The sequence below is a fragment of the Christensenella tenuis genome (genome assembly GCF_014287795.1).
Taxonomy (GTDB): Bacteria; Bacillota; Clostridia; order Christensenellales; family Christensenellaceae; genus Christensenella; species Christensenella tenuis.
The window spans coordinates 288,358-346,028 of record NZ_JACOON010000003.1; the positions used below are offsets into that span (position 1 = coordinate 288,358).

At 45.4% G+C, this 57,671-nt stretch carries 46 protein-coding genes, 3 pseudogenes and 1 riboswitch (2 of these 50 only partly in view); all 49 genes and pseudogenes read right to left on the bottom strand.

Annotated features, from left to right (window positions below; translation table 11 throughout):
* A protein-coding gene (locus H8S18_RS07275) for a cadherin-like beta sandwich domain-containing protein (RefSeq protein WP_186857653.1) crosses the window boundary here: on the bottom strand, positions 1–4,013 show its 5' portion. 1,834 nt of this gene lie to the left of the window's left edge; 4,013 of the gene's 5,847 nt are visible here — the first part of the coding sequence; its start codon is at positions 4,011–4,013; its stop codon lies beyond the left edge, outside the window.
* Positions 4,014–4,099: 86 nt separating this feature from the next.
* Positions 4,100–5,041 carry an AAA family ATPase gene (locus H8S18_RS07280; RefSeq protein ID WP_186857654.1) on the bottom strand — a complete coding sequence of 314 codons (942 nt, stop codon included), beginning with the start codon at positions 5,039–5,041 and terminating at the stop codon, positions 4,100–4,102.
* Between the two features lie 78 nt (positions 5,042–5,119).
* Positions 5,120–7,027, bottom strand: coding sequence for a prenyltransferase/squalene oxidase repeat-containing protein (locus H8S18_RS07285; RefSeq protein ID WP_186857655.1), 1,908 nt, complete (start codon positions 7,025–7,027; stop codon positions 5,120–5,122).
* A 212-nt stretch (positions 7,028–7,239) separates the two neighbouring features.
* Positions 7,240–7,466: riboswitch (cobalamin riboswitch) on the bottom strand.
* Between the two features lie 139 nt (positions 7,467–7,605).
* Complete coding sequence (locus H8S18_RS07290) at positions 7,606–8,130, bottom strand: cob(I)yrinic acid a,c-diamide adenosyltransferase (RefSeq protein ID WP_186857656.1); 525 nt, start codon at positions 8,128–8,130, stop codon at positions 7,606–7,608.
* 124 nt (positions 8,131–8,254) lie between these two features.
* The gene (locus H8S18_RS07295; RefSeq protein WP_207721688.1) at positions 8,255–9,553 is read right to left on the bottom strand and encodes a nitrogenase component 1; all 1,299 of its coding nucleotides are present in this window, start codon (positions 9,551–9,553) and stop codon (positions 8,255–8,257) included.
* Complete coding sequence (locus H8S18_RS07300; RefSeq protein WP_186857657.1) at positions 9,519–11,702, bottom strand: nitrogenase component 1; 2,184 nt, start codon at positions 11,700–11,702, stop codon at positions 9,519–9,521. The genes H8S18_RS07295 and H8S18_RS07300 overlap by 35 nt, the downstream gene beginning before the upstream one ends.
* 250 nt (positions 11,703–11,952) lie before the next feature.
* Positions 11,953–12,093, bottom strand: a complete 141-nt coding sequence (locus H8S18_RS07305) for a hypothetical protein (protein ID WP_186857658.1) — start codon at positions 12,091–12,093, stop codon at positions 11,953–11,955.
* A gap of 2 nt (positions 12,094–12,095) precedes the next feature.
* Entirely contained in the window at positions 12,096–12,965 is an 870-nt protein-coding gene (locus tag H8S18_RS07310) for a cobyric acid synthase (RefSeq protein ID WP_186857659.1), read from the bottom strand.
* A gap of 924 nt (positions 12,966–13,889) precedes the next feature.
* Positions 13,890–15,470, bottom strand: coding sequence for a C40 family peptidase (locus H8S18_RS14635; protein ID WP_243165089.1), 1,581 nt, complete (start codon positions 15,468–15,470; stop codon positions 13,890–13,892).
* Positions 15,463–17,793: a VirB4-like conjugal transfer ATPase, CD1110 family gene (locus tag H8S18_RS07320; RefSeq protein ID WP_207721690.1), complete on the bottom strand. Its 2,331-nt coding sequence runs from the start codon at positions 17,791–17,793 to the stop codon at positions 15,463–15,465. The genes H8S18_RS14635 and H8S18_RS07320 overlap by 8 nt, the downstream gene beginning before the upstream one ends.
* A gap of 1 nt (position 17,794) precedes the next feature.
* Positions 17,795–18,352 carry an MT-A70 family methyltransferase gene (locus H8S18_RS07325; RefSeq protein WP_186857714.1) on the bottom strand — a complete coding sequence of 186 codons (558 nt, stop codon included), beginning with the start codon at positions 18,350–18,352 and terminating at the stop codon, positions 17,795–17,797.
* Between the two features lie 16 nt (positions 18,353–18,368).
* On the bottom strand, positions 18,369–18,725 hold the full coding sequence (locus H8S18_RS07330; protein WP_186857661.1) for a PrgI family protein: 357 nt from the start codon (positions 18,723–18,725) through the stop codon (positions 18,369–18,371).
* Positions 18,726–18,727: 2 nt separating this feature from the next.
* Positions 18,728–19,609, bottom strand: a complete 882-nt coding sequence (locus H8S18_RS07335) for a hypothetical protein (RefSeq protein WP_186857662.1) — start codon at positions 19,607–19,609, stop codon at positions 18,728–18,730.
* Positions 19,610–19,649: 40 nt separating this feature from the next.
* On the bottom strand, positions 19,650–19,973 hold the full coding sequence (locus tag H8S18_RS07340) for a TrbC/VirB2 family protein (RefSeq protein WP_243165090.1): 324 nt from the start codon (positions 19,971–19,973) through the stop codon (positions 19,650–19,652).
* Positions 19,966–21,705 (bottom strand): VirD4-like conjugal transfer protein, CD1115 family, encoded by a 1,740-nt coding sequence (locus tag H8S18_RS07345; protein WP_186857663.1) that lies wholly within the window; start codon positions 21,703–21,705, stop codon positions 19,966–19,968. The genes H8S18_RS07340 and H8S18_RS07345 overlap by 8 nt, the downstream gene beginning before the upstream one ends.
* A complete protein-coding gene (locus H8S18_RS07350) occupies positions 21,702–22,958 on the bottom strand; it encodes a PcfB family protein (RefSeq protein ID WP_186857664.1) in 1,257 nt (418 codons plus the stop codon). The genes H8S18_RS07345 and H8S18_RS07350 overlap by 4 nt, the downstream gene beginning before the upstream one ends.
* A 23-nt stretch (positions 22,959–22,981) precedes the next feature.
* The gene (locus tag H8S18_RS07355) at positions 22,982–23,701 is read right to left on the bottom strand and encodes a DUF1281 family ferredoxin-like fold protein (RefSeq protein ID WP_186857665.1); all 720 of its coding nucleotides are present in this window, start codon (positions 23,699–23,701) and stop codon (positions 22,982–22,984) included.
* A 10-nt stretch (positions 23,702–23,711) separates the two neighbouring features.
* Positions 23,712–24,527 carry a hypothetical protein gene (locus H8S18_RS07360; RefSeq protein WP_186857666.1) on the bottom strand — a complete coding sequence of 272 codons (816 nt, stop codon included), beginning with the start codon at positions 24,525–24,527 and terminating at the stop codon, positions 23,712–23,714.
* Positions 24,528–24,544: 17 nt separating this feature from the next.
* On the bottom strand, positions 24,545–25,966 hold the full coding sequence (locus H8S18_RS07365; protein WP_186857667.1) for a relaxase/mobilization nuclease domain-containing protein: 1,422 nt from the start codon (positions 25,964–25,966) through the stop codon (positions 24,545–24,547).
* Positions 25,967–26,212: 246 nt separating this feature from the next.
* Positions 26,213–26,533, bottom strand: a complete 321-nt coding sequence (locus H8S18_RS07370; RefSeq protein WP_186857668.1) for a plasmid mobilization protein — start codon at positions 26,531–26,533, stop codon at positions 26,213–26,215.
* A gap of 218 nt (positions 26,534–26,751) precedes the next feature.
* On the bottom strand, positions 26,752–27,546 hold the full coding sequence (locus tag H8S18_RS07375) for a Fic family protein (RefSeq protein WP_186857669.1): 795 nt from the start codon (positions 27,544–27,546) through the stop codon (positions 26,752–26,754).
* A 109-nt stretch (positions 27,547–27,655) separates the two neighbouring features.
* Positions 27,656–28,117 carry an XF1762 family protein gene (locus H8S18_RS15060; protein ID WP_407926959.1) on the bottom strand — a complete coding sequence of 154 codons (462 nt, stop codon included), beginning with the start codon at positions 28,115–28,117 and terminating at the stop codon, positions 27,656–27,658.
* Positions 28,107–28,847, bottom strand: coding sequence for a phage replisome organizer N-terminal domain-containing protein (locus tag H8S18_RS07380; protein WP_186857670.1), 741 nt, complete (start codon positions 28,845–28,847; stop codon positions 28,107–28,109). Before H8S18_RS07380 ends, H8S18_RS15060 begins: the two co-directional genes overlap by 11 nt.
* A gap of 252 nt (positions 28,848–29,099) precedes the next feature.
* Positions 29,100–29,909 carry a hypothetical protein gene (locus tag H8S18_RS07385; protein WP_186857671.1) on the bottom strand — a complete coding sequence of 270 codons (810 nt, stop codon included), beginning with the start codon at positions 29,907–29,909 and terminating at the stop codon, positions 29,100–29,102.
* Positions 29,910–29,964: 55 nt separating this feature from the next.
* Entirely contained in the window at positions 29,965–30,393 is a 429-nt protein-coding gene (locus H8S18_RS07390; protein ID WP_207721694.1) for a DUF3846 domain-containing protein, read from the bottom strand.
* A gap of 95 nt (positions 30,394–30,488) precedes the next feature.
* A complete protein-coding gene (locus tag H8S18_RS07395; protein ID WP_186857672.1) occupies positions 30,489–31,361 on the bottom strand; it encodes a hypothetical protein in 873 nt (290 codons plus the stop codon).
* A 40-nt stretch (positions 31,362–31,401) separates the two neighbouring features.
* A complete protein-coding gene (locus H8S18_RS07400; protein WP_001820670.1) occupies positions 31,402–33,258 on the bottom strand; it encodes a recombinase family protein in 1,857 nt (618 codons plus the stop codon).
* A gap of 54 nt (positions 33,259–33,312) precedes the next feature.
* Entirely contained in the window at positions 33,313–33,504 is a 192-nt protein-coding gene (locus H8S18_RS07405; protein ID WP_001820669.1) for a hypothetical protein, read from the bottom strand.
* A gap of 71 nt (positions 33,505–33,575) precedes the next feature.
* On the bottom strand, positions 33,576–33,806 hold the full coding sequence (locus H8S18_RS07410) for a YdbC family protein (RefSeq protein WP_001206986.1): 231 nt from the start codon (positions 33,804–33,806) through the stop codon (positions 33,576–33,578).
* Between the two features lie 45 nt (positions 33,807–33,851).
* Complete coding sequence (locus H8S18_RS07415) at positions 33,852–34,706, bottom strand: ParB/RepB/Spo0J family partition protein (protein WP_000743700.1); 855 nt, start codon at positions 34,704–34,706, stop codon at positions 33,852–33,854.
* A gap of 8 nt (positions 34,707–34,714) precedes the next feature.
* Positions 34,715–35,680 (bottom strand): MobV family relaxase, encoded by a 966-nt coding sequence (gene mobV, locus H8S18_RS07420; RefSeq protein WP_001820668.1) that lies wholly within the window; start codon positions 35,678–35,680, stop codon positions 34,715–34,717.
* A 524-nt stretch (positions 35,681–36,204) separates the two neighbouring features.
* Entirely contained in the window at positions 36,205–37,230 is a 1,026-nt protein-coding gene (locus H8S18_RS07425) for an AAA family ATPase (protein ID WP_001170964.1), read from the bottom strand.
* 154 nt (positions 37,231–37,384) lie between these two features.
* A pseudogene (locus H8S18_RS07430) lies at positions 37,385–37,859 on the bottom strand (RNA polymerase sigma factor).
* An 83-nt stretch (positions 37,860–37,942) separates the two neighbouring features.
* Entirely contained in the window at positions 37,943–38,368 is a 426-nt protein-coding gene (locus tag H8S18_RS07435; protein ID WP_000323895.1) for an RNA polymerase sigma factor, read from the bottom strand.
* 94 nt (positions 38,369–38,462) lie between these two features.
* A complete protein-coding gene (locus H8S18_RS07440; RefSeq protein ID WP_000241709.1) occupies positions 38,463–38,975 on the bottom strand; it encodes a sigma-70 family RNA polymerase sigma factor in 513 nt (170 codons plus the stop codon).
* 487 nt (positions 38,976–39,462) lie between these two features.
* Positions 39,463–39,636: a cysteine-rich KTR domain-containing protein gene (locus H8S18_RS07445; protein WP_002779755.1), complete on the bottom strand. Its 174-nt coding sequence runs from the start codon at positions 39,634–39,636 to the stop codon at positions 39,463–39,465.
* 51 nt (positions 39,637–39,687) lie between these two features.
* Positions 39,688–41,607, bottom strand: coding sequence for a tetracycline resistance ribosomal protection protein Tet(O) (gene tet(O), locus H8S18_RS07450; protein ID WP_000691758.1), 1,920 nt, complete (start codon positions 41,605–41,607; stop codon positions 39,688–39,690).
* 366 nt (positions 41,608–41,973) lie between these two features.
* A complete protein-coding gene (locus H8S18_RS07455; protein ID WP_001129922.1) occupies positions 41,974–42,348 on the bottom strand; it encodes a TnpV protein in 375 nt (124 codons plus the stop codon).
* Entirely contained in the window at positions 42,329–47,884 is a 5,556-nt protein-coding gene (locus H8S18_RS14945; RefSeq protein ID WP_330598746.1) for an SNF2-related protein, read from the bottom strand. The genes H8S18_RS07455 and H8S18_RS14945 overlap by 20 nt, the downstream gene beginning before the upstream one ends.
* A 297-nt stretch (positions 47,885–48,181) precedes the next feature.
* A pseudogene (locus H8S18_RS15070) lies at positions 48,182–48,382 on the bottom strand (LPD11 domain-containing protein); the annotation flags it as partial.
* Between the two features lie 160 nt (positions 48,383–48,542).
* Positions 48,543–51,389, bottom strand: coding sequence for a leucine-rich repeat protein (locus H8S18_RS07475; protein ID WP_186857676.1), 2,847 nt, complete (start codon positions 51,387–51,389; stop codon positions 48,543–48,545).
* A gap of 108 nt (positions 51,390–51,497) precedes the next feature.
* Positions 51,498–52,124, bottom strand: a complete 627-nt coding sequence (locus H8S18_RS07480; protein WP_186857677.1) for a hypothetical protein — start codon at positions 52,122–52,124, stop codon at positions 51,498–51,500.
* Positions 52,125–52,206: 82 nt separating this feature from the next.
* Positions 52,207–52,797 (bottom strand): hypothetical protein, encoded by a 591-nt coding sequence (locus H8S18_RS07485; protein ID WP_186857678.1) that lies wholly within the window; start codon positions 52,795–52,797, stop codon positions 52,207–52,209.
* Positions 52,798–52,888: 91 nt separating this feature from the next.
* Positions 52,889–53,457: pseudogene (locus H8S18_RS07490) on the bottom strand (zeta toxin family protein).
* Positions 53,444–53,635, bottom strand: a complete 192-nt coding sequence (locus H8S18_RS07495; protein WP_186857679.1) for a hypothetical protein — start codon at positions 53,633–53,635, stop codon at positions 53,444–53,446. The pseudogene H8S18_RS07490 and the gene H8S18_RS07495 overlap by 14 nt, the downstream one beginning before the upstream one ends.
* A gap of 126 nt (positions 53,636–53,761) precedes the next feature.
* On the bottom strand, positions 53,762–55,447 hold the full coding sequence (locus H8S18_RS07500; protein ID WP_186857680.1) for a DNA cytosine methyltransferase: 1,686 nt from the start codon (positions 55,445–55,447) through the stop codon (positions 53,762–53,764).
* A gap of 98 nt (positions 55,448–55,545) precedes the next feature.
* Positions 55,546–56,238 carry a DUF3991 domain-containing protein gene (locus tag H8S18_RS07505; RefSeq protein ID WP_186857681.1) on the bottom strand — a complete coding sequence of 231 codons (693 nt, stop codon included), beginning with the start codon at positions 56,236–56,238 and terminating at the stop codon, positions 55,546–55,548.
* Between the two features lie 11 nt (positions 56,239–56,249).
* Positions 56,250–56,930: a hypothetical protein gene (locus H8S18_RS07510; protein ID WP_186857682.1), complete on the bottom strand. Its 681-nt coding sequence runs from the start codon at positions 56,928–56,930 to the stop codon at positions 56,250–56,252.
* A 78-nt stretch (positions 56,931–57,008) separates the two neighbouring features.
* On the bottom strand, positions 57,009–57,671 hold the 3' portion of the coding sequence (locus H8S18_RS07515; protein ID WP_186857683.1) for a DNA-methyltransferase. It continues 372 nt past the right edge of the window; 663 of the gene's 1,035 nt are visible here — the last part of the coding sequence; its start codon lies beyond the right edge, outside the window; it ends in the stop codon at positions 57,009–57,011.

Consider the following 57,671-nt stretch of genomic DNA (forward strand, 5'->3'; position numbering starts at 1 on the left):
CCCGAACCGGTGAAAGATTGGAACTGTCCTCCGCCGGAGTAACCGATATAGGCTCGACCGTTATAGATTGCGGGCGTTGAGGTGCTTGCACCTCCAAGCGCGCCTTGGGCCAAATCATAAAATTTTCCGTTTTCATCCACGCGCACCGTATAGAAAGTATCCTTCGTAACCAGACAATAGCGGTCCGTTCCCTCGTCATAGGAAACGCATCCGCGGTTTTCCGCTGTAAACAGATTGGGGATCGTGTCTAAAATCTCTCCTGTGTGCGCATCAAGGCAAGTAAGGTCGTTTTCCCCAGAAACTTCTCCGCCTACCACTACAAATTCTTCTCCCACATGCGCTCCGGCCCAATAAAATCCGCCGTTCGGACGAATCCAGCGCCATGTTGGAACTTTTTCTTCATGCGTCTGGCTCGGGTCTTCATCGGTGATAGACAAGCAGACAAACGCACCGTCCCTACGCACCTGCTGCCAACCGCCGTAAAGATAGCCGCCTTCGACATAGAAAGGCGTAACGCCCGCACCCCCAAGCGGATCTTTGTAAACCCATAGGGAATCCAACACCATCACGTCTTTGTTTGTATAGCCGACGTCGCTCTCCGTCTGCGGACGTGGCGTTGCGTTAAAAGCCTGTATTCCACTGCTTACCGGGCAGAAAATCATTCCGTCCGAATAGACCGGAACCACTCCGCCGGAGGTGTACATAATCCCTTCGGCAAGAAGCTCTCCGCTCACAAGGTCAAGATATTGCAGTTTGTTGCCCGTCATTACTGCAACATAATTGTCAAGCACAATGGGCTGCCCGACATTAGACATCCCCGTACTTTGATAGGCCCAGTATAGCTCTGTATCCTCCGGAGACGTCGGCGTTTCTCTCTCAGTCACACCTGTATTATTGTCACCGCGGAATTTGTTCCATTCTACGTCCTGAGTAGGATCGATATTTTCATTTGGCTCAGCAGGCGTCAAGACCAGATCCATATGCGTAACTGCCGGATCCGCCACAAAAGTACCCGTTTGCGAGACATATCCCGTTTTGCTGAGCGTATACCGGTAGGTCATACCTGAAAGCAGGCTGAATACGCCCTGCTCGTCTGGCCATAACCGTTCCTCTTTCGCATCGAACAATGTGAGTAAAGCGTCTTCCGGCGTGATCCCAAAAGTCATCTGCACAGGTTCTGCTTTTTTCACGTTGAAAGTGTACTCACTTTCGCTGCCAACAGGAACTGACGGATGCGCAAGTTTGATTGTCACCGTTTCTTCCTGTTTCCGCGTATCAAGCGGGATCGTCGCTTCATACCACGGTGCGGTCGACTCATAATCCTCCGCTTTCTGCGCCTCGATACCGTTGACCGTAATCGTACAGGGCGAGTCTCCGTCAGCTCTGATAGAAGCGGCTTGTCTCATTCTTATCGACAACTCTTCCGCCTGTGCAGAAATCAACACTTCATATCCTTCGAATACGTCGCGTTCAAATTCCGGAGTGAGGAGCGCTTCTTCTCCTCCATATGTAAAGGTGACTCCTGTTGCATCATAAAGATGCAGACTGCGCTCCAGCGTAAATCTGTAGTGCTGCTCACGCGTAAATTCCCCGTCCTCTTGGCGGATAACCAACGTTCCTTCCCGCGTAAGCCCACCAGCTAAGGCAAAATTTGAAAGCAAGGTGCTTTTCCCATTCGACAATGCCTTAGTATAAGGCTTTCCGTTATATGATGCACTCGTTGTCTGTGCGATATACTCGGCGGTGATAGTACGGTTCGTCTCGCCTTCTGCCAGAGTTACTGTCATATAAGGATTTCCAACATAATCCGGTATGGTACCGGTAAGTTCATGCAGAATCTCTTCTCCGGAAGCAAAACCGCAGACAACATCTCCAGTACTGGTTGGCCGTATTGCAATCGAATCGACGTAATCCTTCGTATCGACCGTTACACGCTTATGCCCGCCGTCTTCCGCCGTAAACGTTCCTGTTGTTTTGTAATAATCGTTCTGTGTAACACTGTACTGATATTCCATTCCTTTCATGAGCGTAAGGGAATACTGCACGAAGCCCTCTTCCTCATCTGTTGTGGAAACCGGGATAGCTATGCCGTCTCCGGCGTTGGTCACGACCTCAAGCTTCGCCTCCTTTGGAATGCTAAAGGTATACTCTGATGCAGGAAGAAATTTCGGAGTGATCACATAATCCTTGCTCTGCGAGCCATCTTGGTGCTTTACCTGTACCGTGATTTTTTGCGTTCCCACATCTCCCTGCGTCTCCAGCGGCACATGCACCGATTCCCCCTCGTTTACACGCGTTCCGTTCACGAAAACCTCGTATCCTTCTTCATAGCTACCGAACGCCGAAGGCAAAATATCGACCGCCTGTGCTCCCTCCAAAACTTGCGCAATATACTCATAGGTGTTCGCCGAAAAGTCAGGCGCTAAGACTGCCGCTCCTCCTGACTGCAAAACGCGCAGATTGGAAAGTGTCCTTTGCCGGACAAAATTCACCGTATAAGTCTGTGTAAATACAATATCGTTTTCCTTGTCAACCAGTTCTGCAATCAACTCCGAACTTCGGCCGCTTCCATCCTCCGGAATGAAGTCATACAAATAATTAGCAGGCGTATTTCCCACACTGCTCATGACACGGTTTAAAATACATGTCTGTGTCGTTCCGTCGACCACCGATGTATAGACCGCAGTTGCTGTACGGTAACCTCCATCGAATTCTTGCGTTCCATCCGACCACATGATCCCCCATCGTGCGGTTGAATTGTTTACTGTATCAAGCGCAAAAAAATCAAGGCTTGTGCTATCGACCGGATTATAAAGCGTTTTCGTCGTTGAATCGGTAGCTGTCGCATTGGGCACAAATGCAGCGGCGGCCAACCAATAGTCGTCCCCCGGGAACGTTAAATCAAACATCTGTTCTGTCGGGGAATTGGCTGCCGTGCTTTCCTCCAATGCCTCCACAGTAAATTTCCCCGTCGCCTGCTTATTCAGTGCAGGAATGCTCGCTGTAAATGTGTAATCTGCTGGCAGCAGCTCTATCGTATCGCCGGATGCGGCGGTAAAATTCGTTCCGAACTGATTGGTAAAGACCACCTGCGCTTCGCTTTTCTGAAGCTCGCTTTCTCCATGCATCAGCGTTACCGAAACAGCGCGCGGCGTTCCTTCAAACTGCCCTTCCGCTGCGTCAATTGCATTTTTCAATGCAGCATAACGCTCTGCGGCGAACGAATTGTCTGTCAGCGCCGTTGCAAGATCTTTCTGTATTCCGTTATACAGATTGATTGCGACCGTATATCTCTGTGCATCTTCCGAATTTTCATAGCGTACCAATTCCGCAGCAAGCAACGCTAAATCTTTCGAAACGGTGAAGTTCTCAACGCCTGCCTGAAACACTAAAAGCTTTCCGGAAAGCGGCTCGGGCGTCGCGTCCAGACGGTCGAGCGCACCTTCTATCGGCTCGCTGCTGGCGCGGGCGTAATTTCCCGCTATTTCGTTTACTTTGGTGATCTCATTCTTTTCCAGTCCTTCAAAAGTGTATTTCGTTTTGGTCAGCGCTGATGCAATTGTGTCTCCGGCTGCATAATCCACCTTGATCGGCTTTGCAGCTATCTCGCTGCCGGAAAGCGCCATGAAATAAAACGAACCTGCGCTTTGCGCGGTAGAAGCCGGCTCTACTGAAGCCGCCGCATCGCCTCCGCTTTCTCCAACGGAAGCCGCAGCGCTTTGCGGCGCGATGCTTACTGCTGCCGACGGCTGCGCGGACGGCTCAGCGCTCAGATTTGGCTCCGTTTCCGGTTCCGTACTCGAGCTCGGCTCAGCGCTCGGCTGTGCGCTCGCGTCCGGACTCGGTTCCGGTTCCGTGTCTGTCTGCGGTATATTTGCTTCTTCTGTTGGCAAAGCAGTCGTTTCAGCAATTCCCGCAGACGAATCTGCCGCGAAACTCGTAATCGGCGCCATTTGCAGAACCATAGCGATCACTATGATCACTACAAGTGCTCTAAATGACTTTTTCTTCATCGATACTTCCTCCTGTCGGTTATAATATGTATATCAAACTACGCCTTATCAGCCTTTCTTTTCCGCAGACGCAGTATTCCATATAATTACACCATTGCACCAAAATCGGGCGTTTTTGTTGTCTCAAGAATTTTTTTCAGAATATCTTGCGCAGTTATCCCGGCAATTTTTGTTTTCGGACTGATTACCATACGGTGCGCCGTAACATCATAAAAAATATCTACGATATCCTGCGGCACAAGATAATCTCTATCGTTTATATAAGCGTTCGCTTTCGCCATCCTGACGACCGCAAGCGCGCCGCGCGGCGATAATCCGAGCAGAATGTCCTTATTGTTCCGGGTACATTCAGCCAAATCTGTGATATATCCAAACAATTCATCCCTTACATTAATATTATCTACTTCATTTTGCATAGCTATGATATCGCTCATAGATGCAACCTGCTGCACCTGATCTAACGGCTGATCACGATTACGGTCTCTTAGGATACTGACATGACTTTCATAATCCGGATATCCCATCCCAAGGCATACTGTAAAGCGGTCGAGCTGCGACTGCGGCAAAAGCTGAGTACCGGCCGAACCAAACGGGTTTTGGGTCGCGATCACCGTAAACGGCTGCGGCAAAGGCCTCGTAACACCGTCCACAGTTACATTTCCTTCTTCCATAACCTCCAATAGGGCGCTCTGCGTTTTCGTGGATGTACGGTTGATTTCATCTGCAAGCAGCATATTACACATTACTGCGCCCGGGTTATATACTAATTCATCCGATCCTTTTTTATAAAAAGAATATCCGATGATGTCCGACGGCGTTGTGTCGGGAGTACACTGTATACGCTGATAGTCAAGCCCAAGCGCACGCGAAAAGCTCAGTGCCATTGTTGTTTTTCCCACCCCCGGAATATCGTCTAACAGAACATGTCCGCGTGAAAGGATCGCCATGAAAACTTTTTTTATCACTTCATCCTTACCCACGATAACCTTCTTTACTTCCGCAATAACTTCCTTTGATTTGTTCGCCATCTCTTTCTCCTTCTTTTTAACGCTTCATTTCAGACAGGCGTTTGTTGTCTCGTCATTCTATAATTCTATCTTGTTCCGTCACTTCTCCCTGTATTTCCGCCGACTATACCTCTTCCATACAAGCAGTGCGGCAAAGGCCGCTCCAGCTGCTATGAGAATGATTATAAGAATTTGTGTATTTCGCATACTATCTACCTTCTCTTTCGCAGCCGCAATATCCTCAAAGCCGGAAATGGCGGTGCGATCCGCCGGTGCAAGTGCCTCGATCCGTTCAATGATTGCATATACTTGATCGTAATCTTCCAAAGTAACCTCTTCTATCGGATAAAGTGCAGATATTTGTGTGTTGATCTCATCAATCTCCGTTTCTAAATTTTGTACCTCTTCCTGTTTTTCAAGCAAATAGGCTTCCACATCTGCATAATCTGCACGGTTTTCTGACTTCTGCAGCTTTCTCAATAAAATTGCGATTGCCGCCGAATCTTCCATAACAGAAGATCCTCCCAAATTCATAGCACTCTGTGCGTCCTCCTCAGTAAAATGCAGTATTTCGTTCATTTCACCGCCAAATAGCGGTACGATGGCTCCGTCTCCTCCCGTATTCTGGTTCATTGCATCCACAAGATGCTCCGTTTCCTTTGAAATACCAAACTCGTCCATCACCTGTGAAAGAGCAGCATAATTGCGAACGTAACTGCGTTCTTCCACTGGAATGACAAGATAAGAAGCATATAGAACCGCTGCCGTCTGGGCATCTGGTGCTGTTTTCAATTGTTCGATTTCGTTTTCCAATGTTATGATTTGATTTTTTATCCCATCGTTCGGTTCCATACGAAAGTCAAACACATTTCGCAGCCTCTGCTCATATCGAATCAATGCCGTCAATGCAAGGAGCGCCTGTTCGGAAGCCATTGCGTTGGACGTTCCCGCTTCCGTTATCGAGGCCTGCTTGCTCGTTCCCATAGTATGGGCAAATCCTCCGTCTTCCTGCTGAAAAGCCAACATTGCATCGACAACCGATCCGCCGGATTTCAGAAATCTCGAATCGCTTGCAGGATCAATTCCAAGTGAACACAGTGCAATAATAACTTGTGCACTGCTTTCGCAGGACTCCTCATCTCCGCTAAGGAATCCGCCATTTTCCTGTTGCTCCTTAGATAGAAAAGCCAGAGCATCGTCTATGGCGGCCCGCACTGTTTGACGGCAACTGCTGCCATCCTCCTCTCGGATATATTCATAAATTTTCTCGCTATTATAATAGGGTGCGAGCGCCTGTAAAGCCATAGCTGTCATATCAGCCTCGCCAAAACTTCCATCTGGTTTCTGAACTTCCAATATGGAAACAAGAATATCTTCTCTGCTGTCATATGCGCCTTCTGGGATTTGATAGCGCATGGCGTCCATTAAAATAAGCCCCCAAAACAGTGCATTTGTTCCTTGCGCATCAAGGGCCGCTTTTTTCCCTCTGTTATAACTTCCGTCCGCCACTAAATCGATTGATCCATCTGCTAAGTTCGTCGGATCGCCGCCGCATGAAAGAACAGCCAGTGCAATCCGGTGCCATTCTGTAGCTTTTATCTCGTCTAACCCCCCTGTCGTTTGATATCGCTTTTTCACATCTTGTTCCACCATGGCCAAATAGGCATTATAATCATCCGGATATCCAAGGCGTCCCAATGCGACTGCATACCAATCAACGGAAGACGCTCCTGCATCTTCTAAAAATGGGAAACTAAATAGATTTTCGGTATCTCCTTCCGATACTTTTTTCCATTCTATAATTTCTTCAGCAATTTCAAGAAATTCATCCGTTTGTGTAGCTCCGCTCTCTTCTGCATAGGCGACTGCATTCCCCATTGGAAAAGTAATGAAAATGAAAGCAAAAAATACTATGCACAGCATAATTGCCACACATTTTTTGAGTTGGTCTTTACAGCAAAAATATTCTCCCCAATCTCCCAACACCTTATACCTCACTTTGCTCATTGGTCAATTTTGTAGACATTTCTAACCGCCCCTTAAAAGAAAGCGGAGACAAGGAAAACAGCAGGCAGGGCCTGCTTTTTTAATTGTCTTTTTTATTTCCACACCAAATCAAGCGTGGAAAATATCGTCTATATAAAAAGCCGCGGTGAAATATGATCCACCGCAGCCGTATTTCTGCGAAAAATAAAAGGCACATAAATACTTTCGTTTATATAGCCTTTCCGTCTTTTGTAGGTCTTCTGACTTACGCCTGTGAAAACATTTTTTGTTTTTGCGTCAAGCCTCCTGCCTTCCCGGTTCCCCAGTGACTGGCTTTCGCCAACAGAGACTTGCCTCAGCGCTTACAGCGGCGGATCCCGTTTGGGATTTTCACCCAATTCCCTTGTTCATCCCCGCACGAGTGTACAACGCAACGGGGCCACAAAATCGTTTCTCTATTTTCAATTGTGATAGCCTTAAGCTAACGTTTTTCTTAAATCAATTTCATATTATCACATTCCGCGCAAACATACATTGGAATTTTTTATTTAATTTTGTACTTTTTTTATTTATCCTCACCGTTCTGCCAACACATAGCGCTACTGTTCTATCCCCTTTCTTCCCTGTATTCCGCGATCATAAGGATGCTTTATTTTTTTGATTTCAGACACATAATCCGCTATGTCCAGCAAATTTTGAGGAGGATTCCTCCCTGTCATAACCAATTCCAAATAATCAGGCTTATGCACAACAAAATCTTCAAACATTTTTTTGTCAATAAGCCCTGTATTATAGGCGGACATGATCTCGTCCAGCACCAGAAGGTCAGTCTCTCCTTTTTGTACGATACCAATCACTTCTTTCAATAATTCGTTATGGCCTTCAATTGTTTCGCGTTTTCTCTTTTCATCCATACAAATCGAAAAGCCGCCTCCTCGTCGCGTACGCAAAACAGTTACCCCCGGCAACGATTTCAATAAATTGATCTCTCCGCTTTTTTGAATTTTCATAAACTGAACAAATAAAATATTCCAGCCGTTACCAGCCGCACGTACACTAAGCCCAACTGCCGCTGTCGTTTTCCCTTTACCATCACCGCAATAGATATGTATTAGCCCGCTCATTTTTCCTCCATAGATTCGATAAAAAATTTGATACTCTCTTTCTTTATGTAGATATACGCAAATCTCAAGCCGGATGTGCTATACATTTAGGGCGCCGTGTCATCCGAATTTGTGAATACCGGCATTATTCTAAAAAACGAAGACCGTTTAATATCTGCTCCAACAAAAATAATACTCCTTCTCCTCCAAAAAATGTTTTTGGCATTACGTCCATATAACCGAGCGACGGCAACGATACTTCTACTCCGCCAACCCGTTGCCCCGCGAGACGCATTTGCGCGAGTGTATTACCGTCCGCAAATACTATATGGGCAGGCGATGTAGCAATGGGATTATTCATAGCTTCTCCATATCCAATATCTTTAAGAAACGTACGTAACTTTTTTGCAAAAATTCCTTCGGTACCGTTAGTCACAACAACAGCGGACGGAATCATGCCAAGATAGGTAGAGAGCCATTTTGTTAACGCATATGCAGTAGAACTATCGGCGCATATCGAATATAACGCACCTTTAGGCAATCCCAGAAGCGAAGAATAGCGCGCTAAAAAAAGATATGCCCGTGCTCGCACCTTGTCCAATTCTTCCAATGCTCGTGAAGATTCCGCATTGAGCTTTTTGCAAACCTCAAGAATAAAATTTTCCGCAGCCTCGAACCCTATGGGGGCTCCTTGAGTAGGTATTATATAGGGAATTCCATATTGCTTCTGCATTTGTTTTGCCGCCCTCTCTCCATACTCAGGGTATATTACCACATTCAGTTCAGCTTCTGCTCTATGAGTAATTTTTTCTGCAGTATCTCCAGCGCACGGCGACGTAATAACACGAATTCCACAAAGTGCAAGCATTTTTTTGATCGTTTTCAAATTGTATTCAAAATGCTTTTGATAGATATGAAACCCTAACAAATTAACACTTTTTTTAACTGTTTGAGTGCTATTAGCAGGCAATGCCTCAAAAATTTTATCCAACGCATTTTGATACCCCTCTGCAAAACTTCCAGAATATCCCGTATTTTCTATCGCAAAACATGGCGCAGCTAAAAGTGTCTGTTTCAAAATCTGTGGTAGATCGTCTCCTATAAGAGCCGCTCCCGGAGAATTGATTACTGCGATCAGTCCGTAATCTTTAGAAGAAATGCTCTTGAGGACACGTATTAATTTTTCGCCGCTCCCATACACATAATCATAACCATCTAAATAAGTTGCCGGAATTCGCGGCTGCCCGAAATAGAATTCTTCCGCAAACTCCAATGGATCAAAAGACAGACACCGGCTGTATTGACCGTCTGATACAGCGCTATGGTAAAGTTTACATCCAGTTGGGCCATTAAGAACGACGCACGCGTCACGAATCCCTTCTACTGCAAAAATGGCTCCCGTCAAGCTATCAGGCGTTATATTTTTCATACAGTGCTGCATCATCTTTCCATCCTTCCTTAAGATTCATTCTAAAAAATTCGCCCCACCTGCCAGCCAGAGAAAGCCCGCTTAAAAATCCTGCTTGAGGGCAAAGCGGTATGGTATCCGTAAAAAAACTGCCTGTTAAATCTGTATTGGAATAATTACTGAGTAATATGTCCGGCTGCATCCGTGCTATATCTTTCTTACGGTTTCGAATATCATATTCTATGTTCAGCTCCTTTATTTCTGTTGTAAATTCTGTCTGAAACAAGTCGTCCTGTGAATAGTTTAATACACCTATGAATGAAATTTCCATTTTAAGATCAATGGCTGTTTTTAAAATCCAATCGATCTGATGGCTGTAAGTTATAATCATTAATTTTTTCCCTTGTAGGATTGGGCGAATTCGTTTAATCTCATCCCAATAACGTTCCTCCTGTCTCGCCACTATTCTCTCTGCCTCATCCGATCGGGAAAAAAAGCGTCCCAGCCAACGTACCCATTCTGCACTCTGCGACACGCCTACGGGAAAAGCCATGTCCATAAATAATGCACCGTATTCTTCCTGTAAAAATTTTTTCACAGCTCGTCCCATATAATCTTCATATGCAAGCAAGTTCAATTTTCCACGCATTAGATTCTTAATTGCATTGCTATCTGTCTTATATAGATAACGGCAGTTTATCGCAATCCCTAATGTATCCAGAACCTCTTTGACAAAATTGAAACTGGGATGTGTCGCTGTCGCCACTGTTTTTTCTGCAATAATATTAACTGTATATTCTTCCGCTTCAACATTTTTATCCACAAGATTATGCGCAATCTCTTGATATGCCATCAAGATACCTTGCAAATAATCCCCCTGTATATTTCCATCAGTAAGAATCGGTATAATTTTTGTGCAGTCATCTTCTAAATTCAAAACCATACCAACGTCATCACCTATAATGCCACTGGGACAAGTTGTCAATACAAAAATCACTTTAGGTTTTTGTTTTTTTACTTCAATAATTTTCCTCCGCAATTCCTCTGTTCCGCCAAAAATCATCATGCTTTCACGCATTTCAGATGATACAACCGCTGGGGCTACAGATGCGGGAAGTACGAGGCCGCGTTCCAGCAACATTTTTCGTCCAAGCGAAGTAATACTTTGGTAGGTAATATGCGCACAGCTTACCGGTCCATGCGCTACACATATTGCATCCTGTACTTGTGCACAAATGCTCATGGCGCCGCTAAATGCGCAACCACTGAGCGGTTCACGTGAAATGAGATTTTTGGAATAAATTATATTATTTTGTTTCTTCCCCTCCTTTTCTGCTACTGAAAAATCAACCGTTTTTGCAGCGGCTCCTCTAAATACTTTTGCATTCAGCACTTTCTGTTCCAAAATTTCATCCGGCAATGGTTTTGCCTGATATAAGATTGATTGGTTAGTGATCGTGTTTGCTAAATCCAAAAAATCTGCAGCTATATCCGTGTCCGGATATTTTTCCACAAGGCACCGATTTTCTTTTTCACTGTTAGTAAATAAATCGCTGCGCGGAAACTGCATCAGAACCGGCAGTCCGACAGCTTCGCTAAATCGCTTGATATTTTCCTGTTCATCTGCAATTCCCCTCGCATTAAAAATCAATCCGCCGGCGCGACTTTTTTCAGTATCATAATTTTTTAGTCCTCTCAGGATATTATTGGCAGCGTAAATAGACATGAATTCGCCTGATGTAATGATATATACCCGATCGGCATACTCTCTTCGAAGAGGAACTGCAAATCCTCCACAAACAACATCTCCTAATACGTCATAAATAATTGAATCATAACAATAATCTTTTATATGGAGTCGTTCCAACATCTCAAATGTTGTCAGTATTCCCCTGCCCGCACATCCCACTCCCGGTTCTGGTCCTCCCGCTTCCACACAGTGAATCCCATATACGCCTTCATACACAACGTCATGCAAACGATATTGATCCGGCGGCGTACGTTTCATATAGGAAAGAACCGTCTCTATCAACTCACCATGCAACAAAAGACGAGTAGAATCGTGTTTAGGGTCACAGCCTATCTGCAGTATTCGTTTACCTCTCTGCGCAAGAGCAGCAGATATATTAGCTGAAATGGTTGATTTTCCTATACCACCTTTTCCATAAAGTGCAATTTCTGCCAAAATAAACTCCCTCCTCTTATACTATTCTACAATCGTTTTAAGAACTAACCGAAAGATAATATATGACTTATTTGCGTCCCATTCGATATATCAGTAGATACTTTTCTTTTTCCATTTTTCATCGCGGAACGAAGTGCATTTTTCAATATCAAGAATAACATGTAATAAAAAACATCATGCAAAGTTAGTTTCCCGCCCAAATTCTATCGCGCGACATCGTGATGTTATTTATTCGTAGATCCACATGAAACTATGAACGGCCAAGAGCGGTATTATATGTAATAATGAGTCCAACAGGTTTCATTCCTTGCTGAATTAATCTGTACATTGCCAAAATATTATCTTTGCCGCCGCTATAAGGGAACACAAATTTTTTATTTTTCAAATCCATAATCATTCTCCTATAATCTTTAAAACATGGTTAATATCAATATTTTCTTTCACGGAATTTGCCAATTTATCAAACTCCGCTTCCATATATTCCCGATAACTCATATGGGTAATTAGCTTTTCCATCAAACTTTTTTCTGTTTTAATACTTCCATTGTCAACAAGACTATCCTCATCTTCAATATTAACATCTATTTGAGGCAGAACCCCTAAAACTGGACAATGGGTAATATTTTCTAAAATATCAATTCCAGACTTAAAATGCTCTTTATATCCATGAAATTTATTGATCACAATACCTTTGACAAGTGTTTTTTCCTTTTCCTCAAGCAGCATCATCGTGCCGTAGACGGAGGCAAATACACCCCCTCTGCTAATATCCGTCACTAAAATAACAGGGCAATTTGTTCTGGTTGCAAAGCCCATATTAACAATATCGTTTTCTTTCAAATTAAGTTCTACCGGGCTTCCAGCGCCTTCCGCAATTACAATATCAAATCTATCGATCAGATGGTTATATGCGTGTAGAATACTTTCCAACAATCTTTTTTTTAATTCATTGTATTCGAAATTTTTTAAATATCCAATTGGCTCACCATTTAAAATCACTTCTGAACCCGCAAGATTTGTAGGCTTGAGCAAAACAGGATTCATATTCACATCAGGTTCTATCCCGCATGCATAGGCAGCAATAGCCTGTGATTTCGCCATTTGCAAACCATTTTCTAAATAATATGCATTCGAAGACATATTTTGAGCTTTAAACGGAGCCACAGAAAATCCTTCCTGTTTGAGCACTCTGCATAATCCTGTGACTAATGTTGATTTTCCCGCTCCAGACGATGTGCCTTGTATCATGATAGCTCTTCCCATACTTCCGAAAACTCCTCCATATAGCAGCCTATATCAATGTTATAAACAATTTCAATACATTAGACTTTAACGCATGTACCGATTGATTTTCCCATCTAACATCAGCGAGATATTATTTAATAACTAAATTAGAATTATACAGAACACCAATAATGGTGGTTTTTTATTGTTATCGCCCATTTTTTAGAAAAATAATTTTTGAAACTAATTTCGCTTTTGCGATGACTCCTCCGGCTGATCGTCAAAAATTTCAGCTAATTTAATTCACTACAAAGTGCTTGTGCCGCCTGCGTCGTCTGCTGTGCTACGACAAGATGCCTGCCTCACTGCACAAAATCAAAATAGCCTCTTCCAACTTTTCGGGTTACCGCCTCGCTTACAACAATAGATTCCGTTTTGGATTTTCATTCAATTCTTTTACTCATCTCAATGTATAAATCGCTCTGCATGTCAACAAAATTTCTTATTATTTACAAAACTATTTACATAAATTTATGTATTTTACAATAACACATATAATTGATATATGCATTGTAATTTTATATTCTTTTTTACACTTATGTAAAATAAAAAGTCATTAGTCACAAATCCTCTTCTGTAGCAAACAGATTTTTCATAAAAATTTTCCTGTTATATGGTAAGACGAATAAGGTAGCACTAAAAGTAATGAGCAACAGGATACTAAAAGAATGAACCATCTTATATAAGAAAAAAGAGACATATTCACCGCAAAATTTCTGTTGCTCCTATAATATCGTTAGGGTATCAAAATGAGCCTTATTCGCTATTATTGCTCACTCTTGGAAACTATGGGCTTTATCATGCTTTCTGTTTTCCTCACTTCGTACCGCGTTATGAAATTTTCTCCAAAAGAAATCCTTATCCAATAACTATATTAGGGGCCTTACAGCGGCCCCTTTTTAATTATACATGCGGCCTTGCATATAAAACAGGTTCTCCCTGTACAGATACCTCGCGATATACAACACCGCCCGCCGATGGCGCCGCTTCAACCATCATGCCGTTTCCTGCATAGATCGCCACATGTCCAATCGCCATAAACCGGTCTTTTACCCGGCTGCTGTTCGGATAACTCCAAAAAATGAGGTCTCCGGGCAAAAGCTGGCTTGCGTCGATCACCTTATTGTTCTCCACGCAATACCGCGCCTGTTCTGCAGCCGTCCACGGTATCCCGATCCCCGCCTGTGCATACGCCCATTGTGTCAATCCCGAGCAATCGATGTAATTTCCCTGCCCGCGGAGTTCCATACTGTATGGATCCCCTAATCTCGAGAGCGCGTATTCCACGATGGAGGTTCCGCGCGTACCGGGCGGTAATTTAGCTATGATTACAGAAATGTCCCCGTGTACCCCAGTATCGACTGTTCCGATCCCGAGTTGCTTCCAAAGCGGTGTATTTTCCGCACTCATCAAAAATACAAGCGTTTCTTTTTGCTCCTCATTCATGTTGTATTTTTCTTCCATTTGGATCCACCGCATATTTGTCACACCAATATCGGCATAGGCTGTTGTTTGTCCGTCTGTATTTTGTGCCGTATAGGCAGAGACCGTGACCGGGTTCATTTCAAAAAACAAATCGCGCAGCTTGATCACATCTTCTTCTCCAAATGCTACCGCTCCTCGTCCTTCCGAAACATGTGTGACCGCATATACGGCGAGCACATCCCTCCAATTGTCTACACGGCCGCCCATATCTCCGGTGCTGCTTCCGTAATTCACTTCTACAATATATCCCTTTTCCTCATATTCCCGGCGCGTATCGCGTATCTGTGAAAACCATTCATTTTCTATCTCGCGTATCATATCACTCACCTGATTTGGGTTATCTGCGTTATTGGAGAAAAATATCCCTGCCGGTGAAGATGACAAGTCTGCCAATGCCATAATCACGATCACAACGATCAGAATCACGACCGCAATGACGGCAGCAGGCGCCAGCGCTATTTTAGAAACAGCCGCCGCGCTTTTTCCCACCGCTTGTATCCCTTTCCGTGCCACCGACACCGCGCCTTTTCCCGCTTTATTTTTCGCCGTCCTTACTGCTGTTCGTTTCATTTTCTGTTGGGCTGCTTTATGCGACTGTATCCGGCGCGCCTTATCAGCCGCTCCTTTTGGCGTTCTCAAGTCGTTCTCCATATCATAGCCTACTGCTGTTCTATTGATCGACCGATTGCTTTCCCGTATCTTTCCGCACAGAAAGTTCTGTATCCCCCTGCCCGCCTGATCCAGCGCGTTTTCAGTATCCTCAGCCAATTCCTTTTGTACTGCCTGCTCCGGCTGTGAATCGTAGTGCTTGCGCGCCATCTTACGTGTTATAATAGAAAGAGCGGCCTGTGTATTTTGCAGGCCGCCCTTTCCCGTCCGCTTGGGGCGCAGTATTTCAAGCTCTTCCTCCCGGTTTCTCACATTCGGAGAGAGATTGGAATATCGTTTTCCGTTTTCGATCCCCTTTATAATATTCCTTGCCTGTTCGCTCTTATCCAAAATCGCCGACCTCCTCGATCTTCGTTGTCATGACGCGATACAGCTTCGTTTCCGTATCGATCCGGCCGTCAAATGGGATCAAGGCGGAGCCGCAGCGCATCAATCCGCACCCCGCCGGCGCGTTCGTGATATACCCCATTTGCGTACTGGAGATGTCGAGCAGTTCTCCCAGCTCTTTGCGGTCTGCGTCCGATTGATTATACAGCATCAGAAATTCCGAATTGGAGAGCATGTCCCGTCCATATTCCGACCGCAGCAGCGATGAAACATTCTGACTTACTGAACAGATCAGGCAGCCGTATTTGCGCATCCTGCGGTAAAACGCGTCAAAAAATTTAGCAGTATATTCCTGACGGTACATCCACCAAAATTCATCGATATATACCCAAGTGCGTTTTCCGAGCGAGCGGTTGAGCGCTACCCGGTTTTGGATCGCGTCCAGAACGATCGTCATGGCAAGTGGTTTCAGCTTTTCGCCCAGATCGCGGATATCATAACAAAGAAGCCGCGACGCTGTATCCACATTGGTGGGCTGCGCGAACATATTAAGGGAACCCAGCACATAAAGCTCGAGACATGCGGCAAGATCCCGCGCTTCATCTTCCGGTTGTTTCTTGATCAGCTCATATAAGTCTTTTAAGGTTGCCTGTCGTTTCCTGCGCCCGTTGAGCACATTTGTCAGGAGGCGGTGCGAGCACCGGTCTATGATCGTCTGCTGCTTTGGGCTCACATTGCCTTTCCCAACCGCCATTTCAACAAGTGTCAAAATAAACTCACACTTTATTGCAACCGGATCGTCACCTTTCTCTACATACTGCATCATGTCCAGTGCATTGATATGCATTTTGGAACCTGCCGAAAGGTGAACGAACTCGCCTTTAAACAGATCGACTATGGGGAAGGCCTCCCTCTCGGGATCGAGAATGATGATATCATCTTCAGTGCCGAGGATCACATTTTCCATTTCCATTTTATATCCCATCGACTTGCCGCTTCCGGTCAATCCAAGATAGACCGAATGCGGAGATTGGTTTTTGCGCCTGTCCGCGATGATAAGGTGCTTGGTCATTCGGTTCTGTCCGTAGCATATCCCGCCTTTGTCCCATATCTCCTGTGACACGAACGGCATAAGCGTCGAGACGTTTTCCGTTGTCAGCGTCCGCAGGGAATCCATGTACCATAATCCATAAGGCAGAACAGTATTGAGCCCCTGTTCCTGCCGGTACATAGCCGTCTGGAACCGGCACATTTTCTGTTGGCCGATAGAGATCAGCGTTTCCGTATCGTTATCCAGTTCTTTCAGGGAATCCGCCATGTGGAATAAAGTGACCTGTGCCCAGACGATGCGTTGGTCATATTCCTTGATGAGCTTTATAATATCCGTAAGTCCGTTGCGTTTTTCGTCCAGCCGCAGCGGGACAGTCGCGTTATAGTTCCCCTGTTCATTTGCTTTTTTAGTACTGTTGGCGATCTCTGTTTCTATGGAAAGCAGCTTGCGCTGTACTTTTTGTAAAGAGTCCTCTTTCGATTTAGAGATCATGTCGATAGACAGCATCATCTCTTTCGGTAAATTCATCAGTTCCATAATAAGCGTATCCTGCAGATCCGCAGGATATTCTCCCAAAAAAAGAACGCGTCCGTAACGTTCGCCTATCTTAAAATAATTGTCACGAAATTCCATACCGTCCGGCGCGATATAATCGCGTATAGTGTGGCCCCGTTTATGAAGCAACTCTTCCTCTAAACGAAACTGTTCTTCCTCCCCCGGGCGAAAAAAATCATGAAAGAATTTGAGCCGCTCAAGCGTCTCCAGCCGTTCGTATCTGCTGCCAATCTTTCCGAACGCGCTTCTAAGCGTGCTTTCCATACGTGTGAACCACGGTTGTGCATCTTCCGCTTTCCTGCGGTGCGTCGTGACTGTGACATACTTTTCCTGTGTGATATGATTCGTGCCTTCTGTCGCCCGGCGTCTGTTCATGGTATTGATCTCTTCCCTATATTCGTCAAATCCATCCTTCTTCATCGGCAGGTACAGTTCGCTTTCAAACGCCGCTTCCTTGACTTTCCGGTTCACCAGTGTGACTTTCAATAGTTCGTCAATATCAAAAGCTTTGAGAAGCTCCTGATAACCAGCGAACAAAAATCTCTTTTCATCCGGCGCGGCTGCCTGATAGTTGATATCTGTAAAACTCCCCATCATAGAAAATTCCCCGTTATGCATGAAAATGCCGCCCGGAAAGACATCTTTGATCGGAATGCTTCTTTGTACAGACTTCGGTCTTTTATATACCGGTTTGCTTTGTTTCGGTTTCCACGGTTTCATTTTAATTGTATGATCCTCCTATTCTTCCTGCTTCATTTCCCCAACAATCCCATCCTTCCGTCTCTGACCGTGCGAATAGTTCAATGGCGGGAATATCTTCTCCCATCAGTAATTTTATTTTTTCTCTGACGGCCAAAGGCTTCTCGCTATGCTTTCCTAATGGCGCAATGATAAGCTGACTAATATTCGCCTGCTTCCTTTTGGGCTTCCCATGAGTGCCGAGCAGACAGCACTCCGAATTGCCACGTGTCCAATAGCCTAAACCGAGCACAAATTTATCTGTCTGCTTCGGATATGTTTTGAGCCATTGAAACGCAAGTGTCTTATATTCAAATCCCCACGCACGTATCACCCGCAGACCTTCTAATAACATCGGATAAGTCACCCACAAAAAGAGAATACTATTTCCGGTAATAATGTCTTCTACGGGAAGATTACAAATATCACCCAAACTCATTGTTGGATAATGCTTCTCACAAGCTCCCCTGCATCCACGATTATCATATCGCCACGGTGGATCAGCATAAACGATCCCATATCTTTTATCTGTAGCAAAAATATCTGTAAAAATAAGCCTATTCCTCCTTTTTCCTTTTTGTGGAATATTCCTTTTCCGCAATAGCCTCGTATAAGGTATTTTCCGCAATATACCAGCGTTTTCGGTGAGACAGCAGTTCACTTTCCAGCCATATCGCAAGGAAGCGCTCCAGTGACATTTTATGCGGCTTTGCAAATGCAAACAGGAAGCACGGGAGTCCACAGCCGATCGCTAAATAGCTCGCTTCCTGTATCGAAAATAGTCTGGCAGCCCAAAAATATGCCGCTGCGGTGAGAATGATCCCAACCGCGCTCAATATAAGCTGCCGGGCTGTCATACCCGCCAAGATATTCTCCTCGTATTCTCCAATATCCGTAATTACTGACGTCTGCATTGTTACACCCCCAACATTTCGCGTATCATACGGTTTGCCGATGTTACGATCGTCACCAGCATGATCGATTCGATCATCACCTGAAATATATAATTGATCATAGTATTCCAGTAAGTAAAATTGGGATTCGTATTTCCCGCCTCCCATGACGGAAAGATAAACGCGCTGCTCGATACTAAAGCTGAAAAAATAACGATGGCAAGCGCGATCACACAGATCTCCATGCATACGGCTGCGTAGGCTTTCAAAAAATGTTTCCCGGTTTGGCTCGTTTCCGGACTCCCAAGAGAGGAAAGCGGGATCGGCGCCAATGCCGAATAGATATATACACGGAAAAACCGCAAATATACTGACACTACAAGAATGATCCCGCAAAACCACATAATGAGATTCCCGATCAGTGCAAGCACGAACATCGGTATGCTCTGGAAGATCGCTCCAAGCCGTTCCCACCATGCCGCCTCCTGCATATTGTTTACTGCGTCGATCACTTCCTGCGGGACCTGCGCCGCCTGATAATCCATCGAATTTTCGAATATCTGTGCATTGATCCCCAATGAGATATTGATCGCAAAATTTAGAATCTGGATACCATAATCGATCACCAGCTTCACGATCAGAAAACGGACGATCCACCCAATGACTTGCTGCAAGCTAAGGTCTTTAAAATTGCTCGTTGTCTTAAAAAATGTCATCAGGAAAAACAAAATAAGCAGCCCATATCCGATTCCCTGCATACCCCGGTTCACTTGTACGACTACATCCCACACTGCGCCTCCCCCAAAAGCATCCGGCGCAGTATCGAGCAGGGTCCGCACATCGGAAAAGCAGTTATTCAGGAATTGCTGACCCGATTGGATCAGCCATAATACACCGCTTTCCAAGTCTTACACCCCCTTTTCCATTCTGCTGGTTCAAATTGTGTCATACTGCTACTCCAATCGCATCCAGTACAAAGCGGATACCTACCATGATCGCACCGCCCGCAAGAAACAGGATCGCGTTGGTGCGCTGCGAGGCGTCCTGGGACTTCAATGCAAGCGCAAGCTGCACCCCACCCCAAATAAGAGCGATCACGCCTACTACCGTTACAATGGAAAGAATGAATTCCACTAAATTGTTCATCGCCTCGAGCGGATCCATTCCTTGTTGGATATCTACGGCAAATGCCGTTGTCGTAAAAGAAAAGGCGGTCAATAGGATGACCGCCATAATGATGAATTTTTTGATTCGTTTCTTCTTATTCATGTTCTCCTCCTGAAATTTGCTTTCGCGTTTCCTGCTGTTTTTCTCCCGCCCGTTTTTCCGCGTCCCTTTTAAAAATATATGGCGGTGCGCCTCCCTGCTGTGCGAGCCGGATATTCGGGTGCGTCATCAGGTCGTATTTTCGGTCAATGACAGGCTTTTCATTGGCGATAAATACAAGACAGTCTCTCCGGTCAAGTTCACGTACTTCCCCCGGCGTCATCAGTTCTCTGCCTGTTATATTGATGTTTGTATTCAGGCTGTTCGCGGATTTTCCATAGGTATCATAACGGATGGTCGCTTTGGAAAGTTCTTCCGAGATATATTTGTGTGTGCTTTGCTCATTTGTTCCGAGATAGACCATCACGTCGCAGCACCCGGTTATATTTTCCCAAGTGTCCTTGAACAATCCCTTGAGCTGCGCGATATTCTGGATTATGATATTCAGGCTGAAATTCCGGCTGCGGCAAGTGGAAAGCACCTTTTGTCCGCCGTCGTTCGCCTGACCGGAAGAGATCGATATGTTTGCGTATTCGTCCAGAATGAACCTCACATGACGCGGCAGCCTTCCGTCCGGCCTGCTGTCAGCGATATACTCCAGTTCCTGAAACATTTGTGTATAAAGCATACTCGCAAGCCAGTCAAAAGACGGATCACAGTCCGATGTAATGCAGAATAGCGCGACTTTTTTATCTGCCAGATCACTAAAATGCAGTTCATCTTCCGAGGTAAGATCGATCACTTCCTGTATCCCAAACACAGACAGCGCGACGCCTGTCATTACAAGTATGCTTTTGGCTGTTCTGCCCGCAGATAGCCGGTACATGTCGTATTGGCGGCAGGCTATATGATTTGGCTTTTCCCGTTTCAGTTCCTCAAACAGCATATCCAGCGGACTTTTACCTTTTTCGTCCTGCGGATTGACCGCATACCGCAGCATTTCAGCCATCATTGCAAAATTCTGCTCGTACTCCGGCGCTTCATACCACAGATAAAACATAAGAGCCTGAAGCAGGGCTATCTCCGCTTTCTCCCAAAACGGATCGGAATTGTGAGCGTCCTTTGGCGTAGTGTTCCGTATAAAGTTTGTGATCAGGGATATGACGTCGCTGTCTTTACGCAGATACCGGAACGGATTATACCGCATTGAATTTTTCATATCTATAAGGTTCAGAACGCGCACTTCATATCCCATTTTCTCCATTGCATATCCGACACTTCGAAGTGTTTCTCCTTTGGGATCGCACGATACATAGCTTATATCTCCTCCACTGAGTAATCCCGGAAAACAAAAGCCCCTGCTTTTACCGCTTCCACTCCCGCCGATCACCAAAATATTCAGGTTATGCTGATGCCGGTACATATCCAGCCCTATCGCAAGATTTTGGGAAAGGATGATATTCTTCTCCTGCATATATTTTTTTTGCAGGAGCCTTATATTCGCAAAACCGGCATTGCCGTGCTCTTTTCCATGCATATACGTTCCTGCGCGAAACAGATAATTGGAGAGCAATATGAGCCATATCACGATAGCTGCAATGATAAAAGCCGCCGTATGATCGGCGGCTCTGAAATATACCGGGTTGGCGATATTCGCTATAAGGTTCTGCCGGAAGCGTTCAATGGGTTGATCCAGTTCATAGCTCATAGCAAGTTTTCCTGCAAACCAGATCATTCCTCCCAGAAGCACGCTCCATAAGATCACGGAGGACTTTAAACTCTTTTTGTCTATCACAGCTGTATCGCCTCCATCTCATTTCGGGTGGGGAGCAGGTCCTTTAACTCGGTTTTCTTCCCTGATATATCCTTTAGGATTTTTCCTTTCTCCCGGAACAACTGCTGTGCATCTTCTTTTGAATATTCTTCGAGATAGCTGAAATCTATCCGCCCGGCGTCGAGCCCATATTTAACGGAAAGCGCATAGGTCACACTATCTGCCCGGAAGCGGTTTGTTTCCCTTACATATTTTGTGCCCTGCTCTTTAAAACAACGGCCATAGATTGCTTCGCGCTGCAGCGCTTGAAACTCCTGTTCGGGCGTAAGTCCGCGTTTTAAAAATATCTTCTTCTCTTCCGGTGAAAACAGCGCGTCGTTCTCCAAATCGTCTTTCAATTCAGTAGGATACTTATGTTTAAACCGTTTATTTGCTTCGAAAAGTTCATCTTGTGTCAGTCGGTCAAAATATTTTCCGAATCCCACCGCTTTTCCGTTTGTATCCTGCACATCATACACCGTTGTTTCAATAAAATGCGTTTTTCCCGATTCCGTTTTAGCGGGACGTATAATTGTAATACCATGCGCGTCTTCCGCAACATTCCTGCCAATCTCATGCCACCTTGTTTTAGACATGACCATCGTTGCCTCCGGATACTGTTCATATATCTTTTCCTTGTTTCGCGCCGAGTAGTCGTATAGGACTGCCTGCATCTCCAGATAGGCCCTCCAGTTATCCGGCGTCAACGCTTCGCCGTCACTCCGATTGATTGCTCCGATCGTTTCCCGGATTTGCTCTGTATCCATGTGGCTGATCACGCAATCCACCGGCGCCGCTTCTGCTTCCTCGAGCAATTCTCTGTTATGTTCCAACTTTTCAAGAGTGCTTTTCCGTATTCCCTCGACTGCAAACTCAGAAAGCGGCTTATCTGCCTCAACCAAATTCATTCGTTTGACGATTTGATTGTATTTGGCAAGATCCCCACTCCTGAATATAACATCCGTCATATTTTGCTCCGGGTTTTCCGCTGTTGCATATAATATCCCATACTCCCTGACATGGCTGACAAATTCGTCCATCCGTTCCTTCGGTATACTGCCAACCATATAGGATTCGCCTGTGCGCAAAAGTTTTTTCAATGGTATTTCTCCCATATATACTTTATGCTTTTTGATTGCGGCGGCAAGAAATATTAAGATCTTTCCGCTGCCTTGTCCGATACGCAGCATAAATTCCATACCCTGAAAAATATACCGTCCTACTTCTCCTTCCAATTTTTATCACCTCAGATTCCGTCTTATAGTTCAACATCTCCCGCTTCCGCTCTGTATTCATAGGTCCCGGATTCTTCGGAATAACCGAGTCCATATTCGCTTAATTCTATTCCGCGTATATCTGCTGCCAATTCATACGCATCTTTTGAGTTGGCGGCAGGAATATTTTCATATATTACCTGACCGTTCATATAGATCTGTTCTCCCACATTATATCCGATATCCTCATCAGCCCATCTATATGCGATTGTTTGGTCATTAAAATGCTCGGATAGTTTTTCTATTATCTTCGGAACACTGCTCCAAGCCGTATTAAAACTTATTCTATCTGTACATTGTTCGATTGGGGTACAATCGTATGCATTCCATTTCGTTCCCCAATGATCGATGCACCACTCATACCAAGTCGGTGCTCCATATTTGCGAATATTTTCATAATATTTTCTCCCCCGCTCTAACATCTCTTTATATTCTTTTAAGGGCTTCCCACATTTTCGCGCTAATTCTTCGGTAGTACATATTTTTTTATGTTCTTGCAAAGATTGTATATATAGCTTTAAACACTCATCACCCTTTGAGCTTGATTCCACGTCTAATTCTTCCGGCATGGGGATCAGCTTGTTAAAATCCACACTCCCAAGCTCTTTTCCATCGCAGCGTAAAAATTCAGCGATTTTCATTAATCTTGATTGAGATCGGTCATCTCGAAATATATAAATCTGGTTCCTAATGTGATTTGGCATATTTTTCTCCTTAAAGTTCAATATCTCTACTGTCTGTTTCAAATTCCTGTTCTATATTGTCCTTGTTAATATCGTTCTTGGCTGTTTTCTGCTTCAATAAAATGTATTCTTCTTTGCGGTCATAAATAACGAGCAGATGTTCCGCTTCCCATCCGGCATATACGATCCTGAATTTCTCTTTTTCCCGTGCGGCCTTAATGATTTTCCGTACGTTTTCAAGCGTGTCCATCCTTCCGCTGTGCATTTGCAGGCTTTGTATAAGGTCTTTACGTTTAAGTTCATCTGAGTATTTTTTTATACCGGGATCATCCGAACATTTCTTATACAAATTCTCTATGGCGCTTTTCATTTTGTCAAACGCAGGATAGGTTACAACGAAATCGTCTAAAAATCTATATATCGTGACCTTTTTGATCTCTTCTTTTGGAATATTCTCGTAAAGAGACTCTTTTATGCGTTCAGCCGGAAGACGTCTTCCCGTAGGAAAAATATAGCATTGCCGGGCCATCGTGTTCAGTTCTACATAGACCATACAGCAATTTGGATGCTTTTTCTCCGCCTTTCTAAAATCTTTTTCTTTTGTATACAGGGAAAATAACTCACTGATAAACCATTCATCTAAAATCGGTCCGTGCTCATCCCGTGTCTTACAGCATTGGTCGTCGTTTTTTGCGATAAACCAATTCACATACGGAGGTTTGCCCGTACCCGCATCGTGCACATCGCAAATTCTTTTATTTTCAAAATATATTTTCGCATTATATCCTCCGCCGTCCGGGGTATCAAATTCTTTTACTGCTTTCATGGAATAACCATTTATATTCATTTTGCATCCTTTCTGCTTTACCGCTCGAGGCTGTTATCTGCCTTTTTCTTCTGTTTCCGTCCTTGTTTCATAAATAAAAGGTTATTATTTATGCTCTTTGTCCCTTCTATCACCTCCCCGAGGCTTCTTTTAGCTTTTTTCAGCCTTTGTATCTCTTCTCTGTTTTTAGAGATCGCCCCAATAAGTGCGATCCGCGTTTCCCGTATAGCCTCTATGTGATCTGCATACCCACTCTTTCGTATTACTTCTTTTGCCTGTTCAAGCATGACCCGGCGTTCTTCGTCTAATTTGTCCGGTATCTCACTATATCGCTCATAAATGCTATGCGCTTCAAATAACGGTTTAAATTTTCTTCGGGCTCCACGCAGCCTATATTGCTCCGATTGGAGCTTTTTTAATTGTTCATTGACCTGTTCAAGCGTTTTGACCACCTCCGATAGTTTTGTAAAATGATTTTTTGTAACAAAAGCAAGCTGCTCTTTCATCCGGTAAAATTTTCGGTATTCGCTGATCGGTAGTTTCACATCATGTGGCTTTTGCCGTAGTTTCCCGAGCAGAAAAAGATAATAGATATACAGCGCTTCTATGCCTGACAACTTTCTTCTCGGATAACGTTGCTTTGTGTAATACCGCTTTGCTTTTTTTACAGGCATCCGCCGTTTATCATGAGCGACCGCCGCATATATCCTTTCCGTTGGATATCCGAGTGTGCTCAGCCGCATGAATTTTCGAGCGTCCGGCGCTCTGATTTTTGGGTGCGTAACCGCTGCGTCTACTTCATATCCCATATCCTCTAAATTTATGTAAAATCCGGCCAATGAAAAAGACTTGCCGATGCAAGTCTCGATATCGTCCTTTACGATCTGCCGAAGTGTTCTGCCGCCGGAATGCCTGCGCAAATATTCTTCATATGTCATATTCTTGCCGTCTATATACTCGATGACCGATAGGCCGTTCTCCCTGCACAATTCATCACTGATCCCCCGCAGTTTTTCATAAAAATCCCCACGACTGATATGGAATTTCTTCCCTGTTACACAGGACACTGAATTGATAATCAGATGATTATGGATATGCTTCCGGTCAAGATGTGTTCCGATCACAACTTCAAACTCACTCAACCACCTTTCGGCATATTGTTTCCCAATCTGATGTGCAAGTTCCGGTGTTACTTCACCAGGCCTAAACGACTGGATAATGTGATAAGCAATTCTTCCCGTCTCCTTTCCAAAACGCCGCTTCGTCGCCATCATGGCTTGCGCTGCTGTTTCCGGAACACAGTTGATCCCGCTGACAAATCTCGCTCCATCTATCGTTTTTTCTTTATTTTCCGCGTATGCCGTTAATGTTTCCAGTATTTTTGTCGGAGCAGCCGCATAATTGATAGCGTCTGTTAAATGCGCACTGCTTTTTATATTTCGTATTTTTGTATACGCCAAAATAGATTCCCTCTAAATTAAAAAAACGCCCCTATGGACGCTTTTATTCGTATAACCTTCAATAAACTTTCTTTTTCCATTATTTCCTTTTATCCATTTCTGTTTCTGCATAAGCGTTATACAGCATATTTATCAAGATATACCAACTCCTTAAACCTTAATGTTGTCTCAAGGTTATATCTTGCATTTCTATCTGTCAACACAAGCAACTTTCGATTTCATTTTCAATTTAAAAGTAGTTTTCGTCTATAGGGCTCTCATTTTCTCATCATATACTCTTTTTATTTCGTCCATATATTGCTCGATCCTCCTTATACTTTCAGGCGCTATCCGTTTATCCGTATTGGCAATATGCGCGATCTGATTCACATTGTTTCCGATCCGGTTCAATTCCGCATAAATTTTTCCGATCACATTCCTGTCGATCACTACAATACGGTCATTTGTCAGGCAGCATTTTCGAATCAGCCCGGCAACAGATAAGCCCGCCATCTTTGCCGTTCTTTTCAGTTGCAGATACTCTACGGTCGTCATTTTAAAATAAAATGGCTGCGTCCGTTTCAGCATATCGTCTTTCGCTCCATCAATATGTAATTTTTAGCAAGCGGCTATGCCGCTTGGGGTTTTAGGGGCGCGAGCCCCTGACAAGCTGCAAAAGTATATACTTTTGCGATGCTTGCAAAGGACATGTGGGTAGGGCTTCGCAGGCATGATTACTTTGAAAAAGGCAGCTTTTTCGTTCCATGAAAAAAGCGCCTGTTTCCAAACGCCTTTGTAAGGTGTATCTATCGTTCCGTTTCCCTGCTTTCAGCCTCTATGTCCGCCCGGTCCTGCTGCTTTTTCATTCCCAGCTCTTTCAACAGGTTTGCAGACTCTTGAAGCGCTTCACAGATCAAATAGATCATCAAGCTTTTATCCCTTTTGGTATCATATTCCCGAAACGCCTGCCGGTACTTGGATTTGTGGCTGATTGCAGCTGGTAATATCCCATGATTCATAAGCATTTGATTTAACAGGATACGTCCCGTCCGCCCATTGCCGTCCGCAAAAGGATGGATGCGCTCAAACTCGATATGGTATTCTGCCGCATGCTCCACTATTTCGCTGAAATCCGTGCTTTTGAAGCCGCAAATTTTTTTCAGATACTCCTGCATCAATTCAGGTACGGCCTGGTACTTCGGCGGATAATATACCGCACGGGCCGGATTCCCTACAAATATATTCTCCTGCCTGTATTCGCCGTAGGTGCCGCAGATGATCCCATTCAGTTTTTTGATCCATTCTTCCGATATAGCAAATCCTCGCGGCGACATTTCTTTAATTGCCCGGAACAGATTTTTTGCCTCCTGAAATTCAGCAAATTTATGACCGGCCGCAACCTCATCGTAATCAACAACCGCTATCGTTTCATCTAAAGAGAGCGTATTGCCTTCAATGCTGTTTGAGGACCAACAAAAACGATACTGGAATCCCTCATAAAAAGCGTTCCACACAAGCAGGTCCTTTTTAAAGCACTGCATGCTGTCAAGTCTTTCCCGCGTTTCCGCCAATTTTTTCTTTATATCATTTATGATCGCCATTTTTTCCTGCTCCCTTTGTATGGATTATACCATATCCGCTTTCCCGCTTCTACTCCTTAAACAATTACCTCAACAAGCACCTCTATGCAAGTTGAAATTTTATGTCAGATCACAACTCTAATTCCCACCTTTGTTTATCGCACACCGGAGCTCTTGCCGCTCGTGGGCGGCTTGGACGATTCCATGACTGTCCTCTTACATCACCCGTCTTATGCCACCCTGCCGCTTTATAACTTATTCCGGATTCTGAGTCGAGAATGTAACTTATTAGTCTTTTATATCCCATTGCTTGTGCAATTCTCCGTATGCGTCCAAGTAAAAATGTACATGCGTTTTGGGTTCCATCTGTACAGCAACGGACAACTTCCAAAGTCGTTCCATTGTCAAGATGTCTGGCCACAGGCCGTGCAGCCTGTATAACGCCTACAAGTATGCCGTTTGATAAACATCCGAGTCGGAATTTATCCCGATATACCGGTAAATGGTGTCTGTGTAACTTTCGAACAAATTCATTCGCAGTTCTAAGTTCAACCGGAACTGCCTCAAAGGGTTTGTGCCGTTTATAGTCCATATCGCCTCCGATTGTCTTTCAAAACCTGTTCCATATATGCAAGCGGTTTTTTCACGTCTCTTCGCGCGGTCTCCTCTATCACTTCAAACACTTCACTATATCCGTAATCCTCTATAAACCCATTCAGCCTGATCCTTTGCGCAAGATTCGGTTTATAAAAGAGACTGGTGAAGTGTTCATATACGTGTTTGGGCAAATAGTATTCTGAAATCTCACGCGCGCACGCTTCATCATCTTCATCTATACGATCTGTCTCTTTCTCTTGCTCTATCTCTATGTCACCCCCTGTCACTCCCGTGTCACCGTCCGTCACAAGCGCGTCACAATGTGACGGAAGCTGTTTTTGCTCCTGCTTTTCACGATATTTCCTCATGTGTGCCGCAGATGCGCTTTCAGAACCTATCATGTTCTGCAGGGCTGCCATATAAAATGTATCGTTATCCCATTGCTCGACCAATCCCATTTTTAAAAAAGCTGCGATCGAGAGCGAAACGACAGCTTCCGGCTCATCCAGATATAGGGCCAATTCTTCGGTTGCAGTCGGCAGGATCTTATCATACTTTATCATTCCCTCGTCCCGCAGGCCTTTTAGAAGCATTTTTAAATATACCACCACAATGCTGTCTCCTTGCGGGAGCTTTCGCAAATATCTGATACTTTTCTCATCAAAAAAATTTTCCTTGAGCTTCAGCCAAAAATACCGCTTCGATCCAGAATTTGTCTTCCCCATCTTTCCTCCTCCCGAGCAAAAGACGCTTGTTATGTCCCAATAAACACAAACGTCCTTTCGTGGCGCTCGCTGCTTTTAATCTTCAAAAAAATAACAGTGCTCTAATCTGCACTGTCCTTTTTTTTCGGAATAAAATCTGCATTTTTCACATTCCCTCGCTCCCGGCGTCCTGAGTGCTTTTTTAATATGTAATGGTATCTCGCGTGTTATGCGTTCTACCTCGTGCTTTTCCGTAAAATACATTCCATGCCCCTACCTCTCCAGCGAATGCTCTTTCCGCTTTTTCGGTACATAGTGCAATTCTTTGGGTATCCTTGCGATCTCATTTTTATCCCGGATATATCTCAGTTTTTTCTTGGGCTTCTCGCTGCTGAAACCGTCCAGTTTATTCCGGATCGATGTCTTTTTCGGCATTTCGTTTTGCCGGATCATCTCTTCCGCTTTCAAAAATACTTCTGCAAATGTATCCCGAGTATTTTTTCCTTTTGATGCAGCAAAACATAAAAGCTCCTTCATCTGTTCCGCCTTTAATTTTGGATTTGCAATGATCTCATATAAGGTCTCGTCAATACGGCTGTGGTCAGCGGAGGCGATCACAGCCCTTTGTTTGAAATCCAGATCCCGAACCAATTTATAATAGGACAATATCTGTGACATTTCCGCATACGTTAATTTTCCTTCTACATATTGACTGACTGTATAATGGATCAAATCTCTGTGCACACCTCCCAAAAAGGCCGCCCTTGTGCACGATAAGAAATATGATTTATGGGATTTGAGTTGTTCGTCCGCATAGGTTTCCGCAAGCTCCAGATTGTAGGTATCTTTAATCCACTCATGCATCAGTTCCATCTTGTCTGCGCTGAATTCAGGCCGCACATAAAAATCTATCGGCAATTTTTCCAGCTTTCCCTTTTGAATAAGCGCCATGATCCTTTTCATATCCTCCGCCGGGAGCTGCGGCCGTGCTATGACACGCGCAAACTCGGGCGGCGCTCCGCCCGTTATGGCTTCCTCGACCACTTCGCGTTGTTCTGCATTAAAGTCATCTAAATCGATCATCTTTTGCCTCCTAAATAATATATTGTATAGGACTCTGATTATTTCACCTATATTCTTAAATATCAGGTTCATATTCCGCAAAATTTCTTTCCGTGCTCTCCAATGATTTTGCAGATTTCAATTCGATCGCTTCTATTTTTTCGTTTTTCATTACGAATATTTGTGGCGCATAGAACATTTGCATATATTTTCCTCTATGCTTTTCGTCCAACGAAACAAAATCATCTTTACCAAGCCCGACAATAAGAAAATTGCCGGCTATAATATCTATGATCTGTCCATGATCGTCGTAAAGCGCCCGATTCAATGGCATTCCATTGATCTTGCCTTCATCATTGCATATAATCCCCACCGCATCATCAAATGGATAAATCGCTTCTATATATCCATCTACTTGCGCCTGCAGTGACTCTAAGCTGTTGTCGATCTCTACAAATTCCGGATATTTCATCGGTTCTACTCGCAATACTTGTATTTTATTCATATTTTTTCTCCTTTATGATCCTCTCAATTTTCTCCTGCTTAAGCAGTATCACTTCCGCTCATACACCATAAAAGAGACAGTATGAACTGCCTCTATCACTTTGCGTATTCCGCCTCTTCCGGCTGCAGTTCATCCTGTTCCGGAACGACAAGCGGTTCTTCCGCGTCCAGATTCAATTCAAGGTTCAATCTGGTGACTTCGCGTATCATATCCTGAAGCTCCTGTTCCTTTCCGAATGGCCTCCCTATTTCGTCCTGCGCTTTGGCAAATTGATTTTCAAGCCGTTCTATTCTTTCCTGAGTTCCTTTTATCTTTTCCGGTATTTCATTTACACAACGTATGATCCGGTCTATATTTTTTACACCGTCACGTTTCATTTCACAGGAATAACGTGCTTCTCCAACAAGAATAAGGAACAATGCACTTTCATAAGGATTGAATTCAGGAAAAATATGGAGTCCTGCAAAACTGCCTACTTCTTTTTTATCCTCCAGAGACATCGCCTCCTGTAATCGTGGAACCAATACGGCCCAAGCCGTTGCTTTATCTGTATATTCCTCGTCTCCCACCGTTATTCGGAACCCTTGCTCCATTACTTCTTCTGCCGCCGTATGATCTCGCCCATAGAGGTCAGCTTTTTTCCTTAACTCCTGTATTTCCTGCGGAACAGATTCTATAATCTTTTGCAGTCTGAATTGCTGTGCTTGATACTGTCTTTTTATGATCCGGAGCTTCGTTATCTCCGTATCCAATTCGGACTTTCGGATCACCCGCGGGTCTCCTGTCGCAAGCGCTTTGATCTGTCGTAACATTTCAGACGATACATCTACATCTTCCATACGCCGCGCGGGAGGTTTATTGGAAACGATCTGATTGATGAACCGCTGCTTATTTTCCAGCAGCTGATAAATGTAGGCGTCGAACGACCGTTCCGTTAAGTAGCGTAATATCCGTACTTCCTGAAACATATTACCCCATCGGAGGATCCGGCCTTCGCGCTGGATGAGGTCAGTCGGTCATTTTTTGCGGACAGTTCATACATGCTATCCTTTTCTGTTCTCTGCTCCTGCGTTTGCTCTCGTTTGATTTCTCCCTCCGTATCTTCTTGGCACAAGCAGGACAATACCTTGATGCACCAGAGCCCGGGACATATTCAACGCCGCACACCGTACAATTTTTAGCGGGCATTGCTGCCCACCGTTTTGTAGGTATGATATGTAATTCATCGACAAAGCCGATGAATTTATAGTAAATCTTGATTTCCTGCTTCACTGTTCCGTCTGCCATCTTCTCACGCTCCGAAACAAGTATCTTGTCTATGAGTGCGTTTATAACTGTTGCATCCAGTTCTTTTAAGCCTTGATAATTTCGGATAAGGGCGAGGAAGTCACGGATTCCCCGTGATTTCTCGTAGCTTTCATTAAGAGTTTCCGTCACCTCTTTCAGCCTTGCTTCAATTTCAAGCTGCTCTTTCTGGTATTTCCCCGACATCATCTCAAAATTCCGCTCGGTAATACGCTCCATGACCTTATCCTCGTAGAGAGAGGAAAACAGCCTGTCCAGTTCCGCAAGGCGTTTGTTCAGCTTCTTACGTTCTTTCTCTAATGCTTTCGCCCTGCTCTGGTCTGTTTCCGTGAGCCGCTTTTCTATGGCCCTGACCGCCTTTTCATCATTCACTGCCATATCCGCAAAACAGTTGATGTCGGCAAGAACGGCATTGAATAAATCCCTTGCTTCTATATTGTGGGCACTACACTCGCTTCTTCCGTTTCTTGCATAATTATTACATGAATACTGTACACAGTCGATAATCTCTGGGCGTTTCCTCCTGTGTACGTTCATTGCCCGCAGAGCACATCCGCAGTCCACACACTTGATAACGCCTGCAAAAATATTTACAAATCCTCCCTTGTTCTGTGGAAGCCTACGACTTGTAATAAGCTGTTGGACAATATCAAATTCCTCCTGCGTGACTATTCCCTCATGGGTATTGGGTATCACTTCCCATTCTTCGGGCAGCTTAGAGGGGCGTTTCTTGCTTTTCATATTGGCGGCAATCCGTTTGTAGCCTACAAGATTTCCCGCATATATCGGGCTTCTTAAAATGCTCCTCACGCTGTTCCCACTCCAAATATAGCGTTTGTCCTCGTTCCCCTCAAAATGACGTTCAAAGCCTGTTTCGCCACGCTCCGCCGCATAAGCGGCAGGGCGTAGGATATGCTGTTTATTAAGATGTCTGCAAATTTTGGCAACTCCATTCCCTTTTAATGCAAGGTCGAATATCTCTTTTACAACATGTGCCACTTTATCATCTATCAGCAGATGGTTGTGGTCGGCAGGGTCTTTGATATAGCCATAAGGGGCGGTAGTTCCCATGAATTTCCCCTGTTGAAACCTCGCCCGATATGCCGATTTTATCTTAACAGATATGTCAGCGGCATACATTTCGTTTAAAATGTTGCGGAAAGGCGTGATGTCCATAGCAGATTTATTCAAGGTATCTACGCCGTCATTGACCGCTATATACCTCACGTTATGCTCTGGGAAGAAAACTTCCAGATATAACCCACAATCAAGATAGTTTCTCCCCAGACGGGATAAATCTTTCGTAATCACGCAGTTTATCAGACCGCTTTCAATGTCTTTTATCATATTCTGGAAACTTGGTCTTTGGAAATTTGTACCAGAATAACCATCGTCCACATACGTTTTTGCTATGTGCCATCCCTGCTTTTTCACATAATCCGTGAGGATGGATTTCTGTGTCGCAATGCTCGCACTCTCGTTATCCGTACCATCGTCTTTAGATAAGCGGCAATAAATGCCGACTAAATAGATTTTCTTTTCTTCTTTGATTCCTGCCATACTGTAAAACCTCCGTATCTGTCCTATCTGTTTTCATGTCCCATTGCGTACATTCTAAGCGGACAGCCCCTCATTGTCGAAGGTGTCGCCCTCGGCAATCTTCTTCCGAATATCCTCGGAGATAATCGGGACAAACGCTTCTGTAACGGTCTGTGTGCCGACATATTCACGGCTGATTATCATCTGCACTGGTGCTTTTGGCACGATACGCTTTCTCTTTTTATCTGCTTTCTTATCCTCGCCCATACTTAAATCTTCCTTTCCAGACAGGGCAGGGAAGAGTTTGGAAATGTCCCCGCCCTGCCAATCAGATACCATTAATCCTCGCTGTTTAATTCTTTCTGTAATGCTTTAAGGAGTGCCGCCGCTTCATCAGCGTTCAGCGTGATTCCCTTGCCGCACTTTTCACGGTTCGGGGAAAAGCTGCGGATGTCATACTTCGGCTCTTTCCCATTCCATGAAATGAGATTGATTTCCTTTGTGTAGCCACTGTCGCCCGTAGACAATACTGCGATTTCCTTTACGATTTCATACTGGATTTCTCTCATTCTCCATACCTCAACTCTCTGTATTTACTTCCCGAAAAAAGAAGATTAGCGGCTGTCACGGTTGCGTTTCCTCTGCAACTCACGCTCCAAAAGTTTGATGATGGTTTCCTCCATCTGCTTCGGCGTTGTGTTCTTCGGAAAGTATTTTTTCAGCTTGCTTGTGTTGATTTTCAAGGTTTCTTTCTGGTTGCCCTTTTCCTCCGTCATAATCGCAAATATCGTATCCATGTCAAGCCGCCCGCTCTGGCTTAACTGTTTCATCCGCTGTGCCTGTGAGAGTGAGGGCGTTGCTTCTTCGCTCTCCATCGTGGCAAAGAGGTTTTCCTGCTCGTCTTTCTTCAAGAAGGACAGTTCCACCGCAGGCGTGAGGGCGATTTTCCCCTCGTCCACCATCTGCAAAATCGGCGGTATCAGTTCCGTCAGGCGGATAAAACGCTGCACGGTCATCCTGCCCACGCCGAAGCCCTGTGCCACCTTGTCGTCCGTCCGCAACTTCGTCACAACTTGTGACGAGGTTAAGTCTGTGCGGAAACCCTGCCGCTTCATGGCTTCGGATTTCATCTTGTAAGCAAACGCCCGCTCCGATGGCAGGATATTCTCACGCTGCAAATTGCTGTCTACAAGGGTGATGATGGCTCGGTCACGGTCTAAGGGCAGGACAAACGCAGGCACGGTATTTATCCCTGCAAGTTCAGAAGCACGGACACGCCGCTGTCCTGCAATCACTTCATAACCGTCCCCGTCCTCTTTCGGGCGTGTGATTATCGGCGTGACAATGCCAAATTCCTTGATGCTTTCCGCTAACTCTGACAGTGTTTCATCTTCTGCCACATGAAACGGATTGTCGGGGAACGGGTACAAGTCTTTGGTCTTTAACACCTTAAAATCCTGTTTCTTCATTCACATATCTACCTTTCTTTCGCTCTGCTTCTATGATTTTTCTGCAATTCTTCCAACACTTCGGGCGGTATTTTTGACAGCAGCCGCCCCATCTGCTCGTTGGTTCTCTGCAATTCAAATATCTTCTGATTCGCTTTCTGCACCTTTAGTTCCTGCTCGTACTTTTCATCACGCATACGCCCCGCATAGTCTGATTCCTGCCCAATTCTCTCTTTCAAACTGTCGATATACGCCTGCTGTTTCCCGATTTCCTTAGAGAATTTCTCCACGTCTGGCAGCCATGCAGAGAGTAAATCTAACGCTTTATCCCTTTTCTTCCCTGCGTTAAAGGCGTTGATGTCGGATAGGGCAGACACGATTTCTTCATACTGTTTATCAAGCCTGCCGCCTAATTTATAGAGCCATGTGGGGACGTGTTTCCGCTTGGTTTCCATTGAGGACTGCCCCCGTTCAAGCTGATTCCACCGTGAGGACATCCGCTCATGGTAGGCGGTCTGCCACTCGGATAATGATTTCTGGTTGCCTAAGATAGCTTTCGCTGACAGCTTATTGTCTGGCGTAATCGGCACAAAGCAGAGGTGCATATGGGGCGTTCTCTCGTCCATATGGACGACAGCGGAGAGGATATTCTGCTTTCCAACACGCTCCGAAATGAAGTCAAGAGCCGTCTGGAAATACGCTTTTTGTTCTTCGGGCGGTAACTGGTTCATAAATTCTGGTGAAGCTGTGATGAGCGTTTCCACCATCATCACGCTGTCTTTCCTTGTCCTGCACCCCGCTTCGGCTACCATGCGGTTAATCTCTTTCTTGTAGGTGTACTTTGGTGGTGCTATGAGATGGTAATTGTTTTTAGAGCGTTCCATATCTATATCTGGGTTGCTTTTGTAGGCTTCTTTCTTCCGCTCGTTGTGGCGTTCACAAGCCGCAACGCCGCCCGCTTTTCGTTTCTGGAAACGCAGGATTGCATAAGGCATAGGCGGATTCCTCCTTTCTTTCGGCGGGTGACCGTCCTTTGGGGTGACAGCGGTGACGGTGGTGACAGCAGTTTTGGGATACCCCCTGCCGACTGCCGCAACTGTCACCCTCACCCCCTGCATGACGGTCATGTCGATGATGACGGTGTTTTTGGGATACCCCCCTCGCAAGAGCCGTCACCGTCATGCCGCCATTCTTTTATCCGAAGCCGTAAGGCGTAGGATAGCAGGGCACAGCCCTGCCTTAAGGGAGTCCAGAGGGAACGTCTGGCACACGACTTTGCAGGGCAAAGTGTAGTGTGTTACACCCTGTAAACGCAGTCGGAAAAATCGGAATGATTTTTCTGACCGCAGGGGTGGTTTTACACGACCGAAAAGGGCGAGTAAATCTCACGCCTGCATTTTGCGTTTACGGGGTGTTCTCCCGTAGGGATGACAGCGGCAGGGTATCCTAAAATCACTGTCACCACCGTCACTGCTGTCACCCGCAGGGCAGAGCCGCCAGCTTTACATGGCTTTAAGCGTCAATGACAGTAACAGGGGGGTATCCTAATATCGCTGTCACCACCATCACCGCTGTCACCCGCCCTCCTTGCAAGGGCAATCCGCCTGCCGTCTTTCCTGCGGCTGTACTGGTAGCAGATACGGTTCTCGCTTAAAAATGTGGTGCGGTATTCATTCAGCCATTTCGTAATCACCGTGGGTATGGTTTCCGTTTCCCCCATAGCGGCTAACAGTTCCGTTGCCGTGCCTATCCATTCTTCCTTATCCCTCATAAAATCCACCAACCGAAAAAGGACATCTGGTATCGTTTCTTTCGCAAGCTGCTCCTGCGTTTTCCGCTCCACAAGCTCCCAACGGCAATCACGGAAACGCAGCGTGTATTCCTGATAAGGCGTGTCCCTGCCCGTCACATACAGCTTGGCGGTGTCAGACGCACGTTTCTCCTTTTCCAGAACAAAGGTAGCGTCCGCACTCCCCGTTAATCCTGTCGTCCCAGACACCTTGTTGAACACGTCGCTGTCATTCTGCTTTCGGATGTGGTGTACGACAATGACCGCCAGAGAGTGCCTGTCGGCAAAGTCTTTGATGAGGGAGATGTCCCCATAGTCGCTTGCATAGGCATTGTCTTTTGAAGCTGTACGGACTTTCTGCAAGGTATCAATGACAATGAGCCTGCTGTCTGGGTAATCTTTCAGATAATCTTCAAGCTGCACGATAAGACCGTCTGACAGCTTGCAGCTTGCCACGGCAAAGTGGAGCCGCCCGCTTGCTTCGTCCGTCAAACGAAATAACCTGTCCTGTATGCGGCAGAACGTGTCCTCAAGGCAGAGGTAAAGCACATCGCCCTCCATTGTCGGCATATCCCATAAAGGGATTCCCTGCGACACGCATAAGCATAGCTTCAGCATGAGCCAGCTTTTGCCTATCTTCTGTGAGCCGCAGAACAGCGATAAGCCTGTCGGGATAAGGCTGTCCACCACAAAGGATGGTTTCTCAAGCGGTTCATAAAGGAGCGTTTCGGCGTTGACTGTCTGTAACTTCTGCATGGCTTTCCTCCTTTCGGGCGGTGTCTTTGTTTTCGTTGCACATAGGCGTTGACCTCCTTAAAAATAGATTTACTCCCACGGAAAAAAGTGAGAGTATGTAATGCCGCCAATCCCACACAAATAAAAAACAGATTTCTTTTTCGGGCGGTGTCGGTCACGGTTGGAGATATTTCTTCAATTTCCGCCTTTACTTTCTCCTTTGCAATCGCAACAGATTTCTGTATTGCCGAAGCGGTGCAATGCTCCATAGCGGCGATTTGGTAAAAATTGAACTCATACTCGTAGTAGAGCAGGAAACGCCGCCTTTGTATCTCTGGAAGGCTCCCAACCGCCTTATAGAGCGTTTCATTCCGTTCTTCCTCAACCATGCGTTCATCAAGGCTCTTAGGCACACGCAACGCCCGTCTGTAAAGGGTTTCGTCCCATACCTCGTTAAACTCCCTGTGCCGCTCGTCCCATTAGAAAAGATTCCTGTTCCTGCGCTCCATCTGCCGAAACTCCATAAAGAACTGTTCCGACACTTCCAACTCGTGGGATTTGCCCTGCCCGTCCTTAAAGCTGATAAAATACCTTGTGCCGCTTTCCGTGGATTCCTCCCGAAGCGTGTATGCCTTAACCCTGTATGCCATCCTGTTGTCCTCCTGCAAAAAATGAGTGAGGGGATTTCCATCCCTCACCCAGTAGCCCGCAGGATGGCAGGCTGTTTTAGAAGCTATAAAATTTTCCGCAGCTTCTTCCGCAGATGGTCTAACCTCGCATAGATGGCACCAGTCGTCAAATGCACAAGCGGGGCAATCTCCTTTGTGGAATACCCCTGCATTTTCAGCAGGACGATTTTCAAGGTACGCCCGTCCACCGTGACTAATACTTGATAGAGATTTTCGCTCTCAATCTCTTCCAGTAACTCCGCAACCGTACCCACTTCCGCCTGCCGCTCCCTGCCTGCCATGTCCTCAAGATATTCCGCAACGTCATTCGTCCATCGGTAAAACCGCCTGTTGGAATTGAAGTCTGCCCTGTCCGCCATGCGTATCTGCTCAATGGTCGCTTCATCAACGCCGCACTCACGCAGCAGCTTTTCCTCCGCTTCTTTCCAGATACGCCATTTCCTGTCCTCCCGTCCGTGGTTGTATGCCATTCTTACTTCCTCCAATCAGAATTGATTGAGAGGGCAGAGAAAAGCCCCCTCATCTTCCCAAAGGAAAAAACAAGGGGGCTGAACGCCTTAAATTTTAATTTTCTATTATCTTTCTTAGTTTTATTAGGATTCTGGCTTTGCGTTTGTTTACAACGCTCTGGGTTATGCCCAACCTCGCCCCGACTTCACGCTCGGAAAGTCCGTCAAAAAAGATTGCCTGTATCAGCTCCTGTTCACTATCCGACAGCAAAGGCAGGGCGGCTTTCAGCCTGTCCACCATGACCGCATTGACAACGGTTTCTGCAATGTCCACCGCTTCATCAGTGATAAAGTCCAGAGGATTCCCCTCGCTGTCCGTAAATCCGTCGAGAGATAGCAGTCTATTCTTTGTATCTAATTTTTGCAGATAACGCCACCGTTCCTTGTCACGGTAGAAGTCTGTGTATTGCTCCCTCACGACTTCAAGCAGACAGCCTTGAATGGGGATAAACAGCTTGTCCATATAGGTCTGGTCGGATTCCCTGCAACGGCAGAACTCCGTGTAGGATAATTCCACATAGCCGCCACTTTCTCTGATATATACCTTTCTTGGTGCATATTTCACCATAAATACCTCCCATCTGAATTTTTGAAATGTAAAAAATCCAGATGGAGAGGCGGAGAACGACACCGCATATCAGAAACAGCCCTACGGCACTTTCCAACAAAAATCGACAAAAGAAAAACCGCAAAGGCTCTGTGACCTTTACGGTTATAGGAAATAGTAATTCTATTGTATGGAGATTGTACTTCTACTTTCAAGGTGAGAAGTACCGTTGCACTGGCAGAAATTTTTTTAACTGGTTTCCTGCCGTTCTCTGATATGCTATGTATTGATAAATTTTGCTTCGTATGAGCAGATAGATAACTGCCCGAAAAAAGGACATAAAAAAATCCCTCCAAATTTAAAAACAAATTCAGAGGGTAATTTAGGGTATAACAAAATAACCCACCCGAATATCGTTTTTTTTATTTGGTGAGTTTGTTCTTTCAAATACGAAACAAAAAGAGCCGATGATTCGTGAATTGTTCCACAATTTCATCGGCTCTGCGTCTTAAGCGTCTGGCTCTTTGATGACAGTTATCTTCAAGTTGTCAACTTTAATCAATCTTTCTTGTCTGCATTTTGGACAATAAAGGGGATAATTCTCCAAAACAGTGTCCTTCCTAATTTTATTACGGGTTTTGCTCCCACAAACAGGACACAATATCCATTCGCATTTCATCATAATTAGTCTCTAATCCTTTCAAATCTCATTTTATATGACTTTTGCAAGCTGTTAAGCTAACTTGTGGAACATATGCCGAACCTTATCTATACGGCTATTCGGGCGGCGGGGTTGGCAAATAAATTTACCAATAGCTGGCTGGTATCCTTTTAACTCTGTCAAGCAGACTCCCTGCCCATTTGTGAAATAAGTTAAATCGTTCCTGTATTCTTGAATACATCTAGCAGGGATTTCTCCTTTCAGAATGACCTCGTCATTCTTTATCTGAGTACTTACAATATCTGCACAATACCTTGGAGCATCATGATACGCCCGTGAGAGATATTCCTGCGGTGCATAAATTTCAAAGTGGAGATATGGCTCTAATAGTTCTGTCCCTGCTTTTTTTAAAGCCTGCTCCAATACGATAGGGGAAAGCAGCCGAAAGTCTGCGGGGGTACTTACAGGACTATAATACAATCCATATTCAAAACAGATTTTACAGTCTGTCACTTTCCATCCATACAGCCCCTGCTCGCAGCCATAAAGAACCCCCTCCATAACCGCATTTTGGAACGATTGATTTAAATATCCAAGTGAAACTCTGCTTTCATACTGCACTCCGCTTCCAATAGGGAGCGGCTCTATGGACAACCCGACAGAAGCCCAGAAAGGATTTGGCGGGACTTCTATGTGGATGGTATATTCTGCTTTTCTAAGCGGTCTTTCCATATATATAACAGTAGGCTCTTTTATTTCTGCCTCCACATGATATTTTTCCTCAAGGATGGCACAAATGACTTCCATCTGCACATTCCCCAAAAAAGAAAGTATAATCTCATGCGTTGTAGTATCCACATAATATTTTAAAAGAGGGTCGCCATCTGAAATTTCTGTAAGTGCCCCAAGCAATATTTCCCGCTGTTCAGATTTCTTTACTGCAATCGTTGTTTGGAGCATAGGGAGAGGATTTTCAATAAATTTTCTCTGCGGCAACAGTATTTCGTTCCCCAAAATACTGTTTAGCTGCAAAACATCATTTGGTAAAATTACAATATCACCAGAGCAGGCTGTATCGGATGAATATAATTCACCGTTTGTCGGAACACACATCTCTGTGATTTTTATTTTCTCTTTTTCAGATATTCTAATAACATCCCTCAAATGCAATGTTCCGCTATATATACGCACATAAACAAAACGCCGCCTTTTCTCTGAATATTCAATCTTAAAAACCTGCCCGCATAGTTCAGATTGACCTTCAGGCGTTGATGAATAAAATTTACTGGCAATTACTTCTATAAGCTGCCGAATCCCCAGATTGTTTTTAGCGCTTCCGTGATAAACGGGAAATAACGTTCCGTTTTGGAATCTCCTGTTTTCTTCCTGTTCCAGTTCTGACATTTTAAACGGTTTCCCTGACATATATTTCTCTAATAGTTCATCGTTTCCCATAATTACCGCATCCCACTGTTCCATATCGTCATTGTCCGTTACATTTATATGGGGATGCTGCCCAACCTTTTGCTTCACTATAATTTCCGAAGAAAGCTTTGCTTTCATTTCCCGATATACCATTGGCAAATCAATCCCCTCTTGGTCAATTTTATTGATGAAAAAAATTGTCGGAATCTTCATTATCTGTAGTGCATGAAACAGTATACGGGTCTGTGCCTGTATGCCATCCTTTGCAGAAACTAATAATACTGCTCCGTCTAATACGGATAAAGAACGGTATACTTCCGCCAAAAAATCCATATGGCCTGGCGTATCTATAATGTTGACTTTTACATCCTCCCACTGAAAAGATGTCACTGCTGTCTGGATAGTGATTCCCCTTTGACGCTCCAAATTCATTGTATCTGTCCTTGTTGTGCCTTCATCTACGCTCCCTAGTTCTGCAATTGCACCACTGGTATACAATAAACTTTCCGTTAATGTTGTCTTTCCTGCGTCAACGTGAGCCAGAATGCCTAAGTTAATTATTTTCATGTGATTTTCCTCCTATCAACACCCAAAAAAGGGCATAAAAATACCCAGTGATAAATACTCCTATCACTGGGTAAATAACTCCAATAGCCCCAAAACACTTATATGTTTTCGGGCATATAAAATTACATGATAAAAGTATTCTTAAACTGGGTACAAAAAACTAAGCCCCATATTAAAAGTGAAACGGGACTGCTACTTTTTGTTCCCACTATCAAATTGACAGTTTATTTAAGAATACCTTGCCGCATATTTATTAACTCCTTGTATAATACTGAATCTAATTATATTCCTTAACCCTTTATTTGTCAAGCTGACAAACTAAAGCAGAAAAAGCGGCAGGATTTCCCCCTGCCACTAATCATCTGTTTATGCAAAAATAATTTCCTTTTCCACAATCTCCCTCGCACAAGCCCTTATGTTATTGAGGCATCCTGTCCATTCTAAGGCGTTTTCTGCCTTTAGCTGTTCCGTTATGCCCTGTGCCTGTTTCATACCCTCTATGAGCCTTTCAAAGCGTTCCTGTGCCTGTCTGTTGATGTCGGCAAGGTAGGCGTTTAGCCTGCCGCTTGTAAGAAGATTGGTGTATGTAACTTTACGGTACTGTTTTAGATAATCTAAATGCCGTTGCCCCCAGATGCCTATTGCCTGTTCTTCTTCGGCGGGTACAGTTAAGCACGGTATCAAATAATCCCCTTGCCTTTCGTATTTGCCGCCCAGTTCCTCAAATAATGATTTTGCCATTGTCTGTTACCTCCACATTCTTTTTTATTTTGAATGTCCGCAAAATCCGTCCTACATCTGACGGACGCCAAGGTGCATCAAGGTGATGCAAGGCTACGAGCCGGTCCTGCACATTCATGCCCGCCCCCATTTTAAAGGTGGAACCAATCAGTACACGAACTGCACCCTTTCGCACTTTAGCAAACAATTTTGCTTTTTGCAGATCAGTTTTTGCATCGTGGATAAAGGCTATTTCATTTTCGGGAATTCCCTTTTTGACAAGTTTATTTTTGATATCCTGATATACATTGAATGGACTCTCTACAGCTTCATACTCTCCCTTCATATTTTTTTCCATTCGGAGTTCCTTTGGTGTAGACAGATCACAAAACACGAGCTGCGCGGCTCGCTCAGAAGCATATTGCTTCCATATCTCATATATCTTTTCCACACACGCTTCCACTTTGTTCCCGCCTTCATCCGGCAGCAATGCGTTAAAACACCGGACGTCAAGCGCCGCCTTACGGCCGTCGTTGGTTACGAGCAGCATATTATCCTCAAAAGCCGATACCTGTTTTTTTCGTATCCGCTCGGACCGTTCTACAAGGGATTCTATGATCTCTTCCCCCAGCGGTGTTGGCGGTATCACGATATTTTCCGGCTCTCCTCCGTGGATCTTTGGCACAGGGATATTGATATCCGCCGCTGTCTTGATATCCGCGACAAGAGCAAACATATTGCATAATTCATTTAAATTAAAATAGGTGGAAAGTCGCGTCTTGAGCCGAAATCCGCGTCCTGACGGTGCAAGCTCCATTGCTGTCTTTGTTTCCGCATATACGCTCACCCACGCATCGAAATGCGCTAATCCTTTTTCTTTAAGCAAATCGAATTGGAGATACCGTTGGAGTGTAAACAGTTCTGAGATCGCGTTGCTTACCGGCGTTCCGGTCGCGAATATTATTCCTCTGCCCCCAGTAATCTTGTCCAGATACCTGCACTTCATAAATAAGTCGCTCGCCCGTTTCGCGCTTCCCTGAGCAATACCGGCAACATTACGTATCTTTGTCGTAAAAGCCAAATTTTTAAATTCTTGACTTTCATCGACTACCAGCATATCTATGCCCAGTTCTTCAAAATCCAATACATCGTCCCTCGGCATCGTATTGATACGCTGCTGACGTTCCTCAAGTGCTTTTCTCGCTCCCTCCATTTGCTTGACAGTCCAGTTTTCCCCCTTCTCTGTTTTTATCTCCTCGATCCCGTCCATGATCTCATCGATCTGTTCTTGAATATGCTGTTCCTCCCATTCTTTAGACATCGGTATTTTTTGAAGTTGTGAATGGCCAATAATGACTGCATCGTACTCTCCCGTAGCGATCCTCGCGCAAAATTTTCTCCTTCTCTGTTTTTCAAAATCCCGCGCTGTTACCACGAGGATATTGGCTGCCGGATAAAGACGAAGGTAATCTGCCGACCATTGCATCAAAAGATGATTTGGTACACAGATCATAGCCTTGCTGCACATTCCGAAATGTTTTCTCTCCTGAACGGCAGTGATGATCTGAAATGTTTTTCCTGCTCCTACGGTATGTCCAAGCAGTGTGTTTCCACCGAACAACATGCGGGCAACGGCATTTTTCTGGTAGTCCCGCAATTCTATCTCCGGATTCATTCCATGAAAGCGCAGGAAGCTTCCGTCATATATGCGCGGTACGATATTATTCATTTCGTCGTTGTATTTGCGTACCAACCGTTCGCGGCGCTTCTCATCCGCGAATATCCATTCCCGAAATTTTTCCTGAAGCTCTATTTGCTTGTTTTGCGCCGTGATGGTATCTTCTGCGTTCAGCACATATCTTTCTTTTCCATCTATTTCAACTTTGTCCCGCACTTCTATCATGCGCAGGTTAAGGGCAGCCTCCATGATCTCATACACATTTTTTCGGGAGGTACCATACACTTCGCTTGCAAGGATCGATACACACCAGCTTGCATAGTCGATATGCCAGCTGCTTGTCGTTTGCGAGTATTGGACGGAAATTCGGTTATTGGTATATTCGTCGAGTTCCAAAATTTCTCCTAAAAATTCTTTATAATCCGAGGGAGGTATCCATATACTTCCGATCCGCACCTCGATATCTTCAGCTGAAATGTCCTCCGGCTGGACCGCTTCCAAGGCTTCCACATTCTTTTCATACTTTTTGTCCCGTCCGGCTGCCTCTATTGCTTCCTCCAGTTTGTTGCGTACATTTCCTGACAGATACTCCTCCTTCGTTACCCACCTTTCCGATTGAGGTTCCAAAAACACTTCGCCTTCCAATTCACTCAAGATCTGTTCCTTCTCTTTTCCGTAAATCTTCTGCATATACGTAAAATCTACACGGCCGTGCTCCGCTACACTGGCGATCAATGCTTCGTGAGCGGTATCTACCGTTGTGACGGTTTTAGGCGGCCGGATTGTCCGTTTCGTAAAAAAGGCCGCTTTTTCTTTAAAGTGATCTTCTTCATCCAACACCTCAAGAGAGCAGAGCAGCGGATGATCCGCATCGCCGCGAAAGGCTATCTCATTCCCCTTGCTGTTGATCCTGCCGTATTTCTTTACAAAACTGTCATACGCTGCGTTGAGCCTCCGCTGTGCCTCATGGATCGCCTCATCATCGGCGTCTTTCATTTGAGCATCAATTAACTCCCTGACGATGGCGCGTATTTGGCACAAACCTCTTACTCTTTTTTCCGTGTTGTCTGAAAAATGCATCCTGTGCATTTTTGAATTTTCGCGGTAATAAATGCCTTCGTCCGTTATGGTATAACAATAATTTTTGACTGCGGGGTCGGCAGGGATCGTATCCTTATCTTCCTCCTGTTCCGGGCGTTCCGGCAGCAAGATCGTACCCTTGATATTTTTGACTGCGCGATCAAGCTGTTCGGCAAGGTCTTCCCCTTCGATCGGCAGACATGCCGTATTCGACTCGTTCCCATACATATTTCCCCAAAACGCCATCTTTCCAAGTATCATCTCCGGATGATTGGCAAAATATGCGTTTACAGGTACGCCGTCTTCTATCTGTTCCAAATGTATCCAATCCGGTTCTGTATCTATGGGGCGCTCCCGTTTTTGCAAAAATAGGATATCTGCTGTAACTTCAGTACCCGCATTTGCTTTAAATGCATCATTGGGAAGCCGGATTGCCCCAAGCAGCTCTGCCCGCTGTGCCAGATACCTGCGTACATTTGGATTTGCTTTATCCATCGTCCCCTTCGACGTCAGCATCGCAACGACGCCGCCCGGCCTTACCTTATCCAACGCGCGGGCGAAAAAATAATCATGGATCAGAAAATTATATTTATCGTACCTCCTGTCCGCGATCTTATATTCCCCAAACGGTACGTTTCCAACAAAGGCGTCAAAAAAATTATCATCAAAGTCCGTATCCTCAAAACCGCATTGCCGGATATCTGCTTTCTGGTAAAGTTGTTTTGCGATACGCGCTGTAATGCTGTCAAGCTCGACGCCATAAAACTTTACTTTTTCCAAACTTTGCGGTGCTGCTCCGAAGAAATTTCCGATACCACAGGCGGGATCGCATACGTTCCCTTTTTCAAGCCCCATATTTGTAAGACTCTGATAGACTGCACGTATCACGTATGGCGGTGTATAATACGCGTTTAGCACAGAGGCGCGCGCTGTTCGATATTCTTCGGGAGTCAGCTCGCCCGTCAGGCGTTCGTATTCTTTGCTCCATTTTTCGTTTTTCTCGTCGAACGCCTGCGGCAGTGCGCCCCAGCCGGTATATCCGGCAAGTATCTCCTGCTCTTCCGCAGTCGCGAGCCTTTTTTCTTCTTCTATACGGCGCAGCATCCGGATCGCGTCCATATTTTTCTCAAAACGCGTTTTTACGCCTGCTGCGCCATAATGTTCATCTGCGATCCTATAATCGACCTTCTCCTGTACGAGCAGCTGTTCATTTTGCGGCTGCGCGTTGTTGGCTTTTGATATTTTGGATAAATTATCTTTCTCAAGCTTCTCCGCGCTCGTTTGGATATTTCTGCTGTCCCGCTCCGGCTCACCGGTTCTATCCGCTTTTTGCTCCAACGTATCTAAAATGACCGACGGCTCCTGTTCGGATGTGGATATCTCCGTATCCACACTGTTAAATTCCGCTGCCGCTTTCTTTGGCATATTTTTCTGTACTTCTTTAACTTGCGGCATATCTGCATGATCCGTTCGGCCAATATATGCCAGAAATATTTCCCGGTTTAGTGTTCGTACAAACAGCGGAAGTTCTGTATCGCTCACCGTTACATAATTCTCCTGTACTTCCAGAACCCTGTATCTCCGTCCATCTTGCAAAAACACTTCGTCTCCCGCCTCATACGGAAAATCTTCTGTAATAGAAAAACCGGAGGATATCTTCTCCTCCGGTTCTGGCTGTTCTTCCCTTATTTCTCCGTTGCTTCCGTTACCTCCCTGTTGTATACGATTTCGTCCAGCATCAGCTCCTCCGCTTCGTGATCGATCATTCTCCGGTAGCTCACCATCTCCATAAAATTCTCTGTCTGCGGAGGTTTGTTTATCCTGCGCAGCTCCCGCACGATCTCCGCTTTCCTCTTGTGCGCCTGTTCCTCTACCCGTTTGCAATGCTTGTATAGTTTGTCTGTCACCCGCAGCGCCAGGTAGACCGCCTCCATCTCCTGTTCCAGAAACCGCATCCGCATGAATCCGTACTTCGTGAGCGGAAGGACTGTTTCCTGTACCTCCAGTAATGGTTTCCACGTTCCGTTCTCTGTCTCCATGTAATCCAGTTCCACCATGATCTGCACTCCTTTCTTCCTGTCTCTGCAGTTTTTTTTCGATTTCGGTTAATACTCCTTTTGCGATCCCACATCCTGCACTTCCCAGCACATTGATCGTCTGCAGCGTGTCAAAACTCGATATCCCGCCAAAATCCAGTTCTTTCATCTCAAGCCCGCAGCGCTTGAGAATAATGTACTCAGCTGTAGCCGTGATACATGTTTTTAACTTGTACGCCGCCTCCCCTTCCGTATTCCTTTCAAGCCAGCTCCCATCGATCAACTGGGTGAGTTGCTCCCAATATCCGTCAAACTCTCTCAAAATATTGGACTCGACCGTTTTGAGGATCGCTTCCCTCAAGCTCATAGTACCAGTATAATCTATACCGTGTCCAATTCTGAGCAAATCTACGATATCTTTTTCATTTTCTTTCTTGATCTCCCATGCGGTAGGCAGATACACATCCTTTCCTGTTGTTTCCTTGATATCATAGACATATCCGATCTTAAACTGATTCCCGTCGATCCGGAGCAGTCCAATCTGCTTTGCGTTCTTTTTGACCGTTCTCCCCATCCGCTCCCATTGTTCTTTCGCACCGCAGGCTGTTACGTTTGGATCTTGTTCGTATATAATAAGTTGGTCTAAAAAACCGAACTTATATATATTGGCTGCGGTATCCAGAAAATGCGCCCATCGCTGCCTGTCCCGGGTAACAGTATTGACAGCTTCTTCATACAGCGCCATGATATTTGTCTTTTTCACGCAGACCTCCTTTTATTTTTCTGCCTCTATTTCTTCTTTTTCGTCCTGTTCAGCTATATATGTCTCTTTCAAATGAATGACAGCTTGAAGCCGTTCTTCCTTATCGGCCGCATCCACTGCCGGGTCATAGTCTGCGTCACCAATATCCAGCTGATAACGCGCAAACGATTCAAGCATAAGAGTTTGCATTTGCTCTGCGGTAAGATCAGTATTTGTAATGATCTTCATAATTTCATTCGGTACTCCATGTCCCTCCGCTTCCCGTATCACGGCCTCCTGTTCAGCCGTGAATCCTGATGAAACACCCATTTCCTTTTCGTATTCCTCAATCTGCTCCATACTCATCCATTGCGGTTTTTCTCCCTCCGGAAAACTGTTCCAGATCGCTTTCATATACCAGATATGATCTCTTGCGTTTCCGGCCCACAGCTTCCGTTCATTCCGATACCCATATCCCAGATAATACTCACAATCCGACTGTAACCGCGACAGCAGCATATATCTGAACTGCGGTTCACTCTTTAAAATCTCATCCAATTCCTTTTTCCTATGCTGTTCCACGTCGGTCTCCGTGGTCTGTCCGTTATTTCGATCCGCCATTTTAGCTCCCTCCTTTTGGAATTATACAAAAGTCCCCAATGGGGACTTTGAGAAATTGTCAGCTTATAGCCGAGACGGAATATGTAATATCGTAAACAAAAGCCTTTGGCTCCGTCCAAGCGTTTCCATGCGCTATGATATAAGAAATATCTTGACCGCTTCCCTGCGGGAGCTCGTCCAGTGTCAGATTTTGTCCGGGTATATACCCAAGCATATTCCCTTCGGTCTGAAATAGGAATCCAAGCTCGTTTTCCGTTTCCGTCCTGCCTAAATTTTTCCATTCCTCCCGCGAATATTTGTTATATGCCGTCAGCGGAGCTCCATTTCTCCCGGATATATCCGCTACAGATAATTCCACATCACAGCCGCCATTGTTGGAAAATGAACCGACAGCCGCATCCGTATATCCCGCGCCATCTACATTCGGGTCGATCTCAAACATGACCTTTGTCGGTACAACGACGGAGATCACCGCATCAAGCGAGACCGTTACTTCATGGGATATAAACGTATGATTCCCGTCCGTTGCAACAAGCCGCACTTTCATCCCGTCAACGATATGCTCTGCATCAATATTCAATACCGCATTTTTATGCAGGCCGTCTATATCCTCTGTTTGCTCTGTAAATCCGGCTCGCCCGCCGGCGCTCTCCCATTGACCGCCGGGCAGCATCACCTCATAATGCGCCTGCACACTCGCCGAGCTGCTCCCCTCATCGCAGATATATGCTCCTGTAACAGAAACCGGCTTGCCATATTGGGCTTGTATCTCCTCCGGCATCTCCATTGTGACGTTCCCAAAATACCGTATCTCTGCGATCCCTCTGTCCGTCTGCCCGAACGTATCGACTGTTGTTCCCTTGTAGCAATATAGCGTCAGATCACCGTACATCGTTCCGATCCCTAAGATCGTAGTGATCGTGGGGTTTTTGGCATAGACGACCAAATCACCGCGCAGCTCATAATTGGAGCCAAACGTCTGTGTCATGTCGGTCACGCTTGCCGGGATCGGCGTCACCGCCGCCATATCTCCGCAGCTATTGAATGTGTAACTGAGATCGGTTACTCCATCCGGAATGACCGGAGAAGTGCGTATGCCACATTCCCGAAACGCGTCTCTCATATTTTTCAAAACGGTCGAGCGGATGACAGGCGGCTCTTGCAGGCGAATACAGCCATAGAAGCATCCTTCCATACTTTCTACGTTCTTGGGTATGTCCGGCGCGTCTACTAAATTCTTGCACAGAAAAAACGTATCTTCCATGACCGTTACTGTGTCCGGTATCTCCGGCACTTCCGTCAGCTGCTCACATTCCCCAAATGTATAGGACAGATCCACAGCGGCAGCCGGAAACTCCGGCGCTCTCGCCAAGCTGCTGCATCCATAGTATGTGTAGCTCAAATTCGTGATCGTCGATGGCAAACCATCGACCAGCGTCAACCCGGTGCATCCGTAAAACCAGAACGACGCATCCTCCCCGCACAGCGTGTCCGGAAGATAGACGCCCGTTATATTTCCCACACCTGTATTTCCGGCATTGATCTTATTTTCTGCGGAAAATGCCCCAGCATCTCTGCTTCCGGCTGCCATATCTATTACTGTATACGTGATCCCTGCTGTTCCAAGCGTATATTCGCCATACTCGTTTCCATAGGCTTCCCCTGTTCCGGTTACAGAAAGAGGGACGATCACATCTCCACCGGCTCCAATATATCCGGTCACTTTCGCGGTCTTTGCCGCATCGTCAAATTCCCAAACAAAATCCGTGGCCGGCGATCCATATTCAATCTGTAAGGTAACGATACTGCTGTATTCGCTTACGCTTCCGCCGTCCGTTGAATAAAGCCGGAACTGTTTTCCGTTGTCCGCCAATGTGACGTCAGGGATCGTCAGCGTAGCCGTTCCGATATGAGAGGATGTCGTATTGGACACGTTCGTATCTATATTCTCCCACACCCCGCCATTGTTTACCTGCCAAGTCGCAGCTACGGAGCTTGTCAGCCTATTCGTCTTATCTGAAATATACTGCGCCTGTACCGTCACGCTGTCACCTGCCGAGGCTTTTACCGCAGCCGGAGGATCAGTGTATATCTCGCCGAAATAAGTCCTGTCTGAAACGCCTGCGACCGCTTTATCCGCAGCTGAATCCTTATAGCAGTACAGGTTTATATCCGAGCACCCCGGAAAAGCGGATGACATATCCACGCTTTTACTGTATACGACAAGCTTTTTGAGGGATGTGCAGTTTTTAAAAGCGTTCGTTACAGTCGTCACGTTCGCTCCGAGTTCGGGTCCTGTGACGAGCTTAGTACAGTTCTCGAAAGCGGACGTGAGGTTTGTATAGCTGTCCGGGAAGTTGGTGACTTTAGTAAGGCTGGATTGCCGAGCCGCCGAAGCGGACGAATCACCCGCCTGAAAGAGATTGGTCGCGTCTGTTGAGATTATTGTTCCCTGCGCGGGAAACTGTACTCCCGTAATATTATTCGCATAGCAATTTCCCGCGTTCACGGGGCTGAGAGGCGAAAACGCGCCAAACTCCGTATAATATTCGCCGCTTGCATACATGCCATAGCCGCCGTGTATCTTAGTAACTTTATATGTTTTCCCACTTGTTCCAACGTAGCTTCCGCCGGGACTCGTTGTTCCTGACGCTATATAGTAGGGACCTTGCCCTCCGGCCAATGTCGTCGGTATTTTAATATCTCCTTTGGCCGTTCCAAGATTTACCCCCATGATCGCCGCGTTTCCCTCCGAGTCTATATCCCACCAGAAATTTTCCGGGACAAACCCATATATAGTCGCGGCGTGTGCCGTATTGATCGGGATAATGCCTATGATCGTGCAAAGAACAATGAAAAAAGTAATAAAAAGGCTTATTCTCCTCACGTTTCTTTTCTCTGTCATATCTTTTCCTCCAATGAAATGGGGGGCGCTGGCCGCGCCCCCCTGTTCAAACCGTCAGCTCATATTGTTTCATGATCGATACTATTTGATGCTTCTTTATTTGGACTGTTACTCGGCAACAGCAACGCCGTAAACGATGTCATAGGTGATCGTCGTTTCCGCTGTATTTCCCCATGCCATACCATATTTTGCTTTGAGCGATTCCGTTGCCGTGCTCTGCCCGGCAATGTCACCGAGAGCAAGCGCCGTGGAGGGAACAAACCACGCATCCGCGTTGTCTGCTGCAAGCCATTCGCCCGTAGTCGGCATCGTGAACCCAAACGCAATATTCGCGAGCGTCTGCGTTTTTGTCAGCTTCTGCCATTCCGCATCCTCAAACGCATCGTTCGCTACGACTGCCGGAGCGCTGTCCTGCGCACTGATCGAGTTTACAGAAAAAGTAAGCGGCGCGTTGCAGGTGTTCTGGAGATCGAACGCCGCAGACGTGAACGCTTTTGCGGGGTCGGTCGCGGTATTCGCTTCATAATTTGCCGCCTTATTCGGATCGATATCAAAGACTACCTTTGTGGGAACGACTGCCGAGATTTGGATCGGCTGGATCGTGCCCTCAATCGTTGCTCCGGTCGATACTGCCGACGTCTCTCCCTCTGTTCCCGTGACGTCCACCGCAAAAGCGGTCGTGGCAAATACCACGCAAAGAACGACTGTCAATACAATTCCTAATACTTTTTTCATATCTTTTCTCCTTTTCTTTTTGCTGACAGTTTTTATATATATAAAAAAGAACGCCGATGGCGTTCCTTCTTGCAGAATATTTTTATCCCTGTACCGTTAGGCTGATAAATGCTTGTGCCGTTCCGATATACTCCGGCTGTTCGTCAAGCGAATATGCATGAAATAGCGCGATCACCTGATAAGTTCCCGGTGGCAGCTCGCGGTCCAAATAATCATAGCCCGCAAGTCCCGTACCCGCAGCGTCTTTACATTCAATATGCGATCCCGGCGGCAGGAGTTTTTCTGTCGAATATATTTTTTCTCCAATATCTGCTTCGGCATTGAAATTGCTTTGCTCGCTTCCCTCCGCAAGCAAATATATTTCTACCAATAGGTTCTTATTGCTCCCTGTCGGATTTTCGATCAGCCAATTCACCGGCGCGTCCCCCGCTTCACAAAAAGCTGTCGCGTTGATATTAACGGGAACATTGGATCCGTTCATGATCGCTTTCATTTCCTCAATATCTACTTCATTTCGCGCCGTTAGATCCCCGTTGGCGCTCCAAAATCCAAACGGTTCTCCCGCTTCCACACAGCTGCAGCACCGGAGAAGCAGGAGCAGGAGGATCACCACGGCTGCGATCAGTACGCCGATCACTATTTTCTTTTTTTTGCTCATTTTAGTCTTTTCCATTTTTATCTCCTTTACAAATACAAAAAAGCAGCCATTATATATAGCCGCTTTTTCTGTTAGTATAAAGTTTTAAATTTAATTTATAATCCTGTCATTTCAATGATATACCAGTCAATTCTTCGATTCGAGGTTTTTTCCAATATTTATTCTCCCAATAAAAATACTGGTCTTTTCTCTTTTTAAAAATGCGGAACGGTTCATCTGAATTATCATAAATATGGCAAATATCACAGATATTTACCAGGGCCGGCACTAACTCCACCGCCCGATAATACCTTGAAATAATTTTTCCCCGCGGAACATCGTGGCCACCATCCGCGACCCGCGTTTGAACCCTTGTAACATTTATTTGTGGATCATGCGTTATAATATAAAATACCCGAATAAAATATCCCCGTTTCTTTGCTTTCTCCAAAAGTTTTAGGTTGCGGTCAGTAGAAAGAACTGTCTCAAATGTAAAACCTCTGTTTTGAGCCAACATTTCTTCTCTGAGTTTTTCTGCCTGCTGCGCCGCTTCTAAATCGGAGCATAGACTGATACGTTTGTTTCATCCGCGTTAATAAACGGTTCTATAATTTTTGCCAATTCAGAGATCGTGCTTTTTCCTGAGCCATTTGGCCCGGCAAACACAATAACTTCCGGGCGTTTAATCTGCGACATATTTTTTGCTCCCGTCAGGGTACTCTAAATAGGCTTTTCCATTTGCATCTAAACGTGCAATCGGTACGCCCTTTATTTTCTTTTTTTCATTTGCTAAACGTACTGCAGCACGGAACCGCTCTGTCACTTCATCGTCTGTCAATCCGCATGTTCTATCCGGATCATTATATTCCTGCATATTTGCCTCCATGGCTCCTCTTCCGCACAGTAATGTTTTCACTCTATTATACCAAATCCACTTTAGAAGTAAACATACATAGATGATGGGGGCTGTTATAGAAGCCCCCATCAGTATCCTCTTTCTCTATTCTTTATTCCGGCGATGTTTGCGTTCTATCTCTGCGATCCCCTGCATGATATAGAGAGCGCATGGAAGCGCGATACCATTCCCCCATAGTTTATATTTTGCCGAATCGCTGCCCGGAACGTCATCACACCACCAGTCCGGAAACCCTTGCAGGCGGCAGCATTCGAGCGGCGTCAGTCTGCGAACAGCATAGTTGCACATGACCGGATTCACGTAATTCAGAGAATATCCGCCGTTCCCTTTCGCCTGTAAGGTGCCGCTCACTTTGTTTTGCAGCCGAAAATTTCTGGCGTCTATACATATCACATGTCGGTCTGCGGTGTTCAATGTATAACAAACATTCTCTTTATACCCTGTTCCGTTACTTCCATTCTGTGCTTTTCGGTCGATCGTATTTCCCGCAATACAAACGCACATATCTGCTTCATTCCCCTGCCCGGCAGGACGGTTTAAACCTGCGCAGCTTGCACACAGCGTTCCAGTTACATCCGGATACACTGTTTTCCGGTTTGCACGAAAATGATCGATATTTTTGTCTCTGCAATTATGAATATTGAGCTCTATAATAAGATTACGGCTGCCTCCCCCATAGCTTCCGCCATGCGCCATTAAGCTAGCCCCTATATTCGATCTCACAATCTCGGTATAATCTTTTTGCCTATAACAGATGACCGGAACCTGATTGGAGCCGCTTGCAGCACCGCGCAGCGTTGGCGTTTGCTCATTCCTATAACCGATGCTTCCGGCTTTCGCGCTGTTCCCGGCTGAAAATCCTGCGCTAAGTACCGCATTTGGCATATTGGCTTCCAATACGGGCACTTGCTCATCAGAATAGGATATTTCCGCTTTTGCGCTTTTGTACCAATGAAAACCTGCCGTAAATAAAGTTTGGTCATTATTGCAGGACAAAGCAGCGCTCTTTTCGTACTGGATCAGCGGGCCTTTTCCGCCTCCGCTTTTTCCTCCGCGTATCTTAAGCGTAAGGCTTGAAAATAAAGTGCGGTCGCCAAGAGCTGCGGCAATGGTTTCCCACGTTTTTCCGCCCGGCGCAGAATCCCCAAACAGGCCCGCTCGCTCAAAAAGTATCTTTCCGGCACATTGTCCTGTAAGATCTGCGACAAGAAAGATCCTACGACGTCTTTGGGGAACTCCCCAAAATTGGGCGTCAAAGGTACGGTAGGCGATACTAAAGCTGTCTGCCACGATCTCTCCGGCCCCATTCCATTTTTTCTCAGATCGAGGAACTGATACTTTGGGATCGGCAATTTTTGCGACCGATTCGAGGACAGCCCGGAAATCCTCTCCTTTGTTGCTGCTGAACGCTCCGGGCACATTCTCCCACAATATATATCTTGGATATTTTTCATTCGTCGCGCACCTCATTTCTTTTACGATCCGGATGGCCTCCATAAAAAGGCCCGATCTTTCTCCCTTTAATCCTGCCCTTTTACCCGCAACACTCAAGTCCTGGCAAGGGCTTCCGAATGTGATAATATCCACGGGATTTATCGCTGCTCCGTTGATCCCGCGGATATCCCCTAAATGCTTCATATTGGGGAAACGTTTTGATGTGACGGCAATGGGGAATTTCTCGATCTCGCTCGCCCATACGGGGATCATCCCGCATAAAACTCCCGCGAGGGGAAATCCCCCCGATCCGTCAAACAAGCTTCCTAATCTCATGTGTTACCTCCTTTTCGGAGGCGGTCAACCTTTAAAACGTTACCCCCACATGAATTTAGTTATATATCATCGGCAATGATTAGATTTTGCCGGATATATCATGCGTTATCATTTTTTATTGATTCGATGCTGCAAGTGTATCCCCGGCTGTGAAATGCCTTGATGTGTCTTTCCGCAATGCTCTGACCAGCTATGTCATCCCCATAGCAGAATATGATCGTTGTGATCTCGGGATGGCTCTTTGTATAGTAATAGACCGGCTCGATGTAAAATCCTCCTACTGCAAGATGATGTTTTGCCGTCCATGATGAACCGGCCGCCTTTTCCCTTGTCATTTTCAACATTGCAGCAATCGGATACTCATACACCTGAAGCAGTTCGCTCGGTTCTCCGGCAGGGATCGGCCACGAAACAAATTTATGACTTCCCGGCAGTTCGATCCCGGCCATTTTCTTGTTTTCCGTCCAGTACAGCATCCCATATTTGGGAGCATCGTCATCATACCCTACAAATATACAGTTTCCCTGTACGTCCTCATATAAATAGCCTTGATCCGCCAAATATTTTATGACTGTTCCATCTATTCCATGCTCCTTTAAAAATACAGTTGCTTGATTGCAGTCCTTATTTTTATCCGGCAGCGCCAGCATCTTCGGCCTTCTGGTATGTCTTTCCACTTCCTTGCGTGAAATATTTTCCATTTCCCCCGCAAGCTCCGTATAATTCCGCAGGCCGATAGGCGGCTGCGATAAATGACTCAATTTTTCCCGTATGCTTGTTTTCTCCTCCATGCATAAACACCTCATCTTTCTAAAATATCCAATGCTTCATAACCTCTTTCTTTCCATTTTTCCATAGAACCGATCACCATCGCTTCTTCCTGCTCCCTGCTGATACCGCGTGCTTCATTGCAATAATTCGCAGTTCTGCGATTTAACTCACGGTCGTTTGTAGACCACTGACAACTGCAATATCCGCTTTCTCCGCGCTTGATACAAATCAATTCTCCCGAGCCCGGCAGGACAGTAAAACAAAGCTCAGGAAGAGTTTCGGCCGGATGACCTATCATATATGCGATACGCATGGGCTTTGCTACCTTTTCAATATCCGGCGTATATCCAACGATATCGATATTATTCACTGAATGGTATGGTTGGCAGCGGACATACGCAATGCAGGCTCCGGTGTCGATCTTAAAGCAGAATAGGTTATCTTCTAAATATATGCCGGGATGCCGCGCTGCATGATCCCACAGCGCCCACGTACCTTTCAGCATAGGCATATTTATTATACTATTGATTATCTCGTTCTCTTTGCCGTCCCGCACGATGCAGTGATCTTTCACTCTTGTAAAGAGCACCTCCGTTTTTTTCTCTGCTCCATGTCCTACCGCTTCAAAGATATAATATTCTGATGCTCTCGTTATTACTTGTGGATACGTTAGATCTACTTCGCCCATCAAAGGTATTATGTTCAGATTCAAACCGATCTCCTTTCCTGTATCAAAAAAAAACTGCCTGCAGCAGCCCCGCTTTTATATCTATTTAAAAAGCGTACACCGCTATATTCTTTCAAATATTCGGTCCTGCGCTAATTCTATATATTCCGGATTCAGCTCATATCCGATATAATGCCGCCCATTTTTCTTGGCCACTTCCCCCGTTGTCCCAGTTCCTATGAATGGATCGAGTACGATCCCTCCTGTCGGAGTGCCCGCTATAATACAAGGCTCGATCAATTTAGGAGGGAATGTCGCAAAATGCGCTTTTTTATATCCAACTGTCGCAACGGTCCATACGCTCCTTTTATTGCGCAAACCCGACTCATTCGGTACGTTCCCATGGCTGTTTCGTGCCGCAGGAGTGCTGTTATGAAAACTCTTTGCGCCAGTATATGCTCCTCCGCCTCGAAATGTCCGTGAACTGCCCTTTCCAATAACCGCTTTCATTGGTCCGTTCTTTTTTCCCGGCACTCTTACCGATCCTCTCTGACGAGCAATGTCCTGCGCAAGTCTCGCGGCACTGCTTGCTGCTATCGGCTCTTTGACCGCATCCGCATTAAAATAGTATTTGCGCGACTTGGAAAATAAGAATATATATTCGTGGCTTTTTGTGCACCGGTCCCGTACACTTTCCGGCATCGGATTGGGTTTCGCCCATATAATATCCTGACGCAGATACCATCCGTCATCCCGCAAAGCGAATGCCAGCATCCACGGGATCCC

Coding starts and splice junctions, on each gene's coding strand:
- H8S18_RS07285 (WP_186857655.1), bottom strand. CDS start 7,027: ATGAGCAAAGTGAGGTATAAGGTGTTGGGAGATTGGGGAGAATATTTT.
- H8S18_RS07295 (WP_207721688.1), bottom strand. CDS start 9,553: ATGATGCAGCACTGTATGAAAAATATAACGCCTGATAGCTTGACGGGA.
- H8S18_RS07360 (WP_186857666.1), bottom strand. CDS start 24,527: ATGAATATAAATGGTTATTCCATGAAAGCAGTAAAAGAATTTGATACC.
- H8S18_RS07280 (WP_186857654.1), bottom strand. CDS start 5,041: ATGGCGAACAAATCAAAGGAAGTTATTGCGGAAGTAAAGAAGGTTATC.
- H8S18_RS07475 (WP_186857676.1), bottom strand. CDS start 51,389: ATGACAGAGAAAAGAAACGTGAGGAGAATAAGCCTTTTTATTACTTTT.
- H8S18_RS07390 (WP_207721694.1), bottom strand. CDS start 30,393: ATGAATAAAATACAAGTATTGCGAGTAGAACCGATGAAATATCCGGAA.
- H8S18_RS07395 (WP_186857672.1), bottom strand. CDS start 31,361: ATGTTTCAGGAAGTACGGATATTACGCTACTTAACGGAACGGTCGTTC.
- H8S18_RS07375 (WP_186857669.1), bottom strand. CDS start 27,546: ATGGCGATCATAAATGATATAAAGAAAAAATTGGCGGAAACGCGGGAA.
- H8S18_RS07505 (WP_186857681.1), bottom strand. CDS start 56,238: ATGGAGGAGAAAACAAGCATACGGGAAAAATTGAGTCATTTATCGCAG.
- H8S18_RS07355 (WP_186857665.1), bottom strand. CDS start 23,701: ATGCCAAATCACATTAGGAACCAGATTTATATATTTCGAGATGACCGA.
- H8S18_RS07425 (WP_001170964.1), bottom strand. CDS start 37,230: ATGCAGAAGTTACAGACAGTCAACGCCGAAACGCTCCTTTATGAACCG.
- H8S18_RS07330 (WP_186857661.1), bottom strand. CDS start 18,725: ATGCAGACGTCAGTAATTACGGATATTGGAGAATACGAGGAGAATATC.
- H8S18_RS07290 (WP_186857656.1), bottom strand. CDS start 8,130: ATGAGCGGGCTAATACATATCTATTGCGGTGATGGTAAAGGGAAAACG.
- H8S18_RS07445 (WP_002779755.1), bottom strand. CDS start 39,636: ATGATGAAATGCGAATGGATATTGTGTCCTGTTTGTGGGAGCAAAACC.
- H8S18_RS07310 (WP_186857659.1), bottom strand. CDS start 12,965: ATGGGAAGAGCTATCATGATACAAGGCACATCGTCTGGAGCGGGAAAA.
- H8S18_RS07410 (WP_001206986.1), bottom strand. CDS start 33,806: ATGAGAGAAATCCAGTATGAAATCGTAAAGGAAATCGCAGTATTGTCT.
- mobV (WP_001820668.1), bottom strand. CDS start 35,680: ATGCCTTATGCAATCCTGCGTTTCCAGAAACGAAAAGCGGGCGGCGTT.
- H8S18_RS07370 (WP_186857668.1), bottom strand. CDS start 26,533: ATGCTGAAACGGACGCAGCCATTTTATTTTAAAATGACGACCGTAGAG.
- H8S18_RS07385 (WP_186857671.1), bottom strand. CDS start 29,909: ATGATCGATTTAGATGACTTTAATGCAGAACAACGCGAAGTGGTCGAG.
- H8S18_RS07500 (WP_186857680.1), bottom strand. CDS start 55,447: ATGAGATTAGGAAGCTTGTTTGACGGATCGGGGGGATTTCCCCTCGCG.
- H8S18_RS07380 (WP_186857670.1), bottom strand. CDS start 28,847: ATGGGGAAGACAAATTCTGGATCGAAGCGGTATTTTTGGCTGAAGCTC.
- H8S18_RS15060 (WP_407926959.1), bottom strand. CDS start 28,117: ATGGACTATAAACGGCACAAACCCTTTGAGGCAGTTCCGGTTGAACTT.
- H8S18_RS07440 (WP_000241709.1), bottom strand. CDS start 38,975: ATGGTGAAATATGCACCAAGAAAGGTATATATCAGAGAAAGTGGCGGC.
- H8S18_RS07305 (WP_186857658.1), bottom strand. CDS start 12,093: ATGGATTTGAAAAATAAAAAATTTGTGTTCCCTTATAGCGGCGGCAAA.
- H8S18_RS07435 (WP_000323895.1), bottom strand. CDS start 38,368: ATGGCATACAACCACGGACGGGAGGACAGGAAATGGCGTATCTGGAAA.
- H8S18_RS07400 (WP_001820670.1), bottom strand. CDS start 33,258: ATGGCAGGAATCAAAGAAGAAAAGAAAATCTATTTAGTCGGCATTTAT.
- H8S18_RS07415 (WP_000743700.1), bottom strand. CDS start 34,706: ATGAAGAAACAGGATTTTAAGGTGTTAAAGACCAAAGACTTGTACCCG.
- H8S18_RS07455 (WP_001129922.1), bottom strand. CDS start 42,348: ATGGCAAAATCATTATTTGAGGAACTGGGCGGCAAATACGAAAGGCAA.
- H8S18_RS07480 (WP_186857677.1), bottom strand. CDS start 52,124: ATGAAAAAAGTATTAGGAATTGTATTGACAGTCGTTCTTTGCGTGGTA.
- H8S18_RS07495 (WP_186857679.1), bottom strand. CDS start 53,635: ATGCAGGAATATAATGATCCGGATAGAACATGCGGATTGACAGACGAT.
- H8S18_RS07485 (WP_186857678.1), bottom strand. CDS start 52,797: ATGGAAAAGACTAAAATGAGCAAAAAAAAGAAAATAGTGATCGGCGTA.
- H8S18_RS07340 (WP_243165090.1), bottom strand. CDS start 19,973: ATGAATAAGAAGAAACGAATCAAAAAATTCATCATTATGGCGGTCATC.
- H8S18_RS07405 (WP_001820669.1), bottom strand. CDS start 33,504: ATGGGCGAGGATAAGAAAGCAGATAAAAAGAGAAAGCGTATCGTGCCA.
- H8S18_RS07320 (WP_207721690.1), bottom strand. CDS start 17,793: ATGAAACCGTGGAAACCGAAACAAAGCAAACCGGTATATAAAAGACCG.